Annotated in this window: 36 protein-coding genes, 1 rRNA gene and 2 pseudogenes (1 of these 39 running past the window's edge); 24 read left to right on the forward strand and 15 right to left on the reverse strand. The window is 70.9% G+C overall.

The features are described from left to right. Window positions 1-482: the final stretch of an ABC transporter substrate-binding protein gene (locus tag ABZ470_RS27030; RefSeq protein ID WP_362914779.1), read on the forward strand. Its footprint begins 1129 nt before the window's first position; 482 of the gene's 1611 nt are visible here — the last part of the coding sequence; the start codon falls outside the window, past its left edge; the stop codon is at window positions 480-482. Continuing rightward, a complete protein-coding gene (locus ABZ470_RS27035; RefSeq protein WP_352011768.1) occupies window positions 457-1602 on the forward strand; it encodes an ABC transporter permease in 1146 nt (381 codons plus the stop codon). Before ABZ470_RS27030 ends, ABZ470_RS27035 begins: the two co-directional genes overlap by 26 nt. Window positions 1603-1641: 39 nt before the next feature. Here the strand turns inward: ABZ470_RS27035 and ABZ470_RS27040 are convergent, their stop codons facing one another. Beyond that, window positions 1642-2835: a transposase gene (locus ABZ470_RS27040; protein ID WP_362914781.1), complete on the reverse strand. Its 1194-nt coding sequence runs from the start codon at window positions 2833-2835 to the stop codon at window positions 1642-1644. 110 nt (window positions 2836-2945) lie between these two features. On the opposite strand from ABZ470_RS27040, the gene ABZ470_RS27045 reads away from it, so the two are divergent. Genes ABZ470_RS27045 through ABZ470_RS27060 form a run of 4 tightly spaced genes read left to right on the forward strand, consistent with a single transcriptional unit; the run spans window position 2946 to window position 6457 of the window. Next, window positions 2946-3785, forward strand: a complete 840-nt coding sequence (locus ABZ470_RS27045) for an ABC transporter permease (protein WP_352011767.1) — start codon at window positions 2946-2948, stop codon at window positions 3783-3785. Next, window positions 3782-4552, forward strand: a complete 771-nt coding sequence (locus ABZ470_RS27050) for an ABC transporter ATP-binding protein (RefSeq protein WP_352011766.1) — start codon at window positions 3782-3784, stop codon at window positions 4550-4552. Before ABZ470_RS27045 ends, ABZ470_RS27050 begins: the two co-directional genes overlap by 4 nt. Continuing rightward, window positions 4549-5475, forward strand: a complete 927-nt coding sequence (locus ABZ470_RS27055; protein ID WP_362914783.1) for an ABC transporter ATP-binding protein — start codon at window positions 4549-4551, stop codon at window positions 5473-5475. Before ABZ470_RS27050 ends, ABZ470_RS27055 begins: the two co-directional genes overlap by 4 nt. 7 nt (window positions 5476-5482) lie before the next feature. Further along, a complete protein-coding gene (locus ABZ470_RS27060; RefSeq protein ID WP_352011764.1) occupies window positions 5483-6457 on the forward strand; it encodes a M24 family metallopeptidase in 975 nt (324 codons plus the stop codon). A gap of 190 nt (window positions 6458-6647) precedes the next feature. On the opposite strand, the gene ABZ470_RS27065 is transcribed toward ABZ470_RS27060, so the two are convergent. Beyond that, on the reverse strand, window positions 6648-6986 hold the full coding sequence (locus ABZ470_RS27065; protein ID WP_362914785.1) for a hypothetical protein: 339 nt from the start codon (window positions 6984-6986) through the stop codon (window positions 6648-6650). 580 nt (window positions 6987-7566) lie between these two features. Here ABZ470_RS27065 and ABZ470_RS27070 point away from each other — a divergent pair. Continuing rightward, window positions 7567-10398 (forward strand): BTAD domain-containing putative transcriptional regulator, encoded by a 2832-nt coding sequence (locus ABZ470_RS27070; RefSeq protein ID WP_362914787.1) that lies wholly within the window; start codon window positions 7567-7569, stop codon window positions 10396-10398. Between the two features lie 43 nt (window positions 10399-10441). Here the strand turns inward: ABZ470_RS27070 and ABZ470_RS27075 are convergent, their stop codons facing one another. Next, window positions 10442-11104: a TetR/AcrR family transcriptional regulator gene (locus ABZ470_RS27075; protein ID WP_352011761.1), complete on the reverse strand. Its 663-nt coding sequence runs from the start codon at window positions 11102-11104 to the stop codon at window positions 10442-10444. Window positions 11105-11167: 63 nt separating this feature from the next. Here ABZ470_RS27075 and ABZ470_RS27080 point away from each other — a divergent pair, with 63 nt between their 5' ends. The 3 genes from ABZ470_RS27080 to ABZ470_RS27090 are packed head-to-tail and all read left to right on the forward strand — an operon-like array spanning window position 11168 to window position 13861. Beyond that, complete coding sequence (locus ABZ470_RS27080) at window positions 11168-12688, forward strand: MFS transporter (protein ID WP_362914789.1); 1521 nt, start codon at window positions 11168-11170, stop codon at window positions 12686-12688. Between the two features lie 21 nt (window positions 12689-12709). After that, window positions 12710-13096 (forward strand): cupin domain-containing protein, encoded by a 387-nt coding sequence (locus ABZ470_RS27085; protein ID WP_362914791.1) that lies wholly within the window; start codon window positions 12710-12712, stop codon window positions 13094-13096. A gap of 36 nt (window positions 13097-13132) precedes the next feature. Beyond that, a complete protein-coding gene (locus tag ABZ470_RS27090) occupies window positions 13133-13861 on the forward strand; it encodes a hypothetical protein (protein ID WP_362914793.1) in 729 nt (242 codons plus the stop codon). 14 nt (window positions 13862-13875) lie between these two features. Here the strand turns inward: ABZ470_RS27090 and thyX are convergent, their stop codons facing one another. After that, the gene (thyX, locus tag ABZ470_RS27095; protein WP_362914795.1) at window positions 13876-15510 is read right to left on the reverse strand and encodes an FAD-dependent thymidylate synthase; all 1635 of its coding nucleotides are present in this window, start codon (window positions 15508-15510) and stop codon (window positions 13876-13878) included. Between the two features lie 231 nt (window positions 15511-15741). Beyond that, entirely contained in the window at window positions 15742-17886 is a 2145-nt protein-coding gene (locus ABZ470_RS27100) for an anthranilate synthase component I (RefSeq protein ID WP_362914797.1), read from the reverse strand. Window positions 17887-18195: 309 nt separating this feature from the next. On the opposite strand from ABZ470_RS27100, the gene ABZ470_RS27105 reads away from it, so the two are divergent. Continuing rightward, a complete protein-coding gene (locus ABZ470_RS27105) occupies window positions 18196-19803 on the forward strand; it encodes a CocE/NonD family hydrolase (protein WP_362914799.1) in 1608 nt (535 codons plus the stop codon). Between the two features lie 22 nt (window positions 19804-19825). Then, the gene (locus ABZ470_RS27110) at window positions 19826-20782 is read left to right on the forward strand and encodes a transcriptional regulator (protein WP_352011754.1); all 957 of its coding nucleotides are present in this window, start codon (window positions 19826-19828) and stop codon (window positions 20780-20782) included. Here the strand turns inward: ABZ470_RS27110 and ABZ470_RS27115 are convergent. Further along, entirely contained in the window at window positions 20779-21693 is a 915-nt protein-coding gene (locus tag ABZ470_RS27115; protein WP_362914801.1) for an SDR family oxidoreductase, read from the reverse strand. The genes ABZ470_RS27110 and ABZ470_RS27115 overlap by 4 nt on opposite strands. 76 nt (window positions 21694-21769) lie before the next feature. Continuing rightward, window positions 21770-22066 (reverse strand): hypothetical protein, encoded by a 297-nt coding sequence (locus ABZ470_RS27120; RefSeq protein ID WP_362914803.1) that lies wholly within the window; start codon window positions 22064-22066, stop codon window positions 21770-21772. 265 nt (window positions 22067-22331) lie between these two features. Between ABZ470_RS27120 and ABZ470_RS27125 the strand changes: the two genes are divergently transcribed. From ABZ470_RS27125 to ABZ470_RS27145, 5 genes are all read left to right on the forward strand, one after another. Continuing rightward, window positions 22332-22544, forward strand: coding sequence for a DUF3311 domain-containing protein (locus tag ABZ470_RS27125; RefSeq protein WP_352011751.1), 213 nt, complete (start codon window positions 22332-22334; stop codon window positions 22542-22544). Between the two features lie 3 nt (window positions 22545-22547). Next, a complete protein-coding gene (gene mctP / locus ABZ470_RS27130) occupies window positions 22548-24149 on the forward strand; it encodes a monocarboxylate uptake permease MctP (RefSeq protein WP_362914805.1) in 1602 nt (533 codons plus the stop codon). A 129-nt stretch (window positions 24150-24278) separates the two neighbouring features. Then, window positions 24279-24365, forward strand: coding sequence for a putative leader peptide (locus tag ABZ470_RS27135; protein WP_352012079.1), 87 nt, complete (start codon window positions 24279-24281; stop codon window positions 24363-24365). Between the two features lie 34 nt (window positions 24366-24399). After that, the gene (locus ABZ470_RS27140) at window positions 24400-25320 is read left to right on the forward strand and encodes a TauD/TfdA family dioxygenase (RefSeq protein WP_352011749.1); all 921 of its coding nucleotides are present in this window, start codon (window positions 24400-24402) and stop codon (window positions 25318-25320) included. 369 nt (window positions 25321-25689) lie between these two features. Then, the gene (locus ABZ470_RS27145) at window positions 25690-26088 is read left to right on the forward strand and encodes a metalloregulator ArsR/SmtB family transcription factor (RefSeq protein WP_362914807.1); all 399 of its coding nucleotides are present in this window, start codon (window positions 25690-25692) and stop codon (window positions 26086-26088) included. A 136-nt stretch (window positions 26089-26224) separates the two neighbouring features. Here the strand turns inward: ABZ470_RS27145 and ABZ470_RS27150 are convergent, their stop codons facing one another. The 4 genes from ABZ470_RS27150 to ABZ470_RS27165 form a co-directional block, all read right to left on the reverse strand. Then, the gene (locus ABZ470_RS27150; protein WP_362914809.1) at window positions 26225-26770 is read right to left on the reverse strand and encodes an N-acetyltransferase family protein; all 546 of its coding nucleotides are present in this window, start codon (window positions 26768-26770) and stop codon (window positions 26225-26227) included. Window positions 26771-26779: 9 nt separating this feature from the next. Continuing rightward, entirely contained in the window at window positions 26780-27115 is a 336-nt protein-coding gene (locus ABZ470_RS27155; protein WP_362914811.1) for a metalloregulator ArsR/SmtB family transcription factor, read from the reverse strand. Between the two features lie 81 nt (window positions 27116-27196). Continuing rightward, entirely contained in the window at window positions 27197-27886 is a 690-nt protein-coding gene (locus ABZ470_RS27160; protein ID WP_362914813.1) for a DUF305 domain-containing protein, read from the reverse strand. A 208-nt stretch (window positions 27887-28094) separates the two neighbouring features. Further along, window positions 28095-30413: a heavy metal translocating P-type ATPase gene (locus tag ABZ470_RS27165; RefSeq protein ID WP_362914815.1), complete on the reverse strand. Its 2319-nt coding sequence runs from the start codon at window positions 30411-30413 to the stop codon at window positions 28095-28097. Between the two features lie 448 nt (window positions 30414-30861). Between ABZ470_RS27165 and ABZ470_RS27170 the strand changes: the two genes are divergently transcribed. From ABZ470_RS27170 to ABZ470_RS27180, 3 genes are all read left to right on the forward strand, one after another. Beyond that, a complete protein-coding gene (locus ABZ470_RS27170; RefSeq protein ID WP_362914817.1) occupies window positions 30862-31536 on the forward strand; it encodes a pyridoxamine 5'-phosphate oxidase family protein in 675 nt (224 codons plus the stop codon). Between the two features lie 118 nt (window positions 31537-31654). Continuing rightward, window positions 31655-32419, forward strand: coding sequence for a beta-phosphoglucomutase family hydrolase (locus ABZ470_RS27175; RefSeq protein ID WP_362914819.1), 765 nt, complete (start codon window positions 31655-31657; stop codon window positions 32417-32419). Next, window positions 32388-34505: a glycoside hydrolase family 65 protein gene (locus ABZ470_RS27180; RefSeq protein WP_362914821.1), complete on the forward strand. Its 2118-nt coding sequence runs from the start codon at window positions 32388-32390 to the stop codon at window positions 34503-34505. The genes ABZ470_RS27175 and ABZ470_RS27180 overlap by 32 nt, the downstream gene beginning before the upstream one ends. Window positions 34506-34533: 28 nt before the next feature. Here the strand turns inward: ABZ470_RS27180 and ABZ470_RS27185 are convergent, their stop codons facing one another. Beyond that, window positions 34534-34716, reverse strand: a complete 183-nt coding sequence (locus ABZ470_RS27185) for a hypothetical protein (RefSeq protein WP_362914823.1) — start codon at window positions 34714-34716, stop codon at window positions 34534-34536. Window positions 34717-34767: 51 nt separating this feature from the next. Between ABZ470_RS27185 and ABZ470_RS27190 the strand changes: the two genes are divergently transcribed. The 3 genes and pseudogenes from ABZ470_RS27190 to ABZ470_RS27200 form a co-directional block, all read left to right on the forward strand. Beyond that, on the forward strand, window positions 34768-37422 hold the full coding sequence (locus ABZ470_RS27190; RefSeq protein ID WP_362914825.1) for a GNAT family N-acetyltransferase: 2655 nt from the start codon (window positions 34768-34770) through the stop codon (window positions 37420-37422). Window positions 37423-37480: 58 nt separating this feature from the next. Further along, window positions 37481-37732: pseudogene (locus tag ABZ470_RS27195) on the forward strand (CBS domain-containing protein); the annotation flags it as partial. Between the two features lie 51 nt (window positions 37733-37783). Then, window positions 37784-37951: pseudogene (locus ABZ470_RS27200) on the forward strand (LuxR C-terminal-related transcriptional regulator); the annotation flags it as partial. Between the two features lie 114 nt (window positions 37952-38065). Here the strand turns inward: ABZ470_RS27200 and ABZ470_RS27205 are convergent. Both ABZ470_RS27205 and ABZ470_RS27210 read right to left on the reverse strand, forming a co-directional pair. Continuing rightward, on the reverse strand, window positions 38066-38959 hold the full coding sequence (locus tag ABZ470_RS27205; RefSeq protein ID WP_362914827.1) for a universal stress protein: 894 nt from the start codon (window positions 38957-38959) through the stop codon (window positions 38066-38068). A gap of 188 nt (window positions 38960-39147) precedes the next feature. Then, complete coding sequence (locus ABZ470_RS27210; protein WP_362914829.1) at window positions 39148-39639, reverse strand: flavodoxin domain-containing protein; 492 nt, start codon at window positions 39637-39639, stop codon at window positions 39148-39150. Between the two features lie 339 nt (window positions 39640-39978). On the opposite strand from ABZ470_RS27210, the gene ABZ470_RS27215 reads away from it, so the two are divergent. Next, complete coding sequence (locus ABZ470_RS27215) at window positions 39979-41019, forward strand: zinc-dependent alcohol dehydrogenase family protein (protein ID WP_362914831.1); 1041 nt, start codon at window positions 39979-39981, stop codon at window positions 41017-41019. Between the two features lie 293 nt (window positions 41020-41312). On the opposite strand, the gene rrf is transcribed toward ABZ470_RS27215, so the two are convergent. Continuing rightward, a 5S ribosomal RNA gene (gene rrf, locus ABZ470_RS27220) occupies window positions 41313-41404 on the reverse strand; the annotation flags it as partial.

Consider the following 41404-nt stretch of genomic DNA (forward strand, 5'->3'; position numbering starts at 1 on the left):
AGCTGGAGTACCCCAGCGAGCTGACCCTCAACGGCCTGTCCCTGCAGGGCATCGCCGAGCGCATCCAGGCCAACCTCAAGGAGGTCGGCATCACCGTGGAGCTGGCGCCCTCGCCGGTCACCACCGCGCTGGACAACTACCGCAACGGCAAGGAGGAGCTCGGCCTGTGGTGGTGGGGTCCGGACTACCCCGACCCCAGCGACTACCTGGTGTTCCTGCCGGGCAAGACCGTCGGTCTGCGGGCCGGCTGGAAGGCGGGCGCGGACAAGGACATCGAGGCGGCCGGCGACAAGGCCGCGGCCGCGATCGGCGACGACGCCCGCAAGCAGGCCTACGTCGACGTCCAGACGAAGCTGAACGCCTCAAGCCCGTTCATCCCGCTCATCCAGCCGAGCCAGAACATCGTGACGGCCGCCTCCGTCACCGGCATGGAGTTCCACCCGGTCTGGACCATCGATGTCGCCGACCTCGGTGCCAAGTAAGGACCCGGAGGCCACCCCGGAGCGCGACGGCGCCAAGGTGGCCTCCGGCCCGGGGGGCGCCGGTACGGCCGCGCGCCGCCCGGGCCGGGGTGGCGGCCCCAACCCGCTGGTGCGCTTCCTGGTCCGCAGGGTGCTCACCGCGCTGCTGCTGGCCGTGGGCATCACGCTGGTCACCTTCGTCCTGACCAACCTCGTCCCCGGCGACCCGGTGGCGGCCAACCTGGGCCAGCGGGCCCTCGGGGACCCGGCCATCGTGGCGCAGTGGCGGGCCGATCACGGCCTGGACAAGCCGCTCCCTCAGCAGTACCTGCTGCACCTGCAGGGCGTGCTGCAGGGCGACCTGGGCACCAGCCAGCAGAGCCACCGTCCGGTGCTCGACGACCTGGCCGAGGCCGTCCCCGCCACCCTGGAGCTCGCGGGCACCGCGATCCTGATCTCCCTCGTGGCGGGCGTGGCGTTCGGCGTGATCGCGGCGCTGCGCCGTGACCGGCTCTCCGACCACGTGCTGCGCGTCCTCAGCCTGGTCGGCATCTCGGTGCCGACGTTCTGGCTGGCGCTGACGACCTTCTACATCTTCTTCTACCGCCTGCAGATCACCCCGGGCAGCGGCCGGATCGACCCCGGCATGACCGCACCGCCCCACGTGACCGGCCTGTACACGGTGGACGCCGCGCTGGCCGGGCAGTGGGACGTGTTCTCCTCCGCGATCGGCCACCTGGCCACCCCCGCGCTGGTGCTCGCCCTCTACACGATCGGCCTGCTCACCCGCTTCACCAGGTCGGCGGTGCTGGAGGTGATGGGTCAGGACTACGTGCGCGCCGCGCGGGCCAAGGGCCTGCCCGGCCGGGTGATCCTGTTCCGCTACGTGTTGCGCTCGGCGCTGGTGCCGATCATCACGGTCGCGGGCCTGGCCTTCGGCAGCCTGCTGTCCGGCACCGTCCTGGTCGAGGCGATCTTCGCCTGGCCCGGCGTCGGGCAGTACGCCTACAAGAGCGCGACCGGCCTCGACCTGCCCGCCGTGATGGGCGTCGGCCTGGTCATCGGCGCGGTCTACCTCGTCATCAACCTGATCGTCGACGTGCTGTACGGCGTCATCGACCCCAGAGTGAGACTCACTTGACATCCTCCCCCGCCTGAAGGCGGGGGATTCCAACGGCAACTACCCCACGAGGAGGAGGTCGCGTTGAGGTTCACGGTTCACCGGCCCACCCAACGGTGGGCCTCCCCGTGCGGACACGGCATGCCCTGCCGCGTGGCGAATGTTCCCGGCCGCGTTCACATCGGCGTTGCCGGCGTATCCGCAGGACCGGCACCGGAAGACGGCTTGGCTCTCGCGCGACGTCCGATCCACGATCCCGCGCACCGAGCACCGCTGACTCGTGTACGCGGGGTTGACCTTCACAACCCGCCCAGGCGCCTTGTGCTCCAGGCGTTGCACCAGCCAGCCCCAACCTGCCGCCAGAATGCCCCGGTTCAGGGCCGCCTTCTGGCGGACGTTCCCGCCGGGCGCCTCAACCGTGCCCCTGGCGGATCGGGTCATGCCGGCAATCTTCAGGTCTTCGACAGCGATCACATCGAAGCGCCGAGCCAGGTCGGTGGAGGTCTTCTCCACCCAGTCCCTGCGGCGGTCCGTCTCGCGGGCCTTCAGCTTCGCGATCGCAGCCTTAACCTTGCCACGCCGGTTCGAGCCCCGTTTCGCCCGGGCCAGTTTCCGCTGGAGACGCCGAAGCCGGGTTTTCTCCGCCTCACGCGGGGTCGGCACGTTCAACAGCTCGCCCGTGGACAGCGCCGCGCTGACCGCGACACCCCGGTCCACGCCGACGACCTCCCCCGTGCTCGGCGCAGGGATCGGCTCCGGGATCACGGCGAACGCCACATGCCAGCGGCCCGCTCGGTCCCGGGTAATCCGGTAGGACTTCACACCGTCCAGGACGGCACGCGACCAGCCAAACCGCACCCAGCCAACCTTCGGGACCCTCACCTCGCCCACGTTGCGCGACAGGCGGCGCACATCGCCCGCTTTGACGGCGACGATCCGGAACCCTTCACTCCGCCCGCGCCTGCGCCACGTCGGCCGACGGTGGGTCATGCCGAAGAATTTCGCCATGGCCTGCGCGAAGTCCTTCAGCGCCTGCTGCTGAACGATGATCGACCCGCCACGCAGCCACTCGTGCTCGGCGCGTGCCTCGGTCAGCTGGCGGCACTGTTCGGCGAAACCCGGCGCGGACGTGCGTCCCGGCCTCCAGTGGGCGTGCTGCTCGACGGCCAGATTCCACACGTATCGGGCATGCCCGCAATGCTCCAGCAGCGCCTGCTCCTGAGCAGGCGTGGGCCGGAGCCGATAGCGGGACACGCCCCCGAACCTACCGAACGCCACCGACAAAACCAGGAGACCGAAGTGCCCGACCGTGCCGCGTTTCCTCCCCGCCCTGAAACACGGGGCATCCACGCTGTAGGAGCACGGTGAAACTCCCCCAAGCCTGGCGGCAGCCGCTGGCGATCGTCGGCGGGGTTGTGGCGCTCGCCTGGATCGTGATCACGGTGGCCGCCCCGCTGCTGGCGCCGCACGACCCGCTCGCTCAGGACCTGCCCAGGCTGGCCCCGCCCGGCCCCGGGCACTGGTTCGGCACCGACCAGCTCGGCCGCGACATCCTGAGCAGGGTCATGTACGGCGCGCGCCTGTCGATCCCGCTGACGCTGCTGCTGGTCACGCTCTCGGTGCTGGTCGGTGGCCTGCTCGGCGCCTGCGCCGGATATTTCGGTAAATGGGCTGATGAGACGATCATGCGGTTCGCCGACCTCGTCTTCGCCTTCCCCACCGTCATCCTGGCCATGGTCGTCGCCGCCGCGCTCGGCGCGAGCCTGGCCAACGCCGTGCTCGCCGTACTCGTCGTCGCCTGGCCCTCCTACGCCAGGGTGACCCGCGGACTGGTGCTCGGCGTGCGCGGGCGGGAGTTCGTGATCAGCGGGCGGCTGCTGGGCTTCTCCGCCTGGCGCTCCCTGCGCGTCGACGTGCTGCCGAACATCACCGGCCCGATCCTGGTCCTCGCGACCCTCGACATCGGCACCGCGCTGCTGCTGCTGAGCGGCCTGTCCTTCCTCGGGCTCGGCGCCAAGCCGCCCTCCCCCGAGTGGGGCGCCATGGTCGCCTCCGGCGTGGAGGTCTTCGACAGCTGGTGGGTGGCGACCTTCCCGGGCCTGGCCATCCTGACCGTCGTCCTGGCCTTCAACTTCCTCGGCGACACGCTGCGCGACGCCCTGGACCCCCGTACGGCCCGCGCCATCAAGGAGCGTGCGCTATGACCCTCACCATCTCCGGTCTGAAGGTCGCCGTCGGCGACCGGGAGATCCTGCGGGGCGTCGACCTCGACCTGCAGCCGGGGCGTGTGCACGGCCTGGCGGGAGAGAGCGGCTCGGGCAAGACGATGACCGGCCTGGCCGTGCTCGGCCTGCTCCCGCACGGCGCCAGGGCCACCGGCCGGATCGCCCTCGGCGAGCGCGACCTGCTGGGCATGTCGGCCAAGGAGCTCAACACGGTACGCGGCGGCGAGGTCGCCATGGTCTTCCAGGACCCGGCGACGAGCATGCACCCGATGCTGTCGATCGGCCGCCAGCTCACCGAGCACATGCGTCACCACCTGCGCCTGGACAGGAAGCAGGCCAGGGCCAGGGCGATCGAACTGCTCGGGCAGGTGCGCATCCCCGGCCCGGAGTCGGCGATCGACCGCTACCCGCACCAGTTCTCCGGCGGCATGCGCCAGCGCATCGCGATCGCCATCGCGCTGGCCTGCTCGCCCAAGGTGCTCATCGCCGACGAACCGACGACCGCCCTCGACGTGACGGTCCAGGCCGGGGTGCTGCGGCTGCTGCGCGGCCTCTGCGACGACCTGGGGCTGGCCGTACTGCTCGTCACCCACGACCTCGGCGTGATGTCGGCGGTCGCCGACGAGGTGAGCGTGATGAAGGAGGGCCTGGTCGTCGAGACGGGCCCGCGCGGGCGGGTGCTCCGCGATCCCGAGCACCCCTACACCCGTGCCCTGCTGGACTCGCTGCCCGGGGAGAAGGCATGACGGAGAGCACGACGCTGCTGACCGTGGACGACCTGGTCGTCGAACACCGCACCCCCGGCCGTCCCCTGGTCCGTGCCGTGGCCGGGGCGAGCCTGAGCGTCGCGGCGGGCGAGGTCGTCGGCCTGGTCGGGGAGTCCGGCTGCGGCAAGTCGACACTGGCCCGCGCGGTGTGCGGGCTCAACCCCGTGACCTCGGGGTCGATCACCTTCGACGGCCACCGGGTGACCCCGCTGGGACTGCGCCGCAGGAACCCGGCGCTGTCCGGCGTCCAGATGGTCTTCCAGGACCCCTACTCGTCGCTGAACCCCCGGCGCCGGGTCGGCGCCCAGATCGCCGACGGCCTGCGCACCGGGCGCGACACCGCCTCCTCCCCCGCCGACATGCTCGAACGGGTCGGGCTGCCCCGCGACTTCGCCGGGCGGCACCCGCACGAGTTCTCCGGCGGGCAGCGGCAGCGGATCGCGATCGCCAGGGCCCTGGCCGCCAGGCCGTCCCTGCTGATCGGCGACGAGCCCATCTCCGCCCTCGACGCCTCGGCGCAGGCGCAGGTGGCCAGGCTGATGCGCGACCTCGCGGTCTCCTCGGGCGCGGGCCTGCTGTTCATCAGTCACGACCTGTCGGTGGTACGGCTGATCGCCGACCGGATCGCGGTGATGTACCTCGGGAAGATCGTGGAGGTGGGCCGTACCGAGGAGGTGTGGAACGACCCCCGCCACCCCTACACCCGGGCCCTGCTGAGCGCCATCCCCGCCCCCGACGGCGCGGGCACGCTGCCCGCGGAGCTGCCCGGTGACGTGCCCGACCCGGCCGCCCCGCCGCCGGGGTGCCGCTTCCATCCGCGCTGCCCGGTGGCGATGGACGTGTGCCGGGAGCGCGAACCGGCCTTCGGACCGGTCGCCTGCTGGCTGCACGAGCCCGCGTGACCGCCGCATGATCGACGAGGTGCGGCTCAGGATGGCCGAGGAGGGGATCGACGCCCTGGTGCTGCGCCCCTCCCCCGACTTCCGCTATCTGGGCGGCCAGGGCGACGGATACCTCGTCCTGACCCATGACCGTCCGCCCACCGCCGCGGCGGAGCCGCTGGAGGCCGCGGCGCTCATCCCGCCCTCGGCGCGCCGCGTCGGCGTGGACCCGGAGATGCGCGCGTGGGAGCTGTTCTCCCTGCGCGTCGAGGCCGAGGTCGTGCTGGCCTCGGCCGTGCTGGCCCCGCTCAGGTCGCGCAGAGGTCCCGCTGAGGTCGCGGCGACGGAACGCGCGGCCTCGGCGGCGGACGCCGTCCTGCTCATGGCCCGCGAGCTGGCGTGGTTCGGCACCACCGAGCGAGCGATGGCGCGCAGGCTGTGGGCCATGATGGTCGAGACGGGGTGCGAGGAGGTGCTGTCGGTGCTCGTCGCCGCCGGTGAGCACACCGCCCTGCCCCGGCACGTGCCGTGCGACCGGGTGATCAACCCGGGCGACGCGCTGCTGGTCTCGGTCTGCGGCAGGTGGGGCGGCTACTGCTCCGAGGTGGCCCGCGTGTTCGCGGTCGCCGAGCCGCCGGAGGACTTCGAGGCGATGTACTCGGTCGTCCTCGCCGCGCAACACGCCGCCCTGGACGCGCTGCGGCCCGGCGTGACGGCGGCGGAGGTCGGGCGGATCGCGCGGGAGGTGATCGAGGGCAGCGGCTACGGCAACTACGCCGGGCCACGCCCAGGACGAGGCATCGGCCTCGGCCCCGACGAGGCCCCCTGGCTCGTCCCCGGCGACGAGACCGTACTGACCTCCGGCATGACGGTGTGCCTGGAGCCGTCGATCTACCTGCCGGAGCTGTTCGGCGCGAGGGTGGCCGACATCGCGGTCTGCGCCCCCCAGGGCGCCACCCGCCTCACCACGACCTCCCCGGCCTTCCACGTCATCGACCACTGACCCTCCTGCCGGAGGAGGACGCCGAGGTCATGGCCCGCCACCGTGGCGGGCCATGACCGGCCCCCGTCCTCGTGTCACCACGTCCCTCGTCCGGCGGCCTCCCTGGAGATCCCGCCCGGCCGGGACGACCGGGAGCGGGATCTCACCGCCTTTCTCCGGAGTGGTTCCGGAGGGGCCCCGCGCCTTCGGTTCAGCAGATGTTCGCGCCGTCGAATGTGCGGCCGCCCCGCGCGACCTTGCTGCTGATGGTCCCGCCCGGCCTCACGGTCTGGCAGGAGCCGTCCGCGCCGTGCGCCCACACGATCTTGAGGTTGAGGGTGCGGCCTTTGCAGTCGTTGCGGGCGTAGCCGGTCTTGGTGATCCTGCCTGTCTTCTGCCAGACGGTGACGCAGGAGGGCGCGTTGCCCAGCACCTGCGCGGTCACGCCTGCCGGCTGGGCGGCGGACTGGGCCTGCGCCGCCGGAACGGCCGCCAGGCTCAGCCCGGCCGCGGCGAACAGTGCCAGCGCGGACGCGCTCAGTTTGCTCATGAGTCCTCCTGAAGAGATTCGTACCGATTGTGGTGGAATGACGGGAAAAACCGTCGTTGCCACGCTTTCTTGGCTTGTTCGGCGATTCGAAATATCCGCGACCGCCCCCGGGGCCGTATAAACCGAACGCCTCCGGCAGTTCCGGATTTTCCGGCTGCCCGAAAACGAAGAAAGCAGGGAGTTCCGACGCAGCGCTCCGTCGCGCGATGGGGCGCCCTCGATCCCCGTAAGGACAGTTCGGTGGTCCCCCGTCGAACTTCACCCGAGGGAAGGAGAGGACGATCCGGTGAAGGGATCTTCCGCGCGGAGCGCCGGCGGTGGCGTCCGCCCTTGGCCGGACCACCGCCGATGTCACGGTCACCGTGAGCGGTTCTCGCCGCGAGATTCAGGCCACGGGCATTTTCCTTTCGCGATCCACGACTTCTCGCCTCTTTCCATCGCCCGGCGTGCGAACCGGACGACTCCACCGTGGCGGAGACCGTCCTCACGGCGTCATCGCGCCGTCATCACGGCGTCCTTCGAAATCACTCCCGGCCGCTAATTGGCCAGATAGCATCGGTTTTGGGGGGAAATCATTGAGATGAAATTTCTCGTACTCGGGACATTGGAAGTCTGGGACGGCCAGAACAGGGTGACCCTGCCCAGCACCCGGCACCAGCGGGTGCTCGCGATGCTGCTGCTGACGCCCGGCGCCGTGGTACCGGTGTCGAAGCTGGTCGAGGCGACCTGGGACGACGAGCCGCCCGCGACGGCGACCAAGCAGATCCAGAACTGTGTCTCGGCGTTGCGGGGGCGTCTCGGGGACACCGAATGCCAGGTCATCGCCACCGACGGCCGGGGATACCGCGTGGCCGTGACCGAGGACCAACTGGACCTGCTCTGCTTCACCCGCCGGATCGCCACCGCGCGTGTGCTCGCGGCGGCCGGCGAGCCGGCGGAGGCCGTACTGGAGATGCGCTCGGCGCTGCGGCTGTGGCGCGGCCCCGCGCTCGACGGCCTGGGCACCGCCGCGCTGACCGCCCGCGCCAGGCGGCTCGACGAGCAGCGGCTCGACGCGCTCGAACAGTGCGTGGACTGGCAACTGGCGCTGGGTGAGCACCGCGAGGTCGCGGACGAGCTGGTGGAACTCGTCACCGAACACCCGCTGCGGGAAAGGCCGCACGCGCAACTGATGCTCGCGTTGACCCGCTGCGGCAGGCAGGCCGAGGCGATAGAGGTGTTCCACCGGCTGCGGGAAAGGCTCGCCGAGGAACTCGGCGTCGACCCCGGGGCCGAGGTCCGTGAGCTGTACGAACGTGTCCTGCGCGGCGAGGTGGACCTCTCCCCGCCCGTATCCGCCGTGCGGGAGCCGGGATCCGCGCCGGCTCCGCGACCGGGGCCCGCCGCCCCGGAGCCGCCCCGTCTCGACCGGGCGGTGCAGGAGCTGGTCATGGTGATCACCCGGCAGTGGACGGCCGAGGCCGAGGTGCGCTCGCTGAACCGGCCGGAACCGGTGCCGCTGAGATGGTCGGAGACCAGGCGTCAGGTGGCGGCGGTGGCCGCCGCACCGCCGTACGGCCGATCGGCCGAGGACCCGGACCGGCCGATGCCGAGCGGTGGCCTCACCGACCTGTTCGCCAGGTTCCGGCAGGTGCCCGCGCGCCAACTGGTGGTGCTGGGCGGTCCCGGCGCGGGCAAGTCGGTGCTGGCGATCCTGTTCACCCTCGGTCTGCTCGCGGACCACCGGCCCGGCGAGCCGGTGCCGGTGCTGTTCTCGCTGGCCTCGTGGAACCCGCACCGGGAGCACATACACCGCTGGCTCGCCCGCATGCTCGTCCAGGAGTACCCCGGGCTGGCGAACACCGCCGTCTACGGACGGGACGCGGCGACGCGGCTGGTGGTCGAGAACCGGGTCCTGCCCGTGCTCGACGGCCTCGACGAGATACCGCCCGGCCTGCGCGCGGCGGCCATCGACGCTCTCGACAGGGCCGTGGCGGGTGACCGGCCCCTGGTGGTGACCTGCCGTAGCGAGGAGTACGAGCTGGCGGCGGACCAGGCGGGCGCGATCCTCGCGCGCGCGGCGGTCGTGGAGATCGAGCCCGTCGCCCTCGAAGACGCCGTCGACTTCCTCACCGCGCGCAGGCGGGTGGGTGAGGAGCGCTGGCAGCCTGTGATCGACCACCTGCGGCGGCACCCGGGCGGCGCGCTCGCCCAGTCACTGCGCACCCCCCTGATGATCGATCTCGCCCGTACGGCCTACGCCCATCCGTCGACCGTGCCCGCCGAACTGTGCGACCCGGCCCGGTTCGGCGATCGGGCCGCGATAGAGGGGCACCTGCTGGACGCCTACCTGCCGGCCGTCTACGCGTCCTGGCCGGAGCCGCCCCTGCGGCACGAGCGGCCCGTGCCCGCGCGTGCCTACGACGTCGACCACGCCGAACGGTGGCTGGCCTTCCTCGCCCGGCACCTGAACCGGACCCGCACCCACGACCTCGCCTGGTGGCGGCTCGACCGCGCCGTGCCGAGGCCCGTCGGCGGCCTGCTGCTCGGCATGCCCGCTGCCCTGCTGTTCTGGATCACCGGGTGGCTCGCGGGCGGCCCGCTGATCGGACTGGTCTACGGGCTGTTCTTCGCGGCGGCGGGCTGCGGCGTCCACACGCTGGGGCGGCGTCCGGGGCCGCTGCGGGTGGAGCTGCACTTTCGCAGCACCGCGACGAGATTCCTGGGGCGCTTCGGGATCGGAGTGGTGATCGGGGTCAGCCTCGGCCTCGGCTGGTCGCTGTCCGCGGAGATGATCGGCCTGCTCGCCACCGTCTTCGGTCTCGGCGTCGGCCTGCACGTCTGGCTGGCCACCCCGGTCGACGTCAACCGCGTTTCCAGCCCGCCCCTCGTGCTGCGCAACGACCGAATCGCCACCTGGGCGTTCACCCTGTCCTTCATGGCGTCGCTGGGGCTGTTCTACACCGTGGCCTTCGCCTTCACGCGCGAGATCCGGTTCGTCCCCGTCCTGGGGGGAACCTTCGACCTCGGGCTCGCCTGCGCCGCAGGCCTGGCGTCGGGACTGCTGGGCCGTTTCCTGCTGGGCAACCTCGGCGGTGCGGCGTACGGGCTCGCCGGAACCGTGGTCGGCGGACTGATCTTCTCCCGCGCGCCCAGCCTCGCCAACGCCCTGACGGTGGGCGCGCTGTTCGGCCTCGCGGGGGGACTCACGGTTGGCCTCGCCCGCGCGTGGGGCGCCTTCACCGTCGTCCGGCTCTGGCTGGCCGCCCGGGGGCACATCCCGCTCCACCTCATGCGCTTCCTCGACGACGCGCACCGGCGGGGGGTGTTGCGCCAGGTGGGCGCGGTGTACCAGTTCCGGCACGCCCGTCTGGAGGAACGCCTGGCGGCCAGGTGCGGCGTCCCTCCGACGACCCGCGGCCGAGACGGCTGAGGATCGTTCCGGCACCCAGCCCGAGTACGCGGCCCCCGGCGGCCTACGCGCGTGGGAGCAGTCCCCCGACGAGGGCTTCGAGCCCCTGGCGGTAGGTGTCCTCCGCGGTGAGCGCGGTCCACCGGCCGCCGATCGACGCCAGTCTGGGCAGCGCCTCCCGGTCCAGGTCGGCGAAGACCCGTTCGCGGTGGGTCGGCCGGTCCTCGGCGGCGCGCCTGCGCCCCGCCGCCCTGATGATGATCTCCCCGGCGGTGTAGTACCAGACGGACCGGTAGGCGTGAACGGCCTGTTCCGGGGTGAGACCGCAGGCCACGGCCGCCTCGACGATGTGCTCCGCGTACCAGAGCCCGGCGTCGGACATCAGGTCGTCGGCGACGAGGACCTCGACGACCCACGGGCATCCGGCGAGCGCGTCGTGCATCGCCAGCGCGGCGGTGACCAGCCGTTCCCTGGGCTCCTCCGGCAGTGCCGGGCGCGCCAGTCCCGCGGCGTAGTCGTCCAGGAGCAGCAGCAGAAGCTCCTCCTTGTCCTTGACGTGGTGGTAGAGCGCCATCGGCGTGCTGCCGACCTCCGCGGCCAGCCGCCGCATCGTCAGGCTTCCCACGCCGCCCTCCTCGACGATCCTGCGGGCGGCGGCCAGGACCTCCTCCCGGGAGATCCGTGGTGGCCTGCCCACCCGCGGGCGTTGCGGAACCGACTGTGACATGGGATCCATGATGGCCCACCCGTGACGTTGACGCCCGCGTCCCGGCCGGGCTAGTTTTTATACATGTATAAAAAAGGAATCGGCCACCCCGGGCTGATACTGACGGCGGTGGCCGCCGCGCAGTTCATGGCGGCCCTCGACATCTCGATCGTCAATGTCGCACTGCCCGCGATCCGCGCCGACCTGGGCTTCGGCGCCGCCCGGCTGCAGTGGGTCGTCCACGCCTACACGCTGGCCTTCGGCGGCCTGCTGCTGCTCGGCGGCAGGATGTCCGACCTGTACGGCAGACGCGGACTCCTCTCCGTGGGCCTCGGCCTGTTCGGCCTGTCCTCCCTGGCCGGAGGACTGGCCCAGTCGGCGGACCTGCTGGTGGCCGCCCGCGCGGTCCAGGGCCTGGCCGCCGCGGCACTGGTCCCCGCCGCACTGGCGACACTGACCACGACCTTCCCCGAAGGCCCGGGCCGTACCAGGGCGCTGGGGGTGTGGAGCGCGGTCAACGCCGCCGGCGGAGCCACGGGAGTGCTCGCCGGAGGCCTGCTGACCGACCACGTGGGATGGCGCTGGGTGATGCTGGTCAACGTGCCCGTCGTGGTGGCCGCGCTGGCGCTCACCGTGGCGTCCGTCCCCGCCGACCGGCGCCGGGCCCAGGGGGAGCGTCCCGACCTGCTCGGCGCGTTCCTCGGCACCTGCGGGGTGACCCTGCTGGTCCTCGGCGTCGTCCGCGCGAGCGAGGAGGGCTGGACCTCGGCGGTCACGCTGGGCACGCTCGCGGCGGCCGTCGCGCTGCTGGCCGTGTTCGTCCTGGTCGAGGCCGCACGGTCCAGGGGCCCGAGAACCCCGATGATCCGGCTCGGCCTGCTGCGGAACCGTTCGATCGCCGGGGCCAACCTGTTCATCTTCCTGGCGGGCGCGGGCATGTTCGCCGCCTTCTACTTCGTCTCCCTCTACATGCAGGGCGTGCTGCGCATGAGCGCGACCGCGACCGGCCTGGCGTTCCTGCCCTTCACCTTCGGCACGGTGGTGGGAACCGTCATCGCCACCGGGGTCTCCGCCCGGCACGCTCCCCGCACCCTGCTGATCCCCGGTGGCGTGCTCGCCGCGATCGGCTTCGGCTGGTTCAGCCTGATCGACCCCTCGGGAAACTTCGCCGTGGACGTCCTCGGCCCCTCGCTGGTCACCAGCGTCGGCCTGGGCATGTGCTTCGCCCCGCTGGCCGCCGCGGGAACGGCGGGCGTCGCGCCACACGAGGCGGGCATGGCCTCCGGACTGCTCAACAGCTCAAGACAGCTCGGCGGCTCCGTGGGCCTGGCCGCCCTGACCACCGTCGCGGCGGGCCGTACCGGAACGGGCACCACCCCCGCCGCCGTCACCTCGGGCTACTCCCTCGGCCTGGCCGTCTCCGGCGTCCTGCTGGCCGCCGCGGTCGCCGTCGCCGTGACGGTGCTGCCCAGGCGCGGCCGTACGGTCAGGCCCGCCCCCGAGACCCCTCCGGAGGCCCCTCTGGAGGGCCCTCCGGAGGCCACGAACCCCCTGCGGGCCATGGCTCCGCCGGAGGCCGTGGCCACAGCCGGAATCCACGAATAACCACAGAAAGGCGACCTCATCGTGAACACCACGCCCATCGACATGTTCTCCCTCGGCATCCACCTCGACGACGACGGGACGGTCCTGCCCGGACCACGGCGGATGACCGGCGACTCCGGCGGCTGGACCGTCGCCGCCTTCCACGTCGAGACCGACGAGGACGTCCACGCCGATCACTGGGAGATGCACCCGGCCGCCGACGAGGCGGTGTGCGTGCTGAGCGGCGGCGCCCGGCTCTATCTGCGGCCGCAGGACCGGGAACAGCGCGAGACGGCGGTCACGCTCACCGCGGGAACCGCCTTCGTCGTCCCGCGTGGCCGCTGGCACCGCCTGGAACTCGACGGCCCCAGCGACCTGATGTCCGTCACCCTGCGCCGTGGCACCCTCCTGGAGAAACGCCGGGGATGAACGCGACCGGGAGGCTGTACGGCCTTGTACGGACATATGGCCTCCCCCTTCTCCCGGGGACGGACCCGGCCGGATCCTCAGGACACGACCGGCCGCCTCTGGCGGGCCCCCGGGCACGCCCCGGCCGGGCGTCCCGTCCTCGTCGTCCTCGAAAGGGTCGCCATGTCCCCGTCCGGATCGTCACGTCACACCGGCACCCGGCCCCGCGGATCCCGCGTCGGCAGGGCGCTGGCCTCCGCCGCGCTGGCGCTCGTCCCCCTGGCCGCCGTACCCGCCGCACCGCAGGTCGCGCACGCCGACACCGCGGGCGCCCTGGCCGCCTGCCGACGCAGCGAGTCGGCCGACTTCAGCATCGGCGACTTCAGGGTCTACGGCAACGGCGGCGGGGGCATCCCCCAGGGAAGCAACCCGCCCAACCTCCTCCAGGACGGCGACGTCTTCCTCCTGCTGTCGTCCAGCTACTACAAGGTCAAGTTCGACAGCTGGCCCTGGGGGCCGAGCTACCCGCCGGACGGCAACGGCGTCCCGGCGCCGAGCACCGGCTGGCCGTACCCGGGGTCGCTGGAGTACTCGGCGATCCTGCGGTTCAACAACGACCCCGGCGGCTGGGTGGGGCCGATCCACCAGGCGACCGCGTTCGGCGGCTGCACGGTCTGGTCGGGGCCGCCCGTCCGGCTGCTGTTCGGCGTCAACGACCCCAACCCCGGGGACAACAGCGGCTACTGGTCCTTCGGGTTCTACCTCTACCGGGCCTCCACGCACTGAGACCCGGCAGACCCCTACGGGGCGACCCGGCCGTTGGTCACGAAGGCGGCGTGGGTCAGGGGCATCAGCCCCGCCCAGGCCGCCTCCATCCGCTCGGCGACCATCTCGATCTCCCGCTGCGGGAACGACGGCACCTTGGCCTGCTCACTCTTGGTGCGCAGCGACAGGAAGTGCATCAGCGAGCGGGCGTTGCACGTGGCGTACATCGAGGAGAACAGGCCGACCGGCAGCACGGCCCTGGCCACCTCGCGGGCGATCCCGGCCTCCAGCATCTCCTGGTAGGCCTCGTAGGACCGCCGGTAGGCCGTCTCCATCGCCTCTGTGGCGATCTTGTGCTGCTCCTCGGTGCCCTCGACGAAGACGTACTTGCCGGGGCGCCCCTCCTGCACCAGCCTGCGCTCGGGACCGGGAACATAGAAGTCAGGCTGGAGCTCCCGATATCTCCCGCTCTCCTCGTTGTAGGAATTGTGAACGACAACGTTGTTGGCGAGGAAGTTATGCCAGGGCCCCTCGACCGCCAGGTCATAGGTCATTTCCTCACCGTCTTCCTCAATGGAGACGATCAGGCTGGATTTGGCGACCGAAACCTTGCCTCCGCGCTTGGCGAGCGCCTGCTCGGCGTCGCTCTTCTCGCGGTGGCACGATCGGCAGGCAGGCATGAGGTTGCCCTCGTCAAGAGCCTTCAGCAGGTCGGCCGCAACGGGGACCACATGGTCGAGAACCAGGTCATCGCGTGCGAACTCTCCCGAGCAGAGGTAGCACGTATCCGACTCCTTGATGAGCCGGCTCCTCCTCATGGAGGTCCAGACTCCGATTCCTCTGCGCAGTGAGGGAGGAATCAGCGCCTCGGAGGGCTTCGGAGCGGTTCCCCCGACCATGAGGGCGTCCCCGGCCTCAAGCTCTCCTGCCTTCCGCCATCCGTCGGGGGTGAGAACCGCGTGGTCCACGGAGCATCTCAGCGTCTCCCCGCTCGCGGTGGTCAGACGGATCAGTTGCTTGACCCCGGACTCCATGACGTCGAGGATCTTCGCGCGGGAGGCCAGCAACGTCGTCTCGTCATAGCACCGGACATGGTTACGGCGAACCGACTCAAGCCTTCTCAGCCGCCTTGTGGGATTCGCCGCCCTGAAAGCCGCCACCGCTTGCTCAGCGGCTTCCCGCGCCTCGTACAGCCCCAGGTAGTGCACCTGGTTCGCGCGCTTGACCTGAGCGTTCCACTTTCCGGCCTTCCGATGCCAGGTCACGCCACCGCCCGACCGGGGCACGGCGTCCTGCACACCGTGATGCCAGAGCCGGTAGAGCTCTTCGATCGTGCGCCGCCGGATGTGTCCCTTCTCGCTTACCAGCGTGATCTCGGAGTCGCCCGCGAGGCACCATCCGACCCTGTGGCGCTGGAACTCACGGAAGACGAAGATCGGCGCCTTGACCAGGAAGGTCATGGAGTTGTGCTCGAAAGGGGTGCCGTGACGGTCGCGCATCAGGAAGTTGATCAGGCCCTTCGAGCGCTCGGGGTCCTTGTTGATCTCCTCGATGGACTGCTCCCCCGCGGTGGACACCCGGGCCGCCCAGAGCACGTCGGAGTCCGAGGCGCTGTGCTTGACCAGTTCGACGGTGACGTCGTCGAGGAAACGGGGCCTGCTGTCGTCCACGGGCGAAGACCTCCTGCGTCGGGGTTGGGGCGGCTCAACCCTACCGGCGGCCCCAGAAGACCACAGACGCGGCGCGCGTTTCCCGAACCCGGCCACGAAGCGGCCACGAAGCGGCCACGGGGTGGCCACGGGGCGGCCACAGGCGAACCGGCACCGATCCGCCCGTGGCCCGACACCGGCCTCACACCGGGAGCGGCGCCTCACGGCCCTCCCGTGCGATCCGGTGTCTCCTCAGTGCGAGGTCCTGCAGAGTTCCAGCACGTTGGCGATGATCCTCGCCCCGGCACCGCCCTCCGCGGTGAGGATCGACTCGGGGTGGAACTGTACGGCGAAGCGCCGCCTGGCCACGTCCTCGATCGCCATCACCGCGCCGTCCGGGGTGAGGGCGGTCGCGGTGAAGCCCGCGACTCCCGGCTGCTTGGCGTGCAGCGAGTGGTAGCGGGCGGCGGTGAACTCCTCGGGCAGGCCGTCGAGCAGCGCGCTCTCACCGAGCCTCCTGACCCTGCCCCGCTTGCCGTGCTCGGGGTAGGACAGCAGGTCGAGGCTTCCGCCCGCCTGCTCGACCATGCCCTGCAGGCCGAGGCAGACGCCGAAGACCGGCAGGTCCCGCTCGTAGAGCGCCTCGATGAGCCCGCTCAGGCCGAAGTCGGAGGGCCAGCCGGGTCCGGGCGACAGCACCACGAGCGACGGCGCGATCTCGTCGATCATCCGCACCGGGAACCCGTGCCTGAGCGTGACGACCTCGGCGCCCTGCTGGCGGAAGTAGTCGGCCAGCGTGTTGACGAAGGAGTCCTCGTGGTCGACGAGCAGCACCTTCATGCCCTCGCCGGGCCGTACGGCGGGGGCCCGCTCCTCGACCGCCTGGTCGGCCTGTCCCGCGCTGACCGCCGCCAGGGCGCCGAGCAGTGCGCTCGCCTTGAGCTCGGTCTCCCGCTCCTCGGCCTCGGGGTCGGAGTCGAACAGCAGCGTGGCGCCGGCCCTGACGGTGGCGACCCCTCCGCGGATCTGTGCGGTGCGCAGGGTGAGGCCGGTGTTCATGGAGCCGTCGAAGCCGATGTAGCCGACCGCGCCGCCGTACCAGCGCCTGGTGGTCGCCTCGTGGTCCTCGATGAACTGCATCGCCCAGGTCTTGGGGGCGCCGGTGACGGTGACGGCCCACATGTGGGTGAGGAAGGCGTCCAGCGCGTCGAACCCGGGCCGCAGGCGTCCCTCGATGTGGTCCACGGTGTGGATGAGCCGCGAGTACATCTCGATCTGGCGCCTGCCGATGACCTGGACGGTCCCCGGCACGCAGATACGGGACTTGTCGTTGCGGTCGACGTCGGTGCACATCGTCAGCTCCGACTCCTCCTTCACGCTGGACAGGAGGGTGCGGATCGCCTCGGCGTCCTCGATCGGGGTGCTGCCGCGCGCGATGGTGCCGGAGATGGGGCAGGTCTCGACGCGGTCGCCGTTGACCCTGACGTACATCTCGGGGGAGGCGCCGACGAGGTGCTCGTCCTCACCGAGGTTGAACAGGAACTCGTACGGCGCCGGGTTGACCTTGCGCAGCGTCCGGTAGAAGGCGGCCGGGTCGGTGCAGGAGGAGTGGAAGACCTGGCCGGGCACGACCTCGAACAGGTCGCCGCGGACGAACTTCTCCTTGGCCGCGGCGACGACCTGGGCGTAGGTGCCCCGCTCCGGGTCCGCGGGCAGCTCGGTGGGGACCGGGGGCAGCGGGACGCTCTCCCCCTCGCGGGGCAGGCCCCTGGTCGAGACGCCGTCCACGGTGAACTCGTAGCGGAACTCCTTGCTGGTCTCCCGCTTACGGTCGATGACCATCACCCGGTCGGGCAGGTGCAGCACGAGGTCACGCTGGTCCTTGGCGCGGGTGAGCACCTGCCTGATCGGCTCGAACTGGAAGGCCAGGTCGTAGCCGAAGGCGCCGTAGAGCCCCAGGTGCTCGTCCTGGCCCGCGAAGGCCGCGACCACCTCGCGGATCGCGGTGAAGACGGTGGGACGGCGGCTGCGCATCTCCTCGGGGAGGATGTCCTCGGACTCGGCGACGTACACCTCGACGTGGTCGGCGGTCGGCTCACCGGTCGGCTTGCCCGCGGCGAGCAGGCAGGAGGCGACGGCGGGCAGCACGACCCGGCCGCGGGCGTTCAGGGCGCGGGCGGAGATCCTGCGTCCCCGGGCCACGATCTCAAGGCAGGGGTCGACGTAGGCGAGATGCCACCGGCTGTAGCGGCCGGGGTACTCCATGCCGGAGGACAGCACGCCGCCGCGACGCTCACCGAGCGTCGTGACGACATCCTCAAGCATCGTCTCGGGCACGTCGGAGGCGGTGACCTCGACCTCTATGCCCCCCGCGGTGGTATATCCGCTCGTCTCCACTGCTGCCTCGTCCCTCTAGGTTCTCCTGGGCCCTCAAAGAGGCGGCTGACACAGAAAAGGCCGCCTCACTCGGGGCGGCCGTCTGTGTGCTCTCGCGAATGCGAAACCCGCGCCGCCTAGAAGCGGCGCCACCACTGCTGGGTTTCGGGGTGTCGCATGCCACAAGACTAGCGGCGGAAACTGTGATCATGCAACGTGACCGCCCCTGCGGCGTGGCGGCCGGGTAGCCGTCACGCCCCTTCTTCTGTTACCAGTAGGGAGGAGGGCAGTTTCGTTACCGGCGAGTAAAAGGCCAGGTGAGGAGGCCGCATGACGATCACATGGCCGCGGTCCGCGCACCGGGTCACGATCCAGCGCGATCTGCCCGTGCCCATGGCCGACGGGGTCGTCCTGCTGGCCGACCGCTACGCGCCCGTCGGCGCCGTGCGCCCGCCGACCATCCTGGTCCGCTCGCCGTACGGCAGGCGGGGGATGTTCGGGTTCGCCTACGGCAGGGCGTTCGCCCGGCACGGGTTCCAGGTCGTGCTGCAGAGCTGCCGGGGCGGGTTCGGCTCCGGCGGGCTGCTCGACCCGCTCGGCGACGAGCACGACGACGGCCTGGCCACCCTCGCCTGGCTGCGCGCCCAGCCCTGGTACGGCGGCGACCTCGCGATGCACGGCCCCTCCTACCTCGGCTACGCCCAGTGGGCGATCGCCCCGTTCGCCGGCCCCGACCTGAAGGCCATGGCGACCTCGGTGACCGCCTCCCAGTTCCGTGACGCCGCCTACGTGGGCGGGGCGTTCGCGTTGGAGTCCACGCTGATGTGGATCACGCTGACCGCCTCGATCGACGGCCCGTTCGGCGGTGCCGCCGCCCTCCTCGCGCCGCGCAGGACCAGGCGGGCGGCGCTGTCCGGGCGGCCTCTCGGGGAGATGGACGTGCTGTCGGCGGGCCGGGACCTGCCGTTCTTCCAGGACCTGCTGACCCACCACGCCGACCCTGGCTCCTACTGGGCGGCACGTGACTTCTCCGCCTCCGTCGGCGAGGTCGGGGCCGCCGTCACCATGGTCGGCGGCTGGTACGACGTGTTCCTGCCGTGGCAGATCAAGGACTACACGGCGATGCGGGCCGCGGGCAGACGCCCCCAGCTGACGATCGGGCCGTGGTACCACGCCGACGTCCGGCACGGCAGGGCCGCCAACGCCGACGCGCTCGCCTGGTTCAGGGCGCACCTGCTCGGCGATCCCTCCGGCCTGCGCCGGCAGCCGGTCAGGCTGTACGTCACGGGCGCGGGCGAGTGGCGCGACTACCCCGACTGGCCGGTTCCCGGCATGCGGGAACGACGCTGGCATCTGCAGCCCGGCCGGGCTCTCTCCCCGGACAACCCCTCCCCCGGCGAGCCGGACCGCTACCGCTACGACCCCGCGCACCCGACCCCCGCACTGGGCGGCCCCGTCCTGCTGGGCAACTCCGAGCCGCGGGACAACCGGCGCCTTGAGGCCCGCCGTGACGTGCTCGTCTACACCGGGCCCGAGCTGCGCGAGGACACCGACGTGATCGGCCCGGTCCGGGCCGAGCTGTACGTCAGGACGAGTACCGAGCACGCCGACGTGGTCGTCCGCGTCTGCGACGTGCACCCCGACGGCACCTCCTACGACGTGTGCGACGGCGTGCGCCGCCTGCTTCCCGGCTCTCCCCCGCCCGACGTGGACGGCGTGCGCCGTGTCCTGGTCGACCTGTGGCCGGCCGGCCACCGCTTCCGCAGGGGTCACCGCATCCGTCTGCAGGTCGCGGGCGGCGCCTACCCCCGCATCGCCCGCAACCTCGGTACCGGAGAGCCGCTGGGTACCGGCAGCGCGATGGTCGCCTGCCTGCACGAGGTCTTCCACGACCCCGTCCGTCCCTCGGCGGTCGTGCTGCCGCTCGTGACCGGCTGAGAGCGGGGGTTAGGGTCGGAGGGTGCGCGCGGCCAGGCTGATGTCGTTGGTGCTGTTGCTCCAGGCCCGTGGCGGGATGACCGCCGCCGAACTGTCCGAGGAGCTGGAGGTCTCCGAGCGGACCGTCCACCGGGACGTGCTGGCCCTGTCCGAGGCCGGGATCCCGGTCTACGCCGACCGGGGCAGGGGTGGCGGTTACCGCCTGCTCGACGGGTACCGCACCCGCCTCACCGGCCTCGACCGGGCGCAGGCGCAGGCCCTGTTCCTGTCCGGTGTGCCCGAGGCGCTGCGCGAGATGGGCCTGGGCGAGGTCGGGGCCGTGGCGCGCCTGAAGGCGTCGGCCGCGCTGCCCGCGGACGCGCGGGACGCCCAGGCGGACGCGGCGCAGCGCTTCCACCTGGACGCCCCCGGCTGGTTCGCCCGTGACCGGCCGCCGCCGGAGTCCCTGCTGCCGCTGGCCAGGGCCGTGTGGGGCGACCATCCGGTGACGGCCGCCTACCGGGGCGCCCGGCGGACCCTGGAACCGTACGGCCTGGTGCTCAAGGCCGGGGTCTGGTATGTCGCGGCCCGTTCGGTGATCTACCGGGTCGAGCGGCTCAGCGAGGTCGAGGTCCACGCCGATCGGTGTTTCACCCGCGATCCCGGCTTCGACCTGGCCGCCTTCTGGAACGAGCGCGCCGCCGAGTTCGCCCGTTCCCTGCTCAAGACGCGGGTGACCGTACGGCTCAGCCCCGAGGGCCTGCGCGCGCTGCCCGTCTTCGCCGACCCTGCGGCCCTCGACGACGCGCTCGCCTCCGCCGGGGAGCCCGACGAGCGAGGGTGGGTCACGCTCCACCTGCCCGTCGAGTCCCCGGAGGTCGCCTACGCGCAGATCCTCAGGTTCGGCCCGGAGGCCGAGGTCCTCGACCCGCCGTCCCTGCGCGCCCGCGTGGCCGAGGCCGCCGCCCGGCTGCACGGCCTGTACGACCGACAGGTCTAGCGGTAGCCGGTGGCGTCCGCGGGCTTGTCCTGGTCCTGGACCTCGACGATGTAGCGCCAGGCGTCCGGCCTGCTGCCGTCCACGTCGGTGAAGCCGTAGACCTGGGCCAACTGCCCGCTGGAGAGGGACTGTCCCGACCAGCGGACCCGGTCGGGGTCGGCGGCCAGGGCGACGACCGCGCGCCCGGTGTAGGCGGGCGACTCCGAGATCACGAAGTGCGGTTCCCTGACGAGGGCCTCACGCCAGGTCTCCTCGGTGACGCCGTAGTGCTCAAGCATCATCTCCGAGCGCAGCCAGCCCGGCGTGAGCGACACGGCCGCGCAGCCGTACGGCCTCAGTTCGTGGGCCTGGGAGAAGGCCAGGCGGTTGACCGAGACCTTGGCCAGGTCGTAGAAGAACGAGACGCGGTAGTTGACGGCGTTGTACTCGGCGGTTCCGTCGGTCACCTCGACGACCAGGCCGCCGGGGTTCCTGGTCAGCAACGGCAGGGCGTGGTGGCTGGTGATGACGTGGGTGTCGATCGCCAGCCTGAGCAGGCGCAGGCCGTCCTCAAGCGAGTGCTTCCAGAGCGGGGTGTCCCAGGCGGCCAGCGGGTCGCCGCCCCAGACGTCGTTGACGAGCAGGTCGAGCCTGCCCTGCTCACGGTCGATCCGCTCCACCAGCGCGCGCACCTGCTCTGACTCCAGATGGTCCACCTGTACGGCGATGCCCCGGCCGCCGGCCCGCGTCACCAGTTCGGCTGTCTCCTCGATGGTCTCGGGGCGGTTCATCTCCGAGCGGTGCTCGCGGGTCGTCCTGCCCGTGCAGTAGACCGTGGCTCCGGCCTCGCCGAGCGCCGTCGCGATGGCCCTGCCCGTCCCCCTGGTCGCCCCGGCGACCAGGGCGACCTTCTCTCGCAGTGTCGTGTGCATGCCACTGACCCTGCCCAAGAAACAGGACACCTTATGTCATGTTTTCGCGCCGTGTCCGGCGGCGGCCGGAGCCGGGTCAGCCGACGGCGTCGACGAAGCGCCGCGCGTCGGGCTCGGTCATACCGGTCTCTCCTCTGACGAGCAGGACGGCCTGTTCGGCTCGGCCGGAGGTCTTGAGGTCGTGGACCCGGGAGGCCAGATCGGCGCCGCCGCGACGCGGAGTCGCGGAGGGGGGTTGCGCGGGGTGCGGCAGAAACGTCGCGGGCCTGGAGGAGCGCCGTACGAGAAGGACGAGGGCGGTGATGATCCCGCCGAAGAACAGGATGAGGATCAGACCGATGATGACCAGTTCCGTAGGCCCTAAATTCGGCATGGCACCAGCCTATTTCGAATTCGCCGGATGCGGCCGACCGCCATACCTCCACTAATCCTGTCAAGGAAGCTGATACTCCGGTCGATAGGGCGAATTCTCCACATTTGCCCCGGTCGCCGGGGTATCGACCTACCGTTCGCCGCGTAAAGCACCCCGTTCGGCGCTCCGTGACCGCAATGAAACAACCACGTAATTACGCTTCCGGTCAGCCGAAGGAGTCAACCCCCCATTCGGTTGTCCGTTCTCCAGCCCCGAGGAGACCGTATTGGCCACTCCGGACAAGGACAGAGGCGATCGCAGCCCGTGGAACCGGCTGCTGATCATTCCGATCGTCGTGCCTTTGCTGCCCTTTCTCTACAACGCCCTCGACCCCCGGTTTCTGGGTTTCCCACGGTTCTACTGGTTGCAGCTTGCCTTCGTCGCCCTCGGCGTCGCCTGCACCGCGACCGTCTACCAGATGACCAAACGGAGGCGGTGACCCGTGAACGCCCACCTCACCGAGATCATCGTCTTCACCGTGCTGTTCCTGGCCGTCAGCGTCATGGGGTTCGTCGCCTCACGCTGGCGCCGCCCGGACGACCTCGCCAGCCTGGACGAGTGGGGACTCGGCGGCCGGAGCTTCGGCTCGTGGGTCACCTGGTTCCTCATCGGCGGCGACCTCTACACCGCCTACACCTTCGTGGCCGTGCCCGCCCTGCTGTGGGGGGCGGGCGCCACGGGCTTCTTCGCGATGCCGTACACGGTCATCACCTACCCGATCGTGTTCCTGGTGCTGATCAGACTCTGGTCGGTCTCGCATGTACACGGGTTCGTGACGCCCGCCGACTTCGTCAGGGCCCGTTTCGGCTCCCCGACGCTGGCGCTGCTCATCGCGATCACCGGCATCGTGGCGACCATGCCCTACATCGCGCTCCAGCTCGTCGGCATCGAGGCCGTACTGAAGTCGATGGGCGTCACCGGACACCTTCCGATCATCATCGCCTTCGCCATCCTCGCCGCCTACACCTACCAGTCGGGGCTGCGCGCCCCGGCCCTGATCGCCTTCGTCAAGGACTCGCTGATCTACATCGTGATCCTGGCAGCCCTCGTCGTGATCCCGCTGAAGCTCGGGGGCTGGGATGCGATCTTCGACGCGGCCGAGGCCAAGTTCGCCGCCACGCCCGCGCCGGGTGACGGCATCCTGCTCAACGGCGGCAACCAGCTGCAGTACGTCACGCTGGCTCTGGGCTCGGCACTGGCGCTGTTCCTCTACCCGCACAGCGTCACCGGCGTGCTCGCGTCGAAGAACCGCGACGTGATCAAGCGCAACATGTCCGCGCTGCCCGCCTACAGCCTGTTGCTCGGCGTGATCGCGCTGCTCGGCTACATGGCGATCGCGGCCGGGGTGAAGCCGATCGTGACGGCGGGCAGGCCCGACAGCAACACGATCGTCCCGCAGCTGTTCGACCAGATGTTCCCCGACTGGTTCACCGGCGTCGCCTACGCGGCGGTCGGCATCGGCGCGCTGGTCCCGGCGGCCATCATGTCGATCGCCGCGGCGAACCTGTTCACCCGCAACATCTACCGGGAGTTCCTGAAGCCCGCCGCGACCGACGCGGACGAGGCCAGAGTCTCGAAGATCGTGTCCCTGCTCGTCAAGGTCGGCGCGGTGCTGTTCATCCTGTTCATGGACACGGGCTTCTCCATCGACCTCCAGCTCGTCGGCGGCGTCATCATCCTGCAGACACTGCCCGCGGTGGGGCTCGGCCTCTACACCCGCTGGTTCCACCGGGGCGGCCTGGTCGCCGGGTGGGTCGCGGGCATGACCTGTGGGGTGCTCATGCTCTACAGCATCGGCAACCCGGTGACCGGCAAGGCGCACTTCGCCGGGTCCGCGTTCCCGCTGAGCAACCTGGGCCTGGACACCAGGATGACGGTCTACGCGGGCCTGCTCGCCCTGGCCGTCAACCTGCTCGTCGCCGCGATCGGCACCCTCGCCGCCCGCGCGGCCAGGCTCGCCGACGGCGGGGACCTCACCAGCCCCGCCCACTACACAGCGGACGAGGGCGACCCCCGGGTCAAGGATCTCGACCTCGTCGGCTGACATCCGAATACGGCTTTCGCCGGGTCCGTCCCCGATGGGCCGGACGGACCCGGCGGGACCCTCCGCAATAACCCTAATTTCCTACCGTATTAGTTGACAATTATCGGCGAGGAAGCCTACCGTGAGGGCATGACCTCCCCGCTGTACCTCACGACACGAGGTCACGTGGACCTCTGCCGCGTGGCCAGCGCGCTGTGTCCTTCCACCCGGTCTTGAGAAGGTTCCATTGGCTCGTTGGAAGGAAGACACGATGTCGTCACTCGTCATCACCCCCGTCGCCGGGCGCATCGGCGCCGAGATAGTCGGCGTCCGGCTCGGTGGTGAACTGCCCGCCGAAGTCGTCAAGGAGATCCGTGCGGCCCTGCTCCGCCACAAGGTGATCTTCTTCCGTGGTCAGAAACACCTCGACGAACCCGGCCAGGTGGCCTTCGCCCGCCTGCTCGGCCCGCTGACCACCGCCCACCCGACCGTCCCCGCTCTCAACGACGACTTCCCCATCCTCGACCTGGACTACAGCAGCGGGCAGAAGGTCGACCGGTGGCACACCGACGTCACGTTCGTCGACCGTCCGCCACTGGCCTCGGTGCTCCGGGCCGTCGTCGTCCCTCCCTCAGGAGGCGACACCCTGTGGTCCAACACGGTGGCCGCCTACGAGAACCTCCCCTCGGAGCTGGCGAGGCTGATCGACGGGCTGCGCGCCGTACACACCAACCAGTTCGACTACGCGCGGGTCAACGCCTCCGACGACCCGGACAAGGCCCGCAGGCACGCCGAGGTCTTCTCCTCCATCTCCTTCGAGACCGAACACCCCGTCGTCCGCGTCCACCCGGAGACGGGAGAACGCTCGATCCTGCTCGGTGACTTCGCCAGACGGATCATCGGCCTGCCCAACGACGTGTCGGCCTCACTGATCCGCCTGATCCAGGAGCAGGTCACACTGGTCGAGAACACCGTCCGCTGGCGCTGGTCCCCCGGCGACGTCGCCATCTGGGACAACCGGGCGACCCAGCACCGGGTCGTGCACGACTTCGGGGCACAACCGCGCCGCCTGCACCGGGTCACCGTCGCCGGCGACGTCCCCGTGGGCGTCGACGGCCGCCCGAGCGAGGTGCTGTCCGGCGACGCCTCGATCTACTCGCCCATCGCCTCCGTCACGCCCGTCGCCGCCTGACGGGGCCGTCTGACAGGGGCACGGTCCCCTCGGGTACGGCGCGCCGAAGAACTTCGCCGCCTCCCCTCCGAAGCAAGCCCGCCCGGCTCCTCCTCCACCGGGCGGGCTTATTCGTGCCGCGAAAAGGGGTGGCTCTCGTCGCCCAGACGTTCCACGCGCAAGCCCCCTCCTCCTCCAACGCTCTGCGCGGGGCCGGTGCCGACGCCCGGCACCTGTGAGGTGGCAGCCATCGGTAGGCCGATGTCCGACGGATGTCCCGCCATCGCCCGGGGTCGCGGGTGGCGAGCCCGCCACAGCCGTACGCCGTGTTCGCACTGGTCGCCTAGCACCGCCTATAATTTAGACCAGCATCGAATTAAGGAATCGCCCATGGCCGTCACCGCCCCCGCCTCCACCGGCGCGCAGTGCTGTGCGCCGATCGCCCGCGAGCCCCTCAGCGAAGCCGACGCCACCGAACTGGCCACGCTGCTCAAGGCCGTGGCCGACCCGGTGCGGCTGCGGCTGCTGTCGATGATCGGCTCCCATGCGGGCGGTGAGGCGTGCGTGTGCGATCTGACCGGCGTCTTCGACCTGACCGCCCCCACCATCTCCCACCACCTGAAGGTGTTGCGCACCGCCGGGCTGATCGACGGCGAACGCCGCGGAACCTGGGTCTACTACCGGATCATCCCCGAGGCGGTGAACAAGCTGGGCGCGCTGTTCGCCCCGCTCGCCACCCCCGCCGCAGCGCAGAACGGCCCGGTGGACGTGGAACTGCTCACCGTATGACCCGACGCGGCTCGTCTGACGGATGTCGTGGTCGTCGGCGCCGGACAGCCGGGCTCGCGGCGGGCTACCACCTGCGACGAGCGGGCGCCGACTTCGTCATCTCCTGGACGCCCACCACCCCGGAGGCGTTCTGGCCTTATTGCCCGGTGACGGCGCTGCGCCGTTCCAGCAGGACCACGTCCCGCCAGAGGCCGCGGTGGCAGCCGACGCGTTCGCGGGTGCCGACCACGCGGAAACCGAGCTTGTCGTGCAGGGCGAGGCTGGCGGTGTTGCCGGGGAAGACCCCGGCCTGGATCGTCCAGATCCCGGCGTCCTCGCTGGCGGCGATGAACTCCTCCAGCAGTGCCCGGCCGATGCCGTGCGCCTGGCACCCCGGGTGGACGTAGACGCTGTGCTCGACCACCCCGGCGTACACCGGCCGGGCCGAGACCGGCGAGGCGGCCACCCAGCCGACGACCTGGCCGGTCGCGGTGTCGACGGCCACGTACCGCGGGTGCGCCAGCTTGCCCGCGGTGAACCCCTCCCAGGAGGGCGCCGTCGTCTCGAAGCCGGCCTGTCCCGTATCCAGGCCCGCCTGGTAGATGGCCAGCACCTGCTCGGCGTCGCTCTGGCGCATCGGCCGGATCCCCAGGCCCGGCCCGGCGGGCTTGGCTGCCGGAACGATCTCCTCGTGCGTCATCATGGGCTCCCTTCACTCACGAACCGGTACGGCCGGAACGGGGTTACCCATCACCACGTCAGCGGCGGTGGGGAAACAGCTCACGCATGCCTCGTTGATCCGATACAGGCTGGTGGTGCCCTGCCGTTCGACCAGCACGAACCGCACCTCGGCCAGAACCTTCAGGTGGTGCGAGACGGTCGACTGCCCCACCCCGGACACGGTCACGATCTCGCCCACACTCATCGGTGTGCGCCGCCGGGCCAGCAACGACACGATCTGGATGCGGGTGGCGTCCGCGAGGGCCTTGAACCAGCTCGCGTACTGTTCGGCCTCCGCACGGGGCAGTGACTTCTTCTCGTCATTCATCGTCCATCGACGATAGACGATGAATGACGGATGTGCCACCATGGCCGTCAACCGGCCTCTGCCGCGAAGTGTCGCCGACGTTCAGAGCCGTGTGAACATGGAACGCATCTGAACGAGCTCGGCTTTCTGGCGGGTGATGATCGAGGCGGCCAGTGCCGTGGCGCGTGGAGAAAGGCCGTCTCGCCGCTCGGCCGCGGCCAGGCCGATCGCGTCAGTATGGTGCCAGACCATCATGTCCAGAAATATCCGGTCAAAGTCGGTCCCGGACGCCTCATCCAGGGTTTCCAGGTCAGCCCAGCCCATCATGTGCGGGCCCCGGTGCATACCGGGTCCCATGTCCTCCGGCCCTCGGTTGCACGGACCCCGCTCGTCGTCCCCTCCGCCGGGTGGTCCCGTCATGCACGGACCCAGGCCGGGAGCCGGTTCTCCCCAGCTCCTCAGCCAGGCGGTCAGCTGGGCGATCTCGGCTTCCTCGGCCCGTCCGATCCGCTCGGCCAATGCCCTGATCCGGGGGCTCGAGGGGTGTGTCCCGGCCATCCCGGTCATGATCAATGTCTGCCGGTGGTGAAGGATCGTCTCCTGGGCGAAGCGTACGTCCTGAGCGTTGTGCTCCTCGGCCAGGACGCCGGTGGACGAGACGGCCGGAGCGCCGATCCACGGCCCGACGAGCGCGACATGAAGGTCGCCGGGGCCACCGCAGGCCATCAGAACGGCACTGACGCCCAGAGCCGCGAGACCTACGCGGCGGGCGGGAAAACTCGGCGCAGCCATGGCGTCCCCCCTGACGGGGTTCTCACATCCGGCGCGCGGCCGGACGGCACGGATTCTTGGTGGCGGGCGCCCCACCGTTGCGGGAACGCGGCAGGCCCGCCTCCACTCCATCCCATGCTCTGGACCGATTGATCACAGCCGCCTGATGTCACCCCTTTGTGGGACTTATGTCCTGTTCTGGAGGAGACCAAGGAGCAACCGGTTCGGCTCACGGTGAGCGGAGGGAGGAGAAAACCGGGTGCGCGGAGTCCGGAGCGGCGGTCAGGGAGAAGTAGGCCTCCTCCTCCTGGTCGAAGTGGAGCACCAGGACCGCGTACAGGCCGTAGAGGCAGGCACGCAGGTCGTCGAGTTGCTCGGGGCGCGGCCCTTCCGCTCCGGCGAGGGCGAGGTGCCCGTCCAGGCGGCGGATGAGGCGTTCGATCTCCGCGTGCGCCCTGCTCATGGTCATCGTGACCTCCGAACCGCCCAGGGCCTGTCCCATGGCCGGGTACAGTCGTCTCTCCTCGGCGCGTTCGTGGGGCAGCAGGCGTTCGGTGAGGAAGTCGTGGACCTCCCGCAGCCGGTCGAGAGCCACCTCCGGGGGGCTCTGGCCGAGCCGGTCCGCCGTCTCACGGATCAGTTCCAGGGGTGGCCTCAGCGAGGAGTGCTCCATCTCGAAGCGGCGCAGCAGGGACTCGGTCTCCGCGTCGACCACCGTTCTGGTCCCCCTGGTGGGACGCAGCGCCCGCAGCGCGTTGAGGATCACCGTGACGTCGATGGCCTCCTGCAACAGGGCACCGGCCGCCGGAGGCAGTGCTCCGGCCGCGGCCACAGCCATGGCCAGCAGCGACAGTCCCATCCCCGCTGCGGCGCTCTGTACGGCGATGCGGCGGGAGCGACGGGCCACGTCCATGGCGTCGGCGAGCCGGTCCAGGTGGTCGGTGGTGAGCACCACGTCGGCGGCCTGGGCCGAGGCGGCCGACCCTCGGGCGCCCATGGCCACCCCGACGTCGGCGGCGGCCAGCGCCGGAGCGTCGTTGATCCCGTCGCCGACCATCACGGTCACCGCCTCGGCCACCTCCCGCCGTACCGCTTCCACCTTGGCCACCGGCGTCTGCTCGGACAGCACCCGGTCGACGCCGAGCACCGTGCCCACGCTCTCCGCGACCTCGGCCCTGTCTCCGGTGAGCATGATCACCTTTTCGATCCCGGCGGTGCGCAGCCGCCGCAGGGTCCGCGCGGCGTCGGCCCGTACGGCGTCGCGCAGCAGGATCACCCCGGCCGTCCGGCCGTCGACCGTGACCCAGACGGTCATGGCGCCGTCCAGCGTGGCCCTGGCCCGCTGGGCTCGTTCCCATTCGGAATCGGATCGGGCCGCCGCCTTGCCGACCTCTACCCGGCGTCCCCCGACCAACCCCGTGGTCCCGGTGCCCGGCTTCTCCTGCGCCTCGGTTGGTTGGGGCAGCGTGAGGCCGCGAGCGTGAGCGGCGTCGACGATCGCGGCGGCGAGCACGTGGGAGGACATCTGGTCCAGCGCGGCCGCCAGACGCAGCACGTCGTCGGCCTGGACACCGGGGGCGGCCACCACGTCGACCACCTCGGGGCGTCCCGCGGTCAGCGTGCCGGTCTTGTCCAGGACAAGCGTGCGGGCCTGCCCCAGCCTCTCCAGTGCTCCCCCTCCTTTGACCACCACGCCATGACGCGCCGTACGGGACAGACCGGAGGCGATGGCGGCGGGCGCGGCCAGCAACAGCGGGCAGGGGGTGGCGACGACCAGGACCGCGACCGCCCGGACGGGATCTCCGGACAGCAGCCAGGCGCCCCCTGCCAGCAGCAACGTCGCGGGCAGGAACCAGGCGGCGAACCGGTCGGCGAGCCGCACCACGGGAGCGCTGCCCGCCTCGGCCTGCCGTGCCAGCCGTACCACTCCCGCGTAGGCGCTTTCGGCCGCGATCCGGGTGGCCCGCAGATCGAAGGCGGCACCGGCGTTCACCACGCCGCTGCGCACCCCCTGCCCGGCGGGGCGTTCGACCGGCAGCGCCTCCCCGGTCAGCGCCGACTCGTCCAGCGACGCCAGGCCCGCGGCGACCACCCCGTCCACAGGGACGGTCTCACCACTGGGGACCAGCAACAGGTCACCGGGGCGGACCAGGCCGACGTCCACCTGGCGGGGCGTCCCGTCCTCGTAGCGACGCGCCGAGCGCGGAGCACGTTCGTACAGGCCGGTCAGGTCACGGCGGGCCCGGCGCAGGGAGTAGTCCTCCAGCGCCTGGCCGGTGGCCAGCATCACGCCGATCACCGCACCGGCGAAATACTCCCGTACGGCCAGCGCCCCGGCCAGGGCGAGCACGGCGATGGCGTCCACGCCCAGCCGGCGCTCGCGCAGCGCCGACAGCACCTGCCGGAGCGCGGGAAGCAGGGCCACCACCGTGACGGTCGCCCACACGGCGTCTCCAGCCGGGGACGCTCCGGCCAGACGGCACACGGCCCCGGCCGCCAGCCCGGCCACGGTGACCACCACGAACGCGGTGCCGCCGAACTTTCGCATGTTCTCAGCCTTCCCGCTGCGAACCGGCTCGCCCGGATCCGCCGGCCCGCACGGGCCCAGGACCGGATCGCCACCGGACAGTGAACGTGGTGCCGCGTTCCTCGGTGCCGCAGAGAGGCGCACAACGACCGGGTCCACCCTGCTGGAGGTATCGGCGGGACAGGAGTCCTCACATACAAGCCCACGGTCAGATCAAGCGTCGAACACGGGAGTGAAGGAACCCAGAGACGACGGACCTGCTATTTGGTGACTTTGGACCCGTTTCTCCATAAATCCCAGCGCGGTGAGTGTCACCGCGCATCCTGCACCCGGCTGCCTCTCCTTCCCAGCGGCCCGAAAGGCCCGTAGTCCTGGGACTTCCGGCCCTCACCTCCTCCTTTTCCCTGCGATGGAATGGAGGGCATGGCGGACCTGCGGCGGTCCGCCCCTTTCTCGCTGGGAGATCTCGATGACCGGACACATGACGACCCCGGGAGACCTGGGCCGCCGGGTGAGCAGACGGCGTGAAGACCTGGGGCTGACCCGCGACCAACTGGCCGACCACGCCGAAATCGACGCCCTGTACCTGGCGTACCTGGAGGAGACGCCCGCCGCGCCGTCGGCCGAGACCGTGCGCAGGCTGGCCACCGCTCTGGGCGTCGGCGTCGCCGAACTGCTCGGTGGGACGGTCGATCTGCCTCCCGGCCGGGGCCGCCCCACCGCGGGCCCCCGCCTGAACAGGCTCGACCCCGCCGAGTGCCTGCGGCTGATCACTCCCGGCGGCGTGGGCAGGGTCGCCTTCAACGAGCCTGAGGGGCCGGTGGTCCTGCCGGTCAACTACGCGGTGCACAACGGTGCCGTGGTCTTCCGCACGGCCTTCGGCGGCCCGCTCGACGGCAATCTGCGCACCGGCGTCCAGGGGGCCGAGTTCAAGGTCGCCTTCCAGGTCGACCGGATCGACGAGGCCGGCAGAGAGGGCTGGAGCGTGCTCATCCGCGGCGGTCTCCACCACGTCGTGACCGGCGACGAACAGGCGGACGCGGAGACCTCCGGCGTCCAGCCGTGGGCGGGCGGCGACCGCGAGCTGTACGTCTCGATCACCCCCGCGGAGATCAGCGGGCGGCGCATCCAGCACGTCCTGTGAGGCCGCACGACCGTCTCGTGGCCGGTGATCCACCACGTGCGCGATCCTCCAATGATCGGTCAGCCCTGATGGCGGCGGCAGCGCGCGCCGCCGTACCGTGCGAGTGAGGGGGTGCGCCATGCCGTTGCCCGCGGTCGTCGACCTTGGGCGGATCGCCGCGGTGGTCTTCGACACCGACGGGGTCGTCACCGACACGGCCGGGGTGCACGCCGCCGCGTGGAAACAGGTGTTCGACCCCTTCCTGCGTGAGTACGCCGACCGATCCGGGGGGCGGTTCCGGCCCTTCGACGCCGGTGGGGAGTATCTGCGTCATGTCGACGGCAAATCCCGCCGCGACGGGGTGGAGGACTTCCTCCGCTCCCGGGGCATCGCGCCGGACCCGGAAACGGTGGCGGACCTGGCCGCGCGCAAGGACGCCTTCTTCCTGGCCGAGATCCGCAGGAACGGTGTCGCCGCCTTCCCCTCGACCGTCGAGGTCGTTCGTGAGCTCCGGCGTCGTGGGGTGCGTACGGCCGTCGTCTCGGCGAGCCGTAACTGCGCGCGGGTGCTCCACGCGGCGGCGGCCGACCACCTGTTCGACGTCCGAATCGACGGTGTCGAGGCAGCTCGGCTGGGACTGGCCGGAAAGCCCGACCCCGCGCTGTTCCTGAAGGCGGCCGAGGAACTTGGAGTGTCGCCGCGGCGGACGGCGGTGGTCGAGGACGCCCTCGCCGGGGTGCGGGCGGGCAGGCGGGGTGGGTTCGGCCTCGTCATCGGCGTCGACCGGCACGGCTCGGGGGACGCGTTACGGGCGGCGGGAGCCGACATCGTCGTCGGCGATCTGGCGGAGCTACGACTGGCCGGGAGAAGCGGTGAACCCTTGGCTCCTCATCTACGACGATGACGATCCCGCCTCCGAGGGACTGCGGGAGGCACTGACGACGCTCGGCAACGGCTACTTCGCCACCCGTGGAGCCGCACCGGAGGCGCACGCCGACGGTGTGCGCTATCCCGGCACCTACGTGGCCGGCTGCTACGACCGGCTCTTCTCCCGGGTCGCGGGCCGTACGGTGGACAACGAGGATCTCGTCAACGTGCCGAACTGGCTGCCGCTGACCTTCCGCGTCGACGATGACGGCTGGTTCGCCCCCGGCACGGTTGAGTTCCTCACCGCCCGCCGCGTTCTCGACATGCGTGCGGGAGTGCTGACCCGGCTGCTGCGTGTCCGCGACTTCCGGGGACGGATCACCCGGCTGGAGCAGCGACGGCTGGTCTCGATGGACGATCCGCACCTGGCCGCCCTGAGGACGACGATCGTCCCGGAGAACTGGAGCGGCACGCTCCGGGTCCGCTCCGCTCTGGACGGGCGTGTCGTCAACTCCGGGGTCGCCCGCTATCAGGGGTTGGCCGGTCGGCACCTGGTGCCGACCAGCTCGCACGCCGCCCACGGGGTGATCGGGTTGCTGACGCGTACCGCCACCTCTCGCGTGGAGATCGCCCTGGCCTCCCGCACCACCCTGACCGGAGGACGCGACCATGCCGACGGCGGTGTCTCACACGACGCCCGGAAGGAATGGGTGAGCGACGAGCGGACCGTGGAGGTGGCCGAGGGCCAGGAGATCGTCGTGGAGAAGGTGGTCGCCCTGCACACCTCCCGTGACCGGGCCATCGCCGGGAGCGAGAGCGCCGCCAGGACCGCGGTGGCACGTGCGGGTTCCTTCGAGGCTCTGCTCGGACGGCACACGCGAGCCTGGGATCGGCTCTGGCAGCGGGCTCACGTGACAGCCGAGGACGCCGACGTCCAGCAGGTCCTCAACCTGTACGTCTTTCACCTGTTGCAGACGGCCTCCCCGCACCTGACCGAACTCGACGCCGGGCTTCCCGCTCGCGGCCTGCACGGCGAGGCCTACCGGGGACACGTGTTCTGGGACGAGGTGTTCGCCTTCCCCTTCCTGGCGCCGCGCTTGCCCGAGGTCACCGAGGCGTTGCTGCGTTACCGGTGGCGGCGGCTGCCCGAGGCGCGCTGGGCCGCGCGTGAAGCCGGGTACACCGGGGCGATGTTCCCCTGGCAAAGTGGCAGCGACGGCCGGGAGGAGACCCCTCGTCTGCACCTGAACCCCCGATCGGGCCGCTGGCTGCCCGACCACTCCCATCTGCAGCGGCATATCGGCCTGGCCGTGGCCTACAACGTCTGGCGGCACTACCTGGCCACCGGGGACACCGCCTTCCTGGCCGGCTTCGGCGGCGAGCTGCTGGTGGAGATCGCCCGGTTCTTCGCCTGCCTCGCCGTGCGGGAGGGAGATCGGTACTCCATCCGGGGCGTGATGGGGCCCGACGAGTACCACGACGGCTACCCGGACCGCGCCGAGCCCGGAGTGGACAACAACGCCTACACCAACGTGATGACCGCCTGGCTGATGCGCCGCGTCCTGGACATGATCGCCCTGGTCGGAGCCGGAAGGGTGAGCCAGGAGGAGGTCGACCGCTTCACCGCCATGGCCGCACGGATGCGGGTGGACTTCCACGACGGGGTGATCAGCCAGTTCGAGGGCTACGACGCCCTGAAGGAACTGGATTGGGCCTCCTATCGCAGGAAATATGGTGACATTCGGCGGCTTGATCGCATTCTGGAGGCCGAGGGAGACACTCCGAACCGGTACAAGATCTCCAAACAGGCCGACGTGCTGATGTTGTTCCACCTGCTGGGCTCCGACGGACTCGGCGAGGCGCTGACCGGCCTGGGCCACACGTGGAATTCCGCGATGGCGGCGCGCACCGTGGACTACTACCTGGCCCGCACCTGCCACGGTTCCACGCTCAGTGCGGTCGTGCACGCCGGGGTCCTCGCCCACGTACGTCCCGGCGCCTCCCAGCCCTTCCTCGTCGAGGCGCTGAACAACGACGTACGGGACCTGCAGGGCGGAACCACGGCGGAGGGGGTCCATCTGGGGGCGATGGCCGGGGTGGCCGTCCTGTTCGAGAGGTCCTGAGCACCTCACCGGCTGGCGCATGCGGCCGTCAGGGCCGCGCGGTTCCACCCGGCAGGGGACCGGTGTGGCTGAACCGGGACGCCCGGCGCCGCGCGTGGTGGGCGTGTCCACGGCGCCGGACGGCGGGCCCGCCACCCTCAGGGAACGCGGAGAACACCTTCTTGACCGGCTCGACCAGGACCAGGTAGCCGACGACGACCGGCCCTGCCACCAGGGCACTTCGGCCCTAGGACACGACGCGGCGGTGGCGGAGGCTGCTGGTATGAGGCGAACCGTCCCCGACGAATGCGATGTCCTGTTGCGTGAAGGTGGCATCGCCCACATCCGCCCCCTGCGTCCCGGCGACGGGCCGTCCCTGCACAGGCTGGTCGACAGGTCGTCCGAGCGCTCGGCCTACCTGCGGTTCTTCACCGGAGGCAAGGCCGGCGCCCACGCCTACATGGACCGCGTCACCGAACCGGACCACCCGGGCCGCGTCCTGGTCGCCGCGGTGGACGGCGGCCTGGTGGCGGTCGCGGAGTACGTCCCCGGTCAGGACGGTGACGCCGAGCTCGCGATCCTGATCGACGACACGATGCACCACCGTGGCCTGGGCACCCTGCTGGTCGAGCACCTGGCGCTGGAGGCCGCCGACGAGGGCGTGCGCGAGCTGGTCGCCGAGGTACTGGCCGACAACCGCCCCATGCTGCGAGTGCTGGACGATCTCGGACTGCCCACCCGGCGGGCCTTCCTCGACGGGACGGTGGAGATCCGGATGGATCCGCATCCCACTCCGGGCCTGCTGGAGCGGATCGAGGAACGCGCCCACGAGGCGACCTCCGCCTGCCTGAAGCGGCTGTTCCACCCGGAGTCGATCGCGGTGATCGGCGCGGGACGCGCCCCGGGCGGGATCGGCCACCGCATCCTGCGCAACATTCTCGACGCCGGCTTCTCCGGCCCCGTCCACCCGGTCAACCCGCACGCCGACAGGATCCTCGGCCTGCCCGCATACGCGACCGTGCGGCAGGTGCCCGGCCCGGTCGACCTGGCGGTCGTCGCCACCCCGGCCCGTACCGTGCTGGAGATCGCCCGCGACTGCGCCGGCCATGGCGTGCGCGACCTCGTCGTCGTCACGGCCGGATTCGCCGAGGCGGGTGAGACAGGTACGGAAGGCGAGCTGCTGAGGATCTGCCGTGAATCCGGCATGCGTCTGATCGGCCCCAACTGCCTCGGTGTCGCCGACACCGGGGCCAACCTCAACGCCAGTTTCCTACCTCATCCTCCCGCTCCCGGGCACCTGGCCCTGATGTCGCAGTCGGGCGCGGTCGCGGTCGCTCTGATCGACCGGGCCAACGCCCTGGGGATCGGCCTGTCGGGCTTCGCCTCGGTCGGCAACAAGGCCGACGTCAGCGGGAACGACCTGCTGGAGTACTGGGAGGACGACCCGGCGACCGACGTGATCGCCCTGTACCTGGAGTCGTTCGGCAACCCCCGCAGATTCGGCCGTATCGCACGGCGGGTGAGCAGACGCAAGCCGATCATCGTCATCAAGAGTGGCCGGGGCGTCTCCGGAGAGCGGGCGGTCCACTCCCACACCGCGGCCGCCGCCACCCCGGACGTCGCCGTCGACGCCCTGCTCAAAGCGTCGGGTGTCATCCGCGTCGACAGCGTCCAGGACATGCTCGACACCGCGCGCCTGCTGGGAACCCAGCCGTTGCCCCGTGGCGGGCGGGTGGCCGTCGTCGGCAACTCCGGCGGACCTCAAGCCCTGGCCGCCGACGCCTGCGAGCGGCACGGCCTGCTGGTTCCCGGGCTGTCGCCCCTCACCCGTGGACGCCTGCGTTCCCGGCTTCCTGCCTCGGCCGCCGTGGCCAACCCCGTCGATCTCACCGCCGGCGGCAGCGCACGGGATCTCGCCTTCGCCGTGGAGACCGTCCTGGCCGACCCCGACATCGACGCCGTCCTGATCGTCTACACCCCGCCGTTCGGCTCCGGACTGGCCGGCACCCGCCATGCCATCATCGCCGCGACCGCCACGACGACCAAGACCGTGGCCGCCTGTATCGCCGGGCACGACGGCCTGCTGGACGGACGGATCCCGTGCTACGCCTTTCCCGAACAGGCCGTGGGAGCACTGCGTCACACGGTGGGGTACGCGGCTTGGCGCGCGAGGCCACAGGCCGCGCCTGCCAAGCCACCGGCGGCCGACACCGTCACCGCCCGTGGCCTCGTGGCGGCGGACCTGGCCCGCCATCCCGGCGGCCGATGGCTCGACCACGCCACCGCGGCCCGCCTGCTCGGCTGCTACGGCATCCATGTCATCGCCTCGACCGAGGCCGACGGCCCCGACACCGCCGCGGCGGCCGCCGAGTCCACCGGGCTACCGGTCGCGCTCAAGGCCACCGGGCCCGGCCTGGTGCACAAGAGCGACGTCGGCGGAGTCCGCCTCGGCCTCTCCACTCCCGGCGAGGTCCGCCACGCCTACCAGGAGATGGCCGACGCCATCGGACCGGCGATGACCGGCGCGATCGTCCAGCCGATGGCCGAACCCGGCGTGGAGATGATCATCGGTGGTGTCGCGCACGAGTCCTTCGGCCCGTTGCTCATGGTCGGCATGGGCGGCGCCGCCGCCGAGCTCATGGCCGACCACTCCTTCCGGGTACCGCCGCTCGACGATCAGGACCCCGCTGCGATGGTCGCCGAACTGCGATGCGCCCCGTTGCTCTCGGGCTACCGGGGACGCCCCGCCGTCGACGTCGCCGCTCTCCGGGAACAGATCGCCGGGGTCGGACAGCTGCTGGACGACCTTCCGCAGGTCGCCGAACTCGACCTGAACCCGGTGACCGTCACCACGTCCGGCGCGCTCGCCGTGGACGTCCGGATACGGCTCGCACCCGCCGCCCCGCCGCCGTCGCCCTTCCGCAGGAGACTGCGATGAGCGACCGGGCCTGCTGATCCGACGAGAGGCGATGATGCGTGTCACCGTCAAGGACGTCATGACCCGGCGGGTGGTCTCGGTCACCGAGGGCACCTGCTTCAAGGACATCGCCGAGATGCTCCTGGAGCACGGAGTCAGTGCCGTACCGGTCCTGGACGGCGACGGCCACGTGGTCGGCGTCGTCTCCGAGGCCGACCTGGTGCGCCGGGAGCGGTTCCGCACTGGGTCGCCCCGGCCGGGGCGCGAGACGGCCCGGGACCTGATGAGCGCTCCGGCCGTCACCGTCCCGGTGGACGCCCCCGTGGTGACCGCGGGCCACCTGATGGAACACCACGGCGTCAAGCGGCTGCCGGTGACCGACGAGCTGATCGGTGAGGGCCTGACGAACCGGCAGATCGGCGAGCGGATGTTCCTGGCCGAGAAGACGGTGAAGAACTACGTGTCCAACCTGCTGTCCAAGCTCAACATGCAGCGCCGTACCCAGGTGGCCGCGCTGGCGGCGCGGATGAAGACGGACCACGACCGGTGAGAGCGCCCACCGCGGCCCTTCCCGGACGGTGAGGGGCTCCGACGGGGCGGACCGCGGTGGTCACCAGCTCCATGACGTCCTGCACCTGCGACGTCATAGCCTCCCCTTTCGCCCTCAGTCTTCGCCTGGAGGAGCGGACCCCGCCTGCGACATGTCCTCCGTCACCGGGACGACCGCCACGGGACTCGCTCCGTGCCGCAGGACCGCCCTGGTCACCGAGCCGAGCCTGCCGGTCGCGCGGGCTCCGCCGACCACCACGACGCTCGCCTCCCGGGACAACTCCACCAGCGCCTCCTTCGCCGAGGCGGTGACGAACCGGGTCCGCACCGGCACCGCCGGATGGCTGTCACGCCACGGCCGCAGCCGCCGCAGCAGGTCCTCCTCGACCATGTGCGTGGTGATCTCCACGTCGGACACCGGCGGCATCGCCGTTCCCCACGCCACCGCCCGGATGTGTCCCGCGTGTACCGCCAGCAGATCCAGGCCCCGCAACGCCGCCTCGTCGAAGGCGAAGGCGATCGCCACGTCGGGGGTGTCATCGGTGATCCCCAGTACCACGGCCCCACGGTGCAACGGCACCGGGAGCGGCCCCGGCCCGCGCACGACGACCACAGGGCAGCGCGCGTGGGCCGCCACGTAACCGGCCACCGACCCGACCACAGTCCTGGCCAGCGTCCCCATGCCACGTGACCCGACCACCACAAGTTCGGCGCCGGCCGACAGCTCGGTCAGCCGCTCGGCGGCGGCCCCCTCGTACAGGTCGGTGGTGACCTCGGTGATCGAACTGCACGAACGGGCGCAGTCGGCGCCGTGGTAGAGCACGTGTTCTGCGGCCTTGCGCAGATGGGACCTGGCCTCCTCGCCGGTCTCCCCGTACGGCCACCGCCAGGCGTGCGCCACCGTCAGCGGCAGCTTTCTGAGCTCGGCCTCGTCCATCGCCCACTCCAGGGCCTGCATGGAGAAGTCCGAACCGTCATAACCGACCACGACCTCGCGTGTCTCGCTCATGGCCTGTCACCTCCGTCTCCATCGTCGGCGCAGAGCGGCCGCTCCAGCAGGGCGGAAGGTCCTCCCGGCGTGGGACCTTTCGCCTCCGTTCGGCACCGGTTCATGCGGGAAACACGCGACCCACCACGTAACCTTCGTCTCCGTTCGTCAGAAGTGGAGCCGAAAAGGCGATGGCTCACTCGGCTCTGTCAGCCTGCCGCTTTCAGGTCGTAGGCGATGTCGCGGGCCCAGGCGCGCACCCGTTCGGCATCGCGGAAGTCCCCGGCCGCGGTCTTGGCCATGGTGGCGGCCGGAAAGCCCTTGGCGTCAGCACGCAGGCAGCCGCCGAAGACGACGTTCTCCCGGGCACCGACTCTGCGCCTGGCCTGCTCCGCCCCCGCGGGCGGAGACACGTCCCGATCATCGACCCTCTGCAGCGGGCCGCTGCTGAACAACCAGACAGGCCGCTGCGCCAACTGCCCCGCGCAACGCCGAACCAGGGTACGGGCATGACGGTGCCAGCGGCCGTAGTAGACCGCACCGCCCAGGACCACCGCGTCGTAGCCGCCGACGTCCTTCATCCCGGCGGCGGCCCGGACCTCGACCTCCAGCCCCTGTTCAGCGAGAACCTGCCCGATCCATCCGGCGATCTCCCGGGTGGAACCGCGTGTGGACCCGTAGGCCACCAGAACCTTCGTCATCGCAGCTCCTCTCCCTGTTCAGTCCATCAACAACGGACCCGACGTGGGAGCCGCCTTTCGGCCCGGAACCCACCGACCTTGGTCCTTGCCACACCGCCTTCCACGGTTCCTCCGCGCATCGTAGGCAGCCGACTCGTCCGGTGACGTGGCGCCGATCCACCGTTGTGGGAAACGGCCGGGGCAACGCCACTCCACAGCACCGGGACCTTTGTCCCGCGACGCATGACCGTTGGCCACTGACCGGACCGTCCACCTCCCACGCACGCTGAGAAGGAGTCCTGCCGGACGGTGACCGAAACAGGCCGTCCCCCGGCATCGGAGAAACGAGCAGGAGAAATCATGAAGGCTCTGGTGTACGAAGGCCCCGGCAAGAAAACCTGGACCGAGGTCCCCGATCCGGCGATCACCGACCCACGGGACGCGATCATCCAGGTCGACACCACGACGATCTGCGGCACGGACCTGCACATCCTCGGCGGGGACGTCCCCGAGGTGAAACCGGGACGGATCCTGGGCCACGAAGCCGTGGGCACCGTCGTCGACGTGGGCGACGCCGTCACAGAACTACGGCCCGGCGACCGTGTCCTGGCCTCGTGCATCTCCGCCTGCGGCCGCTGCCACTACTGCCGGCGGGCACGTTACGGCCAGTGCCTGGGAGGCGGCGGATGGATCCTCGGCCACCGCGTCGACGGCGTGCAGGCCCAGTACGCCCGGCTGCCCCTTGCTGACCTGTCCACCCACAGACTCACCCCCGAGATCGGCGACGAGGCCGCCGTCTTGCTCGCCGACATCCTGCCCACCTCCTACGAGGTCGGTGTGCTGGCCGGCCGGGTCAAACCCGGAGACACGGTGGTCGTCGTCGGAGCGGGGCCGATCGGGTTGGCAGCGATCCTCACCGCCCGTCTGTACTCTCCCGCCAACATCATCGCGATCGACACCGCCGAGGCCCGTCTGCAGGCCGCCAGGCGATTCGGCGCCGATGTCACCGCCGCTCCCGAAGACGACCCGTCGGAGGTGGTGCGCTCGCTGACCGGCGGGCTCGGCGCCGACGTGGTCATCGAGGCCGTCGGGCTGCCGGAGACCTTCGAACTGTGCGCCACCCTGATCCGCCCCTGCGGTCATCTGGCCAACATCGGCGTCCACGGCCGCTCCGCCACTCTCCACCTGGAGGAACTGTGGATCCGCGACGTGACCATCACCACCGGCCTGGTCGACACCTTCTCCACCCCGGACCTGCTGACCATGCTGAGCGGCGGGCGACTCGACACCGACCCCATGATCACCCACCGTTTCGCCCTCGACGACATCGAGCAGGCATACGAGGTGTTCGCCGACCCGGCACGCAGCGGCGCCCTCAAGGTCGCCCTGAACCGCAGCTGACCGTCTCCCCGAGGAACATTGAGGAAGGCCTCGTCGAAGAAGCCCTGGCCGGCCACGATCGTGCCGGCTGACTCCATCAAAACACCCCTGGGAACCCCGGAGCCAAACACAAAAGGGGCAGCCGCCGGCCACCCCGCACCCCAGACACCCCCACCTGGAACACAACCCCACCCAGGGAACACCCCAACAGCCAAACACAAAAAAAGGGGGCAGCCCCCCCACCCACGCACGCACCCCTGAAAAACAACAAAAAAAGGGGGGCCACCCCAAAGGATGACCCCCCACAAAAAATTGTCCGGCGGCGACCTACTCTCCCACACCGTCCCCGGTGCAGTACCATCGGCGCTGAAGAGCTTAACTTCCGGGTTCGGAATGTAACCGGGTG

Origin of the sequence: Streptosporangium sp. NPDC020072, from assembly GCF_040631445.1 — a bacterium.
GTDB lineage: Bacteria > Actinomycetota > Actinomycetes > Streptosporangiales > Streptosporangiaceae > Streptosporangium.

Bases quoted from the DNA above. Each gene is read 5' to 3' on its own strand.
- ABZ470_RS27035 (WP_352011768.1), top strand. From the start codon at position 457: ATGTCGCCGACCTCGGTGCCAAGTAAGGACCCGGAGGCCACCCCGGAG.
- ABZ470_RS27050 (WP_352011766.1), top strand. From the start codon at position 3,782: ATGACCCTCACCATCTCCGGTCTGAAGGTCGCCGTCGGCGACCGGGAG.
- ABZ470_RS27055 (WP_362914783.1), top strand. From the start codon at position 4,549: ATGACGGAGAGCACGACGCTGCTGACCGTGGACGACCTGGTCGTCGAA.
- ABZ470_RS27060 (WP_352011764.1), top strand. From the start codon at position 5,483: ATGATCGACGAGGTGCGGCTCAGGATGGCCGAGGAGGGGATCGACGCC.
- ABZ470_RS27065 (WP_362914785.1), bottom strand. From the start codon at position 6,986: ATGAGCAAACTGAGCGCGTCCGCGCTGGCACTGTTCGCCGCGGCCGGG.
- ABZ470_RS27070 (WP_362914787.1), top strand. From the start codon at position 7,567: ATGAAATTTCTCGTACTCGGGACATTGGAAGTCTGGGACGGCCAGAAC.
- ABZ470_RS27075 (WP_352011761.1), bottom strand. From the start codon at position 11,104: ATGTCACAGTCGGTTCCGCAACGCCCGCGGGTGGGCAGGCCACCACGG.
- ABZ470_RS27080 (WP_362914789.1), top strand. From the start codon at position 11,168: ATGTATAAAAAAGGAATCGGCCACCCCGGGCTGATACTGACGGCGGTG.
- ABZ470_RS27090 (WP_362914793.1), top strand. From the start codon at position 13,133: ATGGCCTCCCCCTTCTCCCGGGGACGGACCCGGCCGGATCCTCAGGAC.
- ABZ470_RS27105 (WP_362914799.1), top strand. From the start codon at position 18,196: ATGACGATCACATGGCCGCGGTCCGCGCACCGGGTCACGATCCAGCGC.
- ABZ470_RS27115 (WP_362914801.1), bottom strand. From the start codon at position 21,693: ATGCACACGACACTGCGAGAGAAGGTCGCCCTGGTCGCCGGGGCGACC.
- ABZ470_RS27120 (WP_362914803.1), bottom strand. From the start codon at position 22,066: ATGCCGAATTTAGGGCCTACGGAACTGGTCATCATCGGTCTGATCCTC.
- ABZ470_RS27135 (WP_352012079.1), top strand. From the start codon at position 24,279: ATGACCTCCCCGCTGTACCTCACGACACGAGGTCACGTGGACCTCTGC.
- ABZ470_RS27140 (WP_352011749.1), top strand. From the start codon at position 24,400: ATGTCGTCACTCGTCATCACCCCCGTCGCCGGGCGCATCGGCGCCGAG.
- ABZ470_RS27145 (WP_362914807.1), top strand. From the start codon at position 25,690: ATGGCCGTCACCGCCCCCGCCTCCACCGGCGCGCAGTGCTGTGCGCCG.
- ABZ470_RS27150 (WP_362914809.1), bottom strand. From the start codon at position 26,770: ATGATGACGCACGAGGAGATCGTTCCGGCAGCCAAGCCCGCCGGGCCG.
- ABZ470_RS27155 (WP_362914811.1), bottom strand. From the start codon at position 27,115: ATGAATGACGAGAAGAAGTCACTGCCCCGTGCGGAGGCCGAACAGTAC.
- ABZ470_RS27160 (WP_362914813.1), bottom strand. From the start codon at position 27,886: ATGGCTGCGCCGAGTTTTCCCGCCCGCCGCGTAGGTCTCGCGGCTCTG.
- ABZ470_RS27165 (WP_362914815.1), bottom strand. From the start codon at position 30,413: ATGCGAAAGTTCGGCGGCACCGCGTTCGTGGTGGTCACCGTGGCCGGG.
- ABZ470_RS27170 (WP_362914817.1), top strand. From the start codon at position 30,862: ATGACCGGACACATGACGACCCCGGGAGACCTGGGCCGCCGGGTGAGC.
- ABZ470_RS27175 (WP_362914819.1), top strand. From the start codon at position 31,655: ATGCCGTTGCCCGCGGTCGTCGACCTTGGGCGGATCGCCGCGGTGGTC.
- ABZ470_RS27190 (WP_362914825.1), top strand. From the start codon at position 34,768: ATGAGGCGAACCGTCCCCGACGAATGCGATGTCCTGTTGCGTGAAGGT.
- ABZ470_RS27205 (WP_362914827.1), bottom strand. From the start codon at position 38,959: ATGAGCGAGACACGCGAGGTCGTGGTCGGTTATGACGGTTCGGACTTC.
- ABZ470_RS27210 (WP_362914829.1), bottom strand. From the start codon at position 39,639: ATGACGAAGGTTCTGGTGGCCTACGGGTCCACACGCGGTTCCACCCGG.
- ABZ470_RS27215 (WP_362914831.1), top strand. From the start codon at position 39,979: ATGAAGGCTCTGGTGTACGAAGGCCCCGGCAAGAAAACCTGGACCGAG.